We start from the raw sequence: 42933 nt of genomic DNA on the forward strand, positions 1-42933 counted from the left end.
GAGGACGGGCAGGTGACCGGGTTTGAGGACGATGTCGCCCGGCTCAGGGTTCCGGCCGAAACCGGTTTCCAGAGGCCGGTCGCCCCACGCGGCGAGCCCGCCGTCGAGGAGCCGGACGTCCGCGACGCCCGCCCAGCGGAGCAGCCACCAGGCGCGTGCGGCGACCAGGTTCCCGCTGTTGTCGTAGACGACGACGGACGAGCCCTCGCGAATACCCCAGCGGCGGGCGGCGGCTTGGAGCGCGTCGAGGTCTGGCAGGGGGTGGCGTCCCTCTGCGGGGGACGGCGGCGCGGCCAGTTCGGTGTCGAGGTCCACGTACACCGCGCCCGGCAGGTGGCCGTCGAGGTAGTGGCGGTGCCCGTTCGGGTCGCCCAGTGCCCAGCGCACGTCCAGCAGGACGGGTGGGGCGGACGAGTCGAGCTGCCGCTGGAGTTCGTCGGCGGTGATCAGGACCGGTGGCCGCGGCAGGTCGAGTTCCGCCGGGTCGGCCGAACCCGGCGCTTCGCCACGCGAGGCGGCCAGCGCGAGGCGGCGCTGCACCGCGGCGTTGAACGGTGTTGGGACGCCGTGCAACCGTCCGAGCAGGACGATCTCGCCGTTGAGGTAATCGCCTTCGACGGATCCGGCGCCTCGGGCCAGGCTCTGGCGGGTGGAGCTGCCGGCGCGTGGACGTCCAGGGATCTCGGCCGCGTCCGCGGCTGAGGCGTCTATTTCGGACGCTTCGCGTAGATCGACCGGTTCGATCCCTGCGGCGGCCAGCACTCGACGTCCCTCGGCTCGCAGGTCCCGGCTCAACGACGCGGTGCGCTCGTCGTGCCCGAAGAGCGCGTCGACGGCGTTGCCGAGGTTGGCGAGGAGCTTGCCGGCCTTCCAGCGCAGCAGGTCCGGCACGAGCTGGACGCCGAAGCCGGCTGTGCGCAGGTCGGCCGCGATCGCGCTGAGGCGCGGGTCGTCACCGGACGGGAACTGCCCCAGCCACAGGATGCCCGGCAGTTCAGCGCCCTGGGCGCTCACCTCACCCGGGTCGATGTAGGACACCGGCATCCACAGCGACGCGCCGAACACGGTGGCGAAACGACGCAGTGCCGCGCGCTCGTTCTCGAGGCCGTTCTGCAGCATCACGACCGGCAGGTCGGCGGCGAGGCCGGAGCCGGCCGGGCGCCACGACCACTCTTGGAGGACCGACTCGGTGTCCTGGGTCTTGGTGGCCACGACGAGGACGTCCGACGAGGTCAGTTCGACGTCGGCGGCGCTCCCGGCGACGGGCACCCGCACGAGCTGCTCGCCGGTGGGCCGGAAGTACCGCAGCCCCTGTTCGCGGATCTTGGCGCCGTGCTCGCCGCGCGCGATGAGCACGACCGGAAGGCCGGCGAGTTGCAGCTGAGCGGCGACGGTCGAGCCGACCGCGCCCGCTCCGATGATGACGTAGCGCATGGGGCCATCGTGCCCGAGCGGCGGGCTGGGGGTCTCGGTGCTTCCGCGGGTTGGGACTCGCACCGAGGACGCGCCTGGAGGCCGGGACTCTGCCCTGAGGGCTGGGGCGTGGGCGCGGGACGCTGGTCGTGGGACGCGGACGCGAGGCGCCGGGGACGAGACGGCCGGCGCCCGGCGCTCGACGCGAGACTGGCGGACGTGGAGCGCCAGGTGGGGGCGTTGGGCCGCGAGGCGCTGGTCGCATGGCGACCCGCACAAGGCGTGGGGCACCGGCCATGGGGGCGCGAGGCGGTGGGTACGAGGCTCCCGCGCGGCGGGTGTGGGGGTGGGAGCGAGGCGCTCGGGTGAACTGCGCGGGGCGCGGGGCGCGGGGCGCGGACGTGGGGTCGGGTGCCCAACGCAGGGAGCGGGCACGGACGCCGGACGGGGAGGCACAGGCAGGAGCAGACGCAGACGCTGAGACGGAGGTACCGGCACAGGCGGAGACGGGCCTGCGGCCGTGGCCGGTGGCTGGGGCCGGTGGCCGGTGGCCGGTCGCCTGGGGCAGAAGCAGGGGCTGGTGCTGGGGCTGGGGCTGGGCCGGTGGCAGGGGCAGGGGCTGGTGGCAGGGGCAGAGGCTGGGGTGCGGCCGGTGGCTGGTGGCCGGTGGCCGGTGACTGGGGCCGGGGCCGGGGCCGGGGCCGGGGCCGGGGCCGGGGCCGAACCAAATCACCTGAGGCAACGCCCCACCACTCATCCGAGTGGACTTTGCCCCTTCAAACCTGGTGCAACAAGATCGTGACCTGCGGCGCTCAACCACCACCCCGCGGACCACGTCTATCCGCTTGTAGACGCCGAACCGAAGAGCTGGGGGAATCGAGTGACCGTCAAGAAGATGGTGCTGGCCGCGGCGGCCGTGGCAGCCGTGTTGGTGCTCGGCGCCTGTGGGGGCGCTTCTGAGCAGGCCGCCGTGCAGCAGGTCGCCGCGACCACCGCCGTGACCAGCGCTGCCCCCACCACCAGCGCGCCGCCCGTGACCACCACCTCGGCTGCGCCCGCGCCGAGCACCAGCAGCTCCGCGCCCGCGCCGTCGAGCAGCTCGAAGACCTCCACCTCGAAGAAGACCACCAGCACGACGACCAAGGCGAAGGCCGCCCCCGCGGGGGTGCCCTGCTCGGCCACCGTCGACGCGTGCGTGGATCTCTCCGCGAAGAAGGCGTGGCTCCTCAGCGGCGGCGAAGTCGTCTACGGACCGGTCCAGATCATGCCCGGCTCGGCCAGCGACCCGACCCCCGTCGGCACCTTCCGCGTCTCCGCGAAGGTCAAGGACTACCACAGCCGCGAGTTCGACGCCCCCATGCCGTACTCGGTCTTCTTCCAGCCCGGCATCGCCTTCCACCAGGGCAGCCTGTCCAAGTACTCGCACGGCTGCATCCACCTGTCGCCGAGTGCGTCGCAGAAGTTCTTCGGCACCCTGGCTTCCGGGGACACCGTGCAGGTCGTCCGCTAGGACGCCACCTGCACGATCTCCCGCAGCTCGGCCAGCAGCTCACCGCGACTGCCCGCGCCAAGGCGCTGGCGCATCCGCGCCATGTGGTGCTCCACCGTCTTCGCCGAGATGAACAGCCGGTCACCGATCTGCTTGTACGTCAGCCCGGCGACCACGAGCTCCGCGACCTGCCGCTCCCGCTCGCTCAGCCGCACCCCGCCCGTGTGCTCCACCGCCTCCCGGCCCGGCCGGCCCTGGAGCACACGGGCGCAATCCAGCAGGGTCACCATCGCCTTCCGGTCGGATGTCCGGATCGCCGCCTGCCCGGCCAGCCGCGCGCCGTCCCAGCACAGGCCCACCCCGTGCAGGTCACGCGCAGCCGTCTCGACCGCCACGGCGTCGACCTCGCCGCCCAGCACCTCCAGCCAGCACTGCGCCGCGCGGGCGATCGTCGCGAAGTACGGGCCCGCCGACGCCGCCTCCGACAGCGCCGCGGCGTGTGCGGCCGCCTCCTCCGGCTGCTCCGCGATCACCGCCGCGTGCAGGCCGCTCCAGTGCAACGCGCTCGCCCACAACGGCGGATTCCCCAGCCCGGCCAGCAACTCCCGCGCCTGCCGCAGGTGCGGCGCCAGCCGGTCCCGCTCCCCCAGCCGCGCCGCAGCCACCTCGAACTCGCCGAACGGCAGGAACGTGAACAGGTCGACCGGGTGCCGGACCACCGCCTCGCGCGCCTGGATCCAGATCCGCCGCAACCCGGCCAGATCACTCGATCGGCGCGCAAGCCCGACTCGCAACCCGACCGCGAACAACCAGTCCCGCGGCGACAACTGCTCCCCCGCCGACCGCAACTGCGCGGTCGCGCCCTCCTCGTCGCCACGCAGCATCGCGATCCACGCCAGCAGCAACCGGTGCCGCGGCACCAGCACACCCGACGACACCGCCCGCTCCAGCAACGGCTCGGCGATCGCCGCCTCACCCGAGTGCAACGCCACCAGCGCGCCCAGCGCCGCCGGGCTGTCCGGCAGCAGCACCCGGTCCGACACCGGCTCCAGCATCTCCGCCGAACGGATCAGAGTGGACAGTGCCACCGTCGGCTGGTCCGTCACCGACTCCAGCACACCACGAGCCGCCGACGACACCGCGCCCGCGAGCAGCGTCGGCGGACCGTCCACAGCGGACTTGCCGAGCAGCTTCTCCGCCTCCGCCAGCCGGCCGGACCCGGTCAGGCCGATCACCGCGAAGCAGCGCGCCGCAGCCGTGTCGGACCACTGGAACAGCTCCGCGCTGCGCGCCAGCTGACCGCGATGCGCCAGCGCCGCGCCCGCGACCTGCGCCCCCTCGGCCCGGTCCACCGCGTCGTCCGCGGCGATCACCTGGTCGGCCAGCTGCAGCGCCGTGTCGAAGTCCCCGGTCCGCGCGACCGCCTCGGCCCAGCGCGTGCCCACCGCCGCCGTCGGCCGCCCGGCCCGCACCGCCGCCTCGTACAACCGGGCGGCCAGGGCCGGATCGCCGGCCGCCTCGCCCGCGGCCACCTCGAACGCCGTCGCGACGTCCGCCCCGGTCACGCCCGTCCCGATCAACGGCCGGACCAGGCTCAGCACCGGCCCGCTGCGGTCGAGCTGCCGCCGGATCAGCCGCAGCCGCAACGCGATCCGCCGGTCCGCGGGCACCAGCTCACGCAGGGCCCGCGCGGCGACCGGCAGCAACCGGCCGTCCGGCCCGAGGTACCCGGTCGCGCGCACCGCCTCGACCGTCGAGGCGGGCAGGTTCAACGCGGCGAGCAGGTCCGGGTCGGCCCCGGCCTCGACCGCGAGCAGGTAGCACAGCGAATCCTCACCGGCCTGGTCCAGCTCGTGCCGGAACGCCGCGACCAGCTCACCGTCACCGCCAGCCAGCAGGCGCACGAACCCCGGCACGCCGCCGGTCTGCGCCAGCACCGTGTCGACCGCCAGCGGCCGCCCGGCCCTGGCCAGGAACGTCTCCGTGCACAGCCGGTCGAACGGCCGCAGCACCAGCTGTCCCGTCAGACGGCCGAGCACCTGGTTGAGCGCGGAGGGCCGCGGGTGCGGACGGGCCGCGATGACCAGGCCGGCCGACTCGTCGTCGAGCTGCCGGGCCACTTCGGACAGTTCGGCGTCGGTGAGCAGGTGGGCGTCGTCGACCAGCCGCACGCCGGGCGCGCCGGCGAGGTGGTCGAGCACGGCGGTCTTGCCGTAGCCGCCAGGGGCCACGATCGCGAGGCGGACCGGCGCGAGCTGACCGGATTTGATCGCCGCGCAGACCCGCTCGGTGGGTTCGTCCAGCAGGATCACTCGTCGTCCTCGCTTCGGGAGCCGCCGCGGCGGGAGGGCGCGAACCGGCGACGGGGCGGTTCGAGCGGGGTCAGCACGACGGGCGGCCGCGGCGGAACGGGTTCGTCGTCGTACACGTCTTCGGGTTCCAGGTCGGGGAAGCCGGTCACCTTGGGCACGAGCGCGGTCGACTCGACCGCCGCGCCTTCCACGAGCCGCGCGACCAGCGCCGCCCCACGCGCGACCGCGGACGCCGGCTCGGGCTCGGCGACCACGCGGCCGCCGGTCAGCCCGGCGACCACTTCGGCCAGCAGCGGGACCGCCGCCGTGCCGCCGACCAGCAGCACGGCGCTCAGCCGTTCGTACCGGCGCAGCGGTTCGAGCGTCGCGAGCAGGCCCGGCCGCACCATCCGGTCGAACTCCGCACGCGTCACCCGGACCGGCCCGATCTCGGTCTCGGGCAGCGCCGACAGCCGCTCCTTCGCCTCCGCGCACACCAGCCGCAACGCCGACGGCGCGACGTCTCCGCAGCGCTCGCGGACGTGCTCGAACAGCAGGTCGTCGAGCGTCTTCCCGGCCGTCGGCTCGGCCGGTTCGGCGTGCGTGACCAGCTCGAACGTCGTGGCTCCGCGACGCAGCACGGCGAGGTCTACGTGCTCACCGCCGATCCGGCACACCCCGACGAGCGTCTGCGGATCGATCCGCTCACGCGCGAGGTGCCCCTCCGCGGCGGCGACCGGCGTCGGCAACAGCATCGCGGGCGGCAAGCCGGCCGCGGCCAGCGCGTCCAGCAGCAGCTTGCGCCGGTAGGTGCCCCAGGACGGCGGGTGGGTGATCGCGATGCGCTCGGCAGGCTCGCCCTCGTCGGCGGCGACCTGGTCCACGACCCACCCTGCGACGGCGGCCGTGAGCGCCTCGGCCGTGTACAGCTCGTCACCGAGGAGGAACGGAACGTCGTCGCCGACCCGGCGCAGGAAACCACGCGCCACCCGGTCGGGTTCCACGACCGACCGCCGCACCGCCTCCGCGCCGACCGACACCGTCGCGTCCGGAGCGACGTGCACGACCGACTCGACGCCAGGCACGACCACCGGCTCCGACCAGCGTTCGCCCACGTCACGGCACACGGCAGCGGCGATGCCGGTGCTGCCGATGTCGATGCCGAGAACGTGACGCATAGGGGTTGAATCCTCACTCACGGGGTCGCCCCTTCGTACCAAAGTCGCCCGTTGGGGTCACATCCCCTAATCCCCTAACCGGTGGCCCCCATGGCCTCGCCGAAGGTTGCGGACCGATCCCCGATGCCTCGGTAACGGAACGGTCACTAGGTTCTGCCAAGGCGTCCTGCGGTGCACCCTGGACGCCTTGTCCGTTTTCACCCCCCGAGATCCGCGGAGATATTCCTTGTCTCTCCCCGCCCAGAACCTGCACGAGTTCGTGCTCACCCTGCTGAACGACGAGGCTGCCCGGTCGGCGTTCGCCGCCGACCCGACCAGCGCGCTCGCCGCCGCCGGCTTGAGCGACGTCACGCCGCAGGACATCCAGGAAGTCGCCCCGCTGGTCGCCGACTACGCGCCCGCGCCGCTGGCCGACGCCCTGTCCGCGCTGCCGCTCGACGCCGACGTGACCGACCTGCAGGGCGCCATCGCCCAGCTGCAGGCCGTCGCGGACGCGGCCGACGCGCTGCCGGTCGAGGCTCCCGAGCTGCCCCTGGACGTCCCGGCCCGCGCCGACCTGCCCGTCGACACCTCGGCCCTGCCGCTCGACACCTCGGCCCTGCCGCTCGACACCTCGGCGCTGCCGCTGGACGCGTCGGCCCTGCCGCTCGGTGGCGAGCTGCTGGGCGACCTGCCGGTGGAGCTGCCCGCGCTGAGCGACCTGCCGCTGGACGTCCCCGCCGTCGACGGCCTGCCGCTCGACGTGCCGGTCCGCCAGGACCTGCCGGTCAACGCGCTGCCGGTGGACCAGCTGCCGCTGGACGCGCTGCCCACGGACAGCCTGCCCACCGACGCGCTGCCGGTCGAGCTGCCCGAGCTGGGTGACATCCCCGTCGAGCTGCCCGAGCTGAGCGACCTGCCGCTGCAGCCGCCCGCCGTCGACGGCCTCCCGCTGGACGCGCGCAACGACCTGCCGACCGAGGCGCTCACCGGTGCGGCCCCCGAGCTCGGCGAGCTGCCGGTCGGGCTGCCCGAGGTCGAGGGCCTGCAGGGCTCGCTGCCCGGGCTCCCGGTCCAGCTGCCCGCCCTGGGCGAGCTGCCCTCGCTGCCGACCGTGGGCGCCGAGCGCGCCGACGTGCCGAGCGAGCTGACCGCCCTGCCGGTCGACGGGAGCGGCCTGCCCCTCGACACCAGCGCGCTGCCCCTCGACGCCGGTTCCCTGCCGGTGGGCACCGAGGACGTCGCCGCCCTCGGCGAGGCCGTCGGCCTGACCGAGCTGCCGGAGACCGGCGACCTGCCCGTCGACTTCGACACGTTGGGCTCGCTGCCGGTGGCCGCCCCGTCGCTGGGCGACAAGCCGTTCACCGCTCCCGACCTGGACATCCCGGCCGTCGGCCGCGTCGACACCGCCAGCGCGGGCTCCGAGGACGGCTACGCCACCACCGTGTCCTACGAGGGTGAGCTGGCCGAGGGCGCCGCCGCGGCCGCCGCCGCCAAGGAGGGCGCCGGTGTCGCCGGCACCGCGGGCACCCCGGCGGGCGCCTTCATCGGCAGCGCCGCAGGCAGCACCGAGGGCTTCACCGGCGGCTTCGCCGTCGAGAACAACGAGGGTGAGCTGCAGGGCGGTCTGACCGCCGGTGAGGACGCCGTCCTCGCGGGCGCCCGCACCGACTCGGCCCTGGGCACCTACACCCTCGGCGTCGACGGCACCCCCGCCGACGTCCCGAGCTTCGACGAGGCCGGCGACCTGGCCGGTTCGCTCGACTCGGACGTCCTCGGCCGCGCCGAGCCGGCCGCCGGCACGATCGCCGACTACATCTCGATCGGCGGTGACCTGGTCGGCGGCGGTGTCGCGCAGAACTCGGCCACCCTCGGCGAGTACCTGACGCTGGGTGGCGCGCAGGCCGGTGACCTGGTCACCAACGCAGGCGCCCAGGCGGGCACCGCGATCTCCGACGGTGGCCACCAGGCCGCGGACCTCGCCGCCGACCTGCCCGCCGCCCCCGGCGTGCCGGCCGTGCTGCCCGCCGCCGTCCCGGCCGAGATCCCGGCCGAGGCGCCCGGCGACCTGCCGGTCCACTTCGGCGCCGAGCTGCCGCAGGGCCTGCCGCACCTGCCGGTCGCGAACCCGCTGCCGGAGGTCACCAACCACGTCGAGCACGCGCTGACCACGGACCCGGTCAAGGAGGTCGTGTCCGTGACCGACAGCCCGCTGGTCGACACGCTCGGCCCGCTCAACCACGCGCCGCTGCCCGAGGCCGCCGACCTCGACAACCTGCACGGCGACCTGCCCCTGGGGCACTGACCGGTAGCCGCAACGGCGCGGCTACCACTCACCGATGAAGCGGCGGGGTTCGTCTCAGAACGGACCCCGCCGCTTCACGTTTTGGTCACGACACGGCACACTCCTCCGCGTGCTCGCACCACCCTGGCTCGACGTACTGGACGACACCGCCCACGTCTGCGCCACCCAACGGCGCCCGGACCTGGCCGATCGCATCCGCAGACGCAGAGCCCAGCTGCTCGACGAGAAGCTGCGGGTCGTCGTGATCGGGGAGACCGGCCAGGGCAAGAGCCAGCTGGTGAACGCGCTGGTCAACGCCCCGGTGTGCGCGGTCGGCGAGGACGCCACGACCACGGTCCCGGCCGTCGTGACGCACGCCGAGACGCCCACGGCGGCCGTCGTCACGGCCGGTCCGCGGGCCATCGAAGGCCCGGCGCGGCAGCCGGTGCCGGTGGAGTCGGTGACCGGCCAGGCCAATCGGGAAGCGGTCGCTGTGAGCGGTCCACCGGTCGTCCGGGCCGAGGTGGGCCTGCCCCGCGCGCTCCTCGCCGGCGGGCTGGCGCTGGTCGACACCCCGCCGCGGGCGGCGATGGAGACCGTCGACTCCGCGGACGCCGTGCTGATGGCCACCGACGCGACGAGCGAGCTGTCGGCGTCGGAGATCCAGCTGCTCGAGCAGGTCGTCCGGCTGTGCCCGACGGTGCTCGTGGTGCTCACCAAGATCGACCTGGTGCCCGGGTGGCGGACGGTCGCGCAGCGCAACCGCAACCGGCTCGACCAGCGCGGGCTGATGGCGTCGCTGATCCCGGTGTCCGCCGCGCTGCGGCTGGCCGCGGCCCGCACCGGCGACCAGGCGCTGAACGCCGAGTCCGGGTTCGGCGAGCTGGTCAAGTGCCTGCACCAGGACCTGCCAGGGCAGGCGGACCTGCTGGCCCGGCGCTCGGTCGCCGCCCTGAGCACGACCACCGTCGAGGCGCTGCAGAACGAGCTGACCGAGGAGTTCGCCGCGACGCAGCAGCCGGACAACGGCGACGCGGTCGCGCGGTGGCACGCCGCCGGGCGACGCCTGGAGAAGCTGCAGCGGGACGCGAACCGCTGGCAGACGCTGTTGTCCGACGAGGTGTCCGACCTGATCTCGGACGTCGAGTTCGACCTGCGTGACCGGACGCGCAAGATCCTGGTCGAGGTCGACGAGTACTTCGAAACCGCCGACCCGGCGAAGACGTGGCCCGAGTTCGAGGAGTGGCTGCGGGAGAACCTGACCACGGTCGCGGAGACGAACTCGGAGTGGCTGCTCGACCGGTTCGAGTGGATCGCCCGCAAGATCGCGCGGCAGGTCACGCCGCACCGCGAGGACGCGCTGCCCGACTCGCTGCCGCGCGAGGTGCCCGGTGACGCGGTCGGGGACCTGCGGATGCCGCGGGTCGAGCGGTTCAGCGTGGGGCAGAAGCTGTTCGTCGGGATGCGCGGGTCGTACAGCGGTCTGCTGATGTTCGGCCTCGCGACCACGATCGCGGGCCTGCCACTGATCAACCCGATCTCGCTCGGCGCGGGTGCCGCCTTCGGCGCGAAGAGCGTCTTCGAGGAGCGCGGGAACCGGCTCAAGCGGCGCCAGCACGCCGCGAAGACCGCCGCGCACCGGTACGTCGACGACTTCTTCCTGCGCTACGGCAAGCACAGCAAGGACACCGCGCGGCAGATCCACCGCGCGCTGCGTGACCGGCTCAACGGCGTCGCCGACGAGCTGCGTGGCGAGATCAGCGCGACCGCGAAGACGTTCAAGCAGGCCATCGACGACGACACGACCCGCCGCACGGTCCGGGCGAACGAGATCCGGCGGATGATGGAGGAGCTGAACGTGCTGCGCCGCCGCGCCCAGGCCCTGGCCACCCCGGCGCAGCTGCCCACGCAGCGGGGAATCACGGCGTGAGCCTGGCCGCGAGGACGCACGCGGTCCTGCAGGAGGCCCTCGACGTCTACCAGGACAGCCCGCGGGCGACGAGCTGGCTGCAGCGCCAGCTCACCCGGTTCGACGACCCGCTGCGGCTGGCGGTCGTGGGCCCGCGTGGATCGGGCCGGTCGACGCTGCTCGCCGCGCTGGCCGGGGAGCAGCCGCAGGGCGAGATGACCTGGTTCCGCACCTCGCCGGGTCGGTCGCAGGACGAGCTGATGCTGATGGACACCCCGGCGATCGACGGCGGCGCGGCGCCCAGCACGATCGAGGGGATCTGCATGGACGCCGACGCGGTCCTCTACCTCGTGCGGCGCCCGTCCGGAGCCGATCTGTCGTTCCTGCACACGCTGCAGGACCACCCGGTCGCGCGGGCGGCGGCCGTCAACGCGCTGATCGTGTTGTCGCGGGCGGACGAACTCGGTGGCGGACGGGTGGACGCCGTCATTTCGGCACGGCAGGTCGCGCGCCGGTACCGGGTCGCGCCGGAGGTCGCCGGGCTGTGCCAGGACGTCGTGCCGGTGGCCGGGCTGCTCGCCGCGGCGGCGCGCACCCTGACCGAGCCGGAGTTCGCGGTGCTGCGCGCGCTCGCAGCCGTGCCGCGGGAGGAGCTGGAACCGCGGTTGCTGTCGGCGGACCGCTTCGCGGCGGCGGAGTTCCCTGCGCCGGTGGCCGCGTCCGACCGCGCCACGCTGCTCGCGCGGTTCGGGATCTTCGGCGTGCGGCTGGCGTTGACGTTGATCCGCCGCGGCGCCGACACGTTGCCGGCGCTGGCTGGTCAGCTCGTGCCGCGCAGCGGCCTGGCCGACCTGCGTGAGGCGATCGACGGGTACTTCGTGGCGCGGCGGGACGTGCTCAAGGCGCGGTCTGCGTTGATCGGGCTGGAAGTGGTGCTGCGCATGGAACCGCGCCCCGCCGCGGCCGGGCTGGCGGCCGAACTAGAGCGGTTGCTGGCGGGCGCCCACGATTTCCGGGAGCTGCGGCTGGTGGCCGCGCTGCAAACCGGACGGACGTCTTTTTCGGCGGAGCTGAAAGCGGAAGCGCTGAGATTGCTCGGCGCCGGCGGAACTTCCCGAGCCGCGCGGCTCGGGCCGGACCAGGTGTTGCCCGCGGTGCGCCGGTGGCGGGACCAGGCGGAGAACCCGGAGCTGAGCGCCGGGGAGCGTCGCGCCGCGGCAGTCGTGTTGCGCAGCTGCGAAGCGATGGCGAACGGGACGATCTGAGGCCGTTCGTCACGAGGCTGTGGGCTCGCCTGGTTGACGAGCCCGGCCGGTTCAGTCGTCGTTGGAGTCGGCGGGCTTGAGGTAGGCGGTGCCGCCGGTGGGCATGCGGCGGAAGAAATCCACTCGCGTGATCGGCTGACCGTAAGGCTGACGGCCGAGGCCCGGATTCGGGGAAACAACCCCGTTTTCCGGCCGGGGAGCCATCGTTTCGCCGGGCCGGTTTTCGTGTCTCCGGCGAGGGTCCCACTGGACTGACATCAGTTTCCTTCCGACGCAAATGTTCCGTCCGAAGAGGACAGTACTCCTCCGCGCGGGGTGGCACGAACCAAGGTCGCTTCCACCAGCGCGCCGAGGACTGTCGCACGTTCGGCACCGATTTCCGACAGGGACTTCCCCGCCGGGGCCTGGCTAAGCTCGACGACCAGATCAGCCGCTTCCCCGTCGAGCCAGTGCAATTCCGGTGGGTCGCCAGGACGGCCGGCGAGCACCCGGCCGGTGGCCTCCATCCGGGCGAGCCGCACCAGCGGGTCCAGCGCGTAGTGGCCGGGCGGCACCGGACGGGTGACCGGAGACAGTTGTTCGGGTCCAGTCTCATCACACATCAAGGTGTGCAGCAGCCACCTGGCGTCGAATTCCAGCGCGTCCTCTTCACCGAGCAGCCAGCGGCCGATTTCGGTGGCGCGCTCACGAGCGCGGGGCAGCAGGGAATCCGGGCCGAGCCGCGGCGTTTCCCCGTGCCGCTCCACGTCCTGGGCGAACTGGGCGAGGCAGGTGTAGGCGTGGAACGCGGCGATGACCTGCTCCACCGGCCACGCGGCCGACGACCAGGACGGCCGGAAGACCCGGCCCTGCGCGGGATCGGCGCCGAGGAAGCTCCGCGTGATGGCGAAGTCGAACAGCTTGACGTGGGCGCCCTCGTGGATGATCGCCTCGGCGACCTCGTAGGGCGACGACGGCCGGTCGATCAGGACCAGTCCGGGGAAGAGCCGTGACGACGCGGAGATCAGGCCGCCGGAGGTCGCCGGATCGAGGACCACCAGCAGGCCGACGTGCGCGAGCAGGTCGTCGGCCAGCGCCGGGCTGATCTCGCGGACCTTGCGCAGACCGGCGGCCACGGTGGCCAGCGCTTCGTCGTCGCCGGTCAGCAGCCGCGGCGGGCGGCGACCGGGCAGGCTCTGCGTCTGGATCACCCGCATCGCCTCGGCGAGGTGGTCATTGGCCTCGGCGGCGGTGGCCACCCGGATCGAGACCGGGCCGGCCGGCAGTTCGGTCGTGATCGGACCGAGTTCGTCGTCGGCGTCCACGTAGGGCAGACGGCCGGCGAGTGCCTCCCCGATCCGGAAGCGGAACAGGGGGTTGTCGAGCTGCGCGACCGGAACTGAGTCGTGGCCGGGAGCCAGCAGATCGAGCCCCAGCCGGTACAGCGCGCGACGCTCCTCGATCACCGCGTGGGCGGGCGCCAGCGCCGCGTGCACGGTGGTGGCATCCGGCCAGGCAGGTCTGGAGTACATCCGAGCGCCGGCTTCTTCCGCTAGGAGGGGAACAGCCAAGGACCGCGCGAGAGTACAACCAGGCGGTCTGGCCCCCACACCGGGGGCGGCTGTCAGACAACAGACGGAGCCGCCCCCTGTCGTCCACGCTTACGCGCCCGTTCCGAGGAACGAGACGAGCTGCGCGAACCCCAGCACCGCCAGAACGAAACCCGCCGTCAGGGTCATCACGATGACCGTTCGCCACCCGATGATGGTCACCCCGAGAGCTACCAAGAAAATCACAGCGAACAGAGATTCCGAGTTCACAGCGAACACCTCCTCACTGGCCAGGTGGCGGTCCGGCTGGTGGCCCGCCCGCTCACCTTCGATGGCAGTTGTATGATCGCGGCGCTGTCGGTTGTCTGTCAAGTGACTACACCTGACAGACAACTTGCGTCTGGCATCAGCTTGGCGTTATGGTCTTCGGAAGCTCGGGGACCCAAGAGCTCGCGAGAGGTTGACGATGGATGACGAGAGCTGGGCTCTCTCACCGAACACGCGCAAGCCGCTGCCCGAACTGATCGAGGACAAGATCAGGTCGCTGATCCGCAGCGGCAAGTTCAAGGCGGGCGACCGGCTGCCGACGGAACCGGAACTGGCTCAGCGGATGGCGGTGGCCCGCAGTTCGCTGCGCACCGCGCTGCAGCGGCTCCAGCTCCAGGGCGTGGTCGAGGTGATGCGGGGCCGCGGCTGGTACGTCCGGTCGACCGACGTGTCCGAGCACGACGAGCCGCTGGTGTTCGACCGTCGGGTGAGCGACGCGGACCTGATGGAGGTCCGGATCGCACTGGAGGCGACCGCGGCGAGCCTGGCCGCGACCCGCGCGACCCAGGGCGAGCTGGACGACATCGCGAAGCTGGCGAAGCTGCACCAGTCCGCGTCCATCGACGACAAGGACGAACTGCTGCAGACCGACGAGGACTTCCACTCGGCGGTGGTGCGGGCCAGCCACAACGAACTGCTGGACCAGCTGTACCGGTCGCTGGTGCCCCAGCTGCGCGGTTACCGCCGCAACAGCTACGGCAGCTCCGAGGTGCACGTCCGCTCCGCGAACGACCACAACCAGGTCACGTGGTTCCTCAAGCGCCGCGACGAGGGCGGCGCCCGCGCGGCGATGGCCACGCACCTGCTCGGTCTGTACAGCGACCTGGTGGCGCAGACCGGCACCCCGCCCGGCGAGCGGGCCACGCTCACGACCTACGCACTGGAGGACGAGCCACGCTGGCACCGGGAGTGAATTAAGCCTATCGGCCGCTTTCGCCGTCGCGGCCTCTCCGCCGATCATGGGTTCTCTCGAACCGGGCGGAGAGGCTGTGACAGCTGGGGAGAAACAGCGGCCTGGTGTCGATACGCGCCCGAAACCACGCCCGGCGGTCCTTCGTCTCGCGTTCGTCCTGGTCCTCGCCGGTGTCGCCGCGCTGCTCACGGTCGTGTCCTGGCGGGCGGCTCCCGGGTGGCCGACCGCCCTGCACGACGTCCTGGAGGCGGTGTTCCCCCTGGTCGTCGTGGCGGGCGCGGCGATCGGCGGGTACGAGCTGTTCGTGCACCCCTGGCTGGTGACCGAGATGGCGCGGATCTCCGGCCCGCGGATCGTCGAGGCGCTGCTCCCCCAGCAGGTCATGGAGACCTTCCTGCACTCGATCTACGGCGACAACGAAGCCAACCGGGACGTCGTCACGGGCGTGCTGGGCGGCGAGGGGCTGCGCCCGCTCGGCGGAGACCTGACGATCAGCACCCACACCGGCGTGACGTTCGAGCTGAGCGCGGTGGACCACGAGATCTACCACCTGACGACCGCGGTGACCTACAGCTTCAAGAAGAACGTGCACGTCGACCGGTTCATCATCTTCGCGACGTGCAACGCGCTGCTGCGGGACTCCATCAGCGCCGGATGCCAGCTGCCGCTGTTCGAGCTGTGGTTCGTGCCAGACAGCTCGCTGTTCGAGAGTTCGGTGGACGACATGCTGCCGTCCGTGCGGCTGCGGATCGAGTACCTCGACGGCGAGGGCAGGCACCACGTGGCGTCGTCGAGCAAGCTGGAACTGCGCGAGGTGAAGTACCAGCAGTGGGCCGACTACCTGACGTTCTTCCGCACCAACATGGGCCCGCTCCCCCGCCAGAACACCCTCGACCACCTCGCCGACCTGCGCATCTTCGAGTGCGACCTGTCCGACATCGCCGGCGACGACCACACGGTGGCCGCGATCGAGCGCCTGTCGATGCGGGCGACCGCGCTGCAACGCATCGACGACGGCTACTGCTACTGGCAGGCGCCGTACCCGTGCTACGTCGAACGGATCTCCATGTCCGCCAAGGAGCTGGACATCGAGGGCGGGGACGCGTTCGAATTCCGGGTGGTGCCGTTCACGTTCCGCTCCAACACGGCGTCGGCGCGGTGGCTGAAGCCGGAGGAGCTGAGCGATCTGGACGTGCGGTCCTGGCTGCTGCCCGGGCACGGAGTGGCGCTGCTCTGGCGACCGGCGAAGTGAGGACGCGCGGATGACCGAGCCCGACTTCGACATCGACGCCTTTCTCGCGCGGCCGCTCACCGCTCACGTCGCCACCAGCGGGCCGACGGTGCGACATCGCGACCGGCGAGGTCCGGCAAGTGATCGCGCGCGGGAAGGCCGCAGTGCTGCCGTTCGACGTCCCGAGGGGGCGTCGCAAGCTCAGCCGCTACCTGGGAGCCGACGAAACCCGCTGGGACGAGCGGTTCCGGCGGTACCTCCACGACGACCCGGCCGAGCGGGGAACGGTCTGGCTCCGACTGCGCCCCAGCTCCCTCACCGCGACGGACCTCAGCTACCAGGTGTGAAGGCGCGCGCAGGCCTACGCCGGGGCGGCGTCACCCGGCATAGTGCCTGCTCGACAGACGCGGAAGCGGAGGGATTTGAACCCCCGGTCGGTTGCCCGACGCTCGCTTTCAAGGCGAGTGCATTCGGCCGCTCTGCCACGCTTCCCTGAGGCTCAGGGTAGCGGCTCAGCCGCCCAGGCCTTCGAGGTGTTCGTCGACCCGGGAGAAGACCCTCGCGAGCACCGACTGCTCCTCCGGGGTCATCAAATCGATCAGGTGGGCCCGCACGCCCTCCACGTGCGTGGGCGCCGCCTCCTTCAGCAGCGCCTCGCCGCCGGGGGTCAGTTCCGCCACCACGCCCCGCTTGTCGTCCGGGTCCGGGGCGCGGCGGGCCAGCCCCGCGGCCTCCATGCGCGCTATCTGGTGCGACAGCCGGCTCTTCGTGGACCCCATCGTGGTCGCCAGCTCGGACATCCGCATCCGCCGCTCCGGCGCCATCTCCAGGCACACCAGCACCTCGTAGTCCGTCAGGGACACGTCGTGCGCGGCGGCCAGCTCCCGGTGCAGTCGCTGGCGGAGCCGCAGCGTGGCGACGATGTACGCGCGCCACGCCGACATCTCCGGCTCGCTCAGCCACCGGACTTCACCCATGTCCGGAACAGTAGCGCCGAACTGCGATTACCAACCAACGAGGGACGGCGCACCGGTTGAGGATTCGTGCGCACAGGCGCATGCTTGGAGACAACGGTGGATCGGTCACCGGACCGGGGACGCACTACCCGGGTGTGGCCCGTCGGGCCGTCCGCCGGGAGAGGGTCAGGTGGTTCAATGACGAGAAGTTCCTCGCGGTTGACTACCGGATGCAGCTGTGGACCCACAGCCGGGATGCGGTGAACCCAGTCCGGCTGTGACTGTGAGCAGCAACGGGTTTCCATCTCGATGCGCCTCGACCATCGCTTGCGCACAACGGCGAACTCGAACCTGCTTCAGTGCGGTCTCCGTGTCCGCACAGCAGAGTTCCTCGCCGGCCCGCGACGTGGTCAGCCGCTGATTACAATTGACAACCTCGGTAATCCTGGGTGCGGACTCGCGGAGTCCGCACCCAGGCTTTTGTGAGGGAGTACGCGGTGAGGTTTGACGAAGGCGCCGGGCTGGACACGTCCGAGGTCGACGACCTCCGCGGCGGCGGTGGCGGCATCGGGAGCCGGGTGGCGCTCGGCGGCGGCGGGCTCGGCATCGTCGGCGTGATCATCTACTTCGTGCTCTCCCAGATCGGCGGGGTCAGCCCGAGCGGCGCGGGCAGCCTCGGCGAACTCGGCGCCGGTCAGCAGGTCAGCAACGGGTCGCTGGCGCAGGAGTGCCGCACCGGCGCGGACGCCAACTCCAACCACGACTGCGCGATCGTCGCGATCGTCAACTCGATCCAGGACTACTGGAGCGACCAGTTCGCCCGCTCCGGCCGCACCTACCGCACCGCGCAGACGAACTTCTTCAGCGGCGGCGTGCGCACCGGCTGCGGCAGCGCCACCTCCGACGTCGGCCCGTTCTACTGCCCCGCCGACTCCGAGGTCTACATCGACCTGTCCTTCTACCAGGAGCTGCAGACCCGCTTCGGCGCGCAGGGCGGCACGTTCGCCGAGGCCTACGTGCTCGCCCACGAGTACGGCCACCACGTGCAGAACCTGCTCGGCACGTCCCGGCGCGTCGGCAACGAGACCGGGCCGACCTCCGGTTCCGTGCGGCTCGAACTGCAGGCCGACTGCTACGCCGGCGTGTGGGCCAACCACGCGACGACCACGCCGTCGTCGACCGGGCGGCCGCTGATCACCGAGGTCACCCAGGACGACATCGACCGCGCCCTGGACACCGCGTCCCGCATCGGCGACGACTACATCCAGTCCAACCTCGGCGGCGGCCAGGTGGACGAGTCCCAGTTCTCGCACGGCACGTCCGCCCAGCGGGAACGGTGGTTCACCACCGGCTTCCAGACCGGCGACCCCGCCCGGTGCGACACCTTCGGGACCAACAACCTGGGCTGACGCGCCACGGGCTCCGCCCGGCGCACGGCCGGGCGGAGCGCACGCGTCACGCCGCGGCCAGCGCCCTCGCCTCGCCGGCGGGAGCGCGGTGCGGCTTCACCGCCGCCTTGCCGGGCGCGACCCCGTTGACCGACTCCGTGCTCAGCGCGAACGTGCCCAGCGTCCAGGCGATCGCGTCCGCGTTGCGGTCCAGCGCCACCCGGTCGACGTTGCCGAGGTTGTCGCACGCCTGGTGGTAGCACGGGTCGTACGCGACGCCCGCCTGGCCGCCCCACTTCGCGGCCTGCTCGGGGGTTTTCACGTCCTCCGCGCCCGTGAACAGGCCACCCGCCGGAATCCCCACCGCGATGAACTCGCCGTAGTCCGAGCGGCCGTCGAAGTCCGTGCCCTCCGTCGGCACACCGCGCGCGTTCAGGTACCCGGTCAGCTCGGCCTCGATCTGCGCCGAGCCGTACGGGCCGGGGCCGGCGCCGACACCGTCGGAATCGTCGCCGTCGTAAGCGAAGTACGCCGCGTTCGGCGAGCCGATCATGTCGAAGTTCAGGTACAGCGCGATGTCCAGCTGCTGCTCGAAGCTCAGCGAATCGACGTAGTGCGTCGAGCCGACCAGGCCGAACTCCTCGGCGCTCCACCACGCGAACCGCACCGCGTTCTCGACCTTCGGCTTTCCGCCCAGCTGCAACGCGATCTCCAGCAGCGCCGCCGAACCGGTGCCGTTGTCGTTGATGCCGGGGCCCTCCGGAACGCTGTCCAGGTGCGCGCCGGCCATCACGACGTTGTCCTTGCGGCCGGTCTTCGTTTCGGCGATGACGTTGTAGGACGTGCGCGGCTCCTGGAACTCCCGCAGGTCCAGCGTCACCGTCGCGCCGTTCTGCCCGGACAGCGCCTGCCCGTCGGCCTGCGAGATGCCACCGGTCGGGATCCGCGCCGCCGCCGGGTCGCCCAGGGTTCCGTTCAGCGGGCCGGCCTCGTTGTTGTAGATGATCGCCGCGATCGCGCCCGCGTCCGCGGCGGCCGCCTGCTTCTGCGCGAACGGGCACGCGCCACGCGACACGAGGACGATCCGGCCGGCCACGCCGGTGTAGTCGGTGACCTCGCAACCGGGCGTGGCGTCGACCGGCACCACGGCCAGCGGGGCGGTGATCCCGCCCTCCGGCGTGGACACCGTGTACGTCATGACGGTGATCGGCACGTCGGCGCCGTTGACCGTCAGCTTCTCCTCGATCGTCTCGGTGAAGATGAACGGGAACTCCTGCCGTGTCACCGAATAACCGGCGGCTTCGAGCTTGCCCGCGATGTACTCGGCGGAGGCGGCGTGCCCATCGGTGCCTGCGGCGCGGTTGCCGTCGTTGCGGTCGGCGATGCGCTGCAACGCGATCAGGTGCCGGTTGATGGCACCCACGTCGGTCTTCTTGACGAGCTGGTCGGGTAACGGGGACGGGGCTGCGATCGCGGCCGGGGTGGCGGCCGTCGCCAATGCGGCGGTCAGCACCAGGGCGGCGAAGGATCTCTTCGGCCGAAGTGACATGAGGAGTCACTTTTGTCCCGATCCGCGTGGAGGTCAATCGTGCATTCGGTGTACCCCGGCAATAGGGTCGGGCACATGCATGCGATCAAGCTCCGTGAACCCGGCGGCCCGGACAACCTGGAGTGGGTCGAGGTTCCCGATCCGCGGCCGGGCCCCGGCGAGGTCCTGCTCGACGTCGCGGCGAGCGCGGTGAACCGGGCCGATCTGCTGCAGCGCCAAGGCAACTACCCGCCGCCGCCCGGGGCGAGCGACATCCTCGGGCTCGAGTGCTCGGGCACGGTCGCCGAGCTCGGCGAGGGCGTCGAGGGCTGGCAGGTCGGCGACGAGGTGTGCGCGCTGCTCGCCGGTGGCGGTTACGCCGAACGCGTCGTCGTGCCGGCCGGTCAACTGCTGCCGGTGCCCGGCGAGGTCGACCTCATCACCAGCGCCGGCCTGCCCGAGGTCGCCTGCACCGTGTGGTCGAACGTGGTGATGCACGCGAACCTGGCCGAGGGCGAGGTGCTGCTCGTGCACGGCGGCGCAGGCGGCATCGGCACCCACGCGATCCAGGTGGGCAAGGCACTCGGCGCGACGGTCGCGGTCACCGCGGGCTCGGCCGACCGGCTGGACCGCTGCCGCCAGCTCGGCGCCGACATCGCGATCAACTACAAGGAGCAGGACTTCGTCGAGGTCCTCCGCGACGAGACCGGCGGCGCCGACGTCATCCTCGACAACATGGGCGCGAAGTACCTGGACCGCAACGTCAGCGCACTGAAGACGAACGGCCGCCTGGTGATCATCGGGATGCAGGGCGGCGTGAAGGGCGAGCTGAACATCGGCAAGCTGATGGCCAAGCGCGCGAGCGTCGCCGGGACCACGCTGCGCGCGCGGCCGGTGGACGACAAGAGCCGGATCGTCGCGGACGTGCGGGAACGGCTGTGGCCGCTGGTCGCCGAGGGCGCGGTCCGTCCGGTGATCGGTCAGGTCGTGCCGATGTCGGAGGCGGGCAAGGCGCACCAGGCCCTCGAGGAGGGCGGCGTGTTCGGCAAGGTGCTGCTCTCGGTCCGCGGCTAACGCAGTTCTTCCAGCACCCGCACCAGCTGGTTGACCTCGAAGACGTTGGAGTAGTGGGCGAGCGCTATCCGCACCGCGCCGCCCACCTCTCCGACGCCGAGCGCGGCGAACACGCCGCTGGTGCCGAGGTCGGCGAACGCGCACAGGCCCTGCGAGGCCAGGTACTCCGCGACCTCCGGCGCCTTCTTGCCCATGACGGTGAACGCCAGCGCGGGGATGCGGCGCATCGCGTCGCCGATGACCATGACGTGCCGCAGCGCGCGCAGTTCGGTGCTGAGCTGGGCGAGCAGCCCGGCGTGGTACGACTTCGCCGAGCCGAGCGAGGTCACCAGCCGCTCCCGGCGGGAGCCGGTGGCCGCGTCGTCCAGGCCGGCGAGGTAGTCGATCGACGCGACGAGCCCGGCGAGCAACGGGTACGCGTGCGGGCCCAGCTCCAGCCGGGCGGGGCCGCGGGCGCCGGGGTCGAGCGAGGCGGACGGGAGCCGTTCCAGCAGGTCGGGGTCGCGGAAGACGAGGGCGCCGACGGCCGGGCCGCCCCAGGCCTGCGCGGACACCACGAGCACGTCCGCGCCGAGCGCGTTCATGTCCAGCGGCAGGAACGGCGCCGCGGCGGTCGCGTCGACGACCACCAGCGCGCCGACGCGCTTGGCGAACTCGGCGATCGTGGGCACGTCGGGCCGGGTGCCGACCGCGCCCGATGCGGCGGTGACGGCGACCGCCTTCGTGCGGGCGTTGACCAGGTTCTCGTACTGCCAGGCCGGCAGCTCGCAGTTCTCGATGTCGATCTCGGCCCAGCGCACGACCGCGCCGACGCGTTTCGCGCCGTGCGTCCACGGCGCGATGTTGGTCTGCTCGTCGAGGCGCGAGACCACCACCTCGTCGCCCAAGGTCCAGCGCTCGGACAGGGCGTCGACGAGCCGGCGCAACAGCACAGCCGCGCTCGAACCGAGCACGACACCGGCCGGATCGGCACCGACGAGATCGGCCACCGCCCGCCTGGCCGCGGTCACGATGCTCTCCGCGCGCTGGGACGCCGGGAACGCGCCGCCCGGGCCGGAGACCGGGGCACGCATCGCCGTCGACACGGCCGAGGCCACCTGTTCGGGTACCAGCATTCCGGCAGGGCCGTCGAAGTGGATCCAGCCGTCACCCAGCGCGGGGAACAACCCACGAATTCGAGCGACGTCGAACGCCATGGACAACACCGTACGGACGAGTAGTTTCGCAGTGCGTCCGGGGTTGGGCTGTCGCCGACCGCGGGCCGGCGCGACCGCTAGGCTCGAACACAGCGCGTCGACGAACCAGCCAGGATGGAGCAATGACGGAGCCGAAGTTTTCCGAGTCGCCCTCGCCCGACGAGCAGCCCCACCGCGTGGTCGTGGTGGGCCCGGACGGTTCGCCGGTGGGCACGGCCCGGATCCCGCGGGAGGACGACGAGCACCAGGAGTCGGTCGGTGACCTCGTCGAAGAGCCGGCGAAGGTCATGCGGATCGGCACCATGATCAAGCAGCTGCTGGAGGAGGTGCGGGCCGCGCCGCTGGACGACGCGAGCCGCGACCGGCTGCGTGAGATCCACCAGACCTCGATCAAGGAGCTGGAGCAGGCGCTCGCACCGGAGCTGCAGAGCGAGCTGGAGCGGCTGGTGAAGCCGTTCACCGACGGCACCACGCCGTCCGACGCCGAGCTGCGGATCGCGCAGGCCCAGCTGGTCGGCTGGCTGGAGGGCCTGTTCCACGGCATCCAGACGGCGCTGTTCGCGCAGCAGATGGCGGCGCGGGTGCAGCTGGAGCAGATGCGCCGCGGGCTGCCTGCCGGGCGCGGCGGCCAGGAGGGCCAGGCGCCGGGGATCAGCGGGACCGGTCAGTACCTGTAGCGGAGCGCCCGCGCGCGGATCACCGGTCGGCGCGCGGGCAGACCACCACGTCGTCGTTCCTGATCGCCCGTGAGCAGTCGAACCGCCCCTCGACCAGGCCGGCGGCGTCGATCCAGAGCGGCTGGACGACGACGTACCGGACGGACGGGTCGGACAGGCAGGCGAGGTTCTCCGCGTAGCTCGCCGTGTCCCGCGCCGACGGCAGGTCCATGCCCCGCCGCAGGTAGGCCGGCGACGGGTAGCGGCACGGCGTCGGGTTGCCCATGAAGTAGGCGATGTCGCCGAACGCCAGGTAGGCCACCGGGGTGTCCGCCCCGATCCGGTCGCGGACGGCCAGCATCTCCTCGGTGAACTTGTGCTCGATCTCGACGCGGCCGGCGTTGGTGTAGTCGGCGTGGACGCCGTCGAACGAGTACGGCGTCGTCGGCAAGATGGGCACCGTCAACGCGAGCACCCCGACCAGCACCGGCACCGACAGCACCTGCCGTCCGCCGCGGCCGGGTTCGAACGCGCAGGCCAGCGCGGCCACGACGGCCAGGCCGGCGAGCAGGCCGTAGGCGAGCGCGCCGTGGCCGGAGCGCCACGCGTAGGACGCGCCCAGGCACACCCGCGCGGCGAACAGCACCACGACCGTCGCCCCGACCAGCGCCCACGGCGGGCGGCCGCGCACGAGCGTCCAGCGTGCGACGGCGAGCGCCCACAGCCCCGCGGCCAGCGGGACCCAGGCGGCCAGGTGGTACTGGTACCACTGCCCCCGCACCACCGCCGCGCCCAGCACGAGCGCCAGCGCGAGCACCGTCAGCACCGGCCAGGCCCAGCGCCGCCGGGACACGCGCACCAGCACCACCAGGGCCGCCGGCAGCACCGCGACCAGCGGCACGAGCATGGCCTCGTTGGCCGCGAACCGCACGATCGAGCCGAAGTCCCGGGCGGCGCCGTCGTTGAGCAGCCACGCCTCCCGCAGCCACCGCCACTCCCGCGGCGCGAGCAGGCTCAGCCCGAACAACGCGAGCCCGGACACCACGGCGGTGATCCCGGCGAGCGTCGCGCGCCGTCGGTCCAGCACGGCGATCACGCCGAGCGCGATCAACGCGGTGGGCAGGGTGGCGTACCCGACCAGCGCCGCCAGTGCCAGCAGCAGCCCGGCGAGCAGGCTCGACGTCCGCAGCGCGGCCCCGATCGCGGCGGTCCCCAGCACGGCCGCCACCCACTCGGGCTGCAGGAAGTCCCAGTTCGGGGCCAGCGCCAGGGCCAGGCCGACGGCCGCGGCCACCGCCGACGCCTCCCCGGACGGCAGCCGCTGACGCAACCCCGCGCGCAACCACCACGCCGCGCCCGCCGTGAGGGCCAGGGCGACCAGCCGGACCAGCCCCTCGCCGACCCCGACCGAGCCCACGTCGAAGACGCTCAGCCCCTCGGCCAGCCAGCGGTACGCCAGCGGCCGGTGCACGAACGTGCCGGTCGCGCCGAACGGGCTCACGTCCAGGCCGCCCAGCACGTACCGGACGTCGTGGCCGAGCCCGATCCACGCGGCCGTCAACGCGACCGGCAAGGCGGCCACGGCGGTCCACACCCAGCCGCGGATGGGAGCGCGGCGCTGGGGTTTCTCGGTGGTGGTGGTCATTCAGCCGGCCTTTCGCCAGGTTGCCCGTTTTCGGGTGCGCACCCCGGGCGAGAGTACGCGCCGGACGCACACGCTGCCGTCACGGACGGTGGCACAGCGTGATTTCGCCCGATGATCAGCCAAATCGGGCGTCTCCGCCCTGCCCGGAGTGCGCGTGTCCCGCTCGCTACGCTAGGTCCCGTGCAAGCCACCAGCACGGTCGACCAGACCAGCGAAGATCTCGCCCGCGCGGCTGAGCTTCCGCCCTTGTCGGACAGCCGCACCTTCGGGCGCGCGTTCGGCGACATCAAGGAAGGCCTCCGCCAGCGCGAACTGTGGAGCCACCTCGGCTGGCAGGACATCAAGCAGCGGTACCGCCGGTCGGTGATCGGCCCGTTCTGGATCACCATCAGCCAGGGCGTGATCGCGCTCGGTCTGGGGCTGCTGTACTCGCAGCTGTTCAACATGCACATCCAGACGTTCCTGCCCTACATCAGCGCGGGGTTCATCGTCTGGGCCTTCATCAGCGGCTGCCTGACCGAGGGCATGGAGACGTTCATCGCGAACGAGGGTCTGATCAAGCAGATCCGCGCGCCGTTGACCGTCTACGCGCTGCGCACGGTGTGGCGGCAGACGCTGATGTTCGCGCACAACCTGATCGTCATCGTGGTCGTGGTCGGCATCTTCTTCGGCAGCCTGAACCACGACTACGCGCTGTCGCAGAGCGGCATGTGCATGCCGGACAACATCTGCCACCCCGGCATCGGCTGGTACACGCTCACCGCGATCCCGGCGTTCTTCCTGCTGGCGTTCAACGGGGTCTGGGTGACGCTGCTGCTCGGCATCATCTCCACGCGCTACCGGGACATCCCGCAGGTGATCAACTCGCTGATCCAGCTGCTGTTCTACCTGACGCCGATCGTCTGGCCGATCGACCAGCTCAAGTCGGGCCAGCGCGGTGGCAGCGTCAGCTGGGCGGAGCCGATCATCCACCTGAACCCCATCTACCACTTCGTCCAGATCCTGCGCGCGCCGCTGATCGGGCAGGCCGTCAGCCCGTGGAGCTGGGTCGCCGTGGGTGGCATCACGGTCGTGGGCTGGCTGCTCGCGCTCGTCGCCATGCGCAACTACCGGTCCCGCGTCTCCTACTGGGTGTGAGAACGACCAATGGTCAGCATTGATGTGCAGAACGCGTACGTCGACTTCCCGATCTTCGACGCCAAGACGCGGTCGCTGAAGAAGAAGGTCCTCGGCAAGGTCGGCGGCAAGATCGGCACCGAGTCGAAGGTGCCGATCATCGAGGCGCTGCAGGACATCACCCTGTCGCTGCGCGAGGGTGACCGGGTCGGGCTGGTCGGCCACAACGGGGCGGGCAAGTCGACCCTGCTGCGGCTGCTGTCCGGCATCTACGAGCCCACCCGCGGCCTGGCCCGGGTGCAGGGCAAGGTCGCGCCGGTGTTCGACCTGGGCGTCGGCATGGACCCGGAGATCTCCGGCTACGAGAACATCATGATCCGCGGCCTGTTCCTCGGCATGACGCGCAAGCAGATGGAGAAGCGGGTCGACGACATCGCGGAGTTCACCGAGCTCGGCGACTACCTGCAGATGCCGCTGCGCACCTACTCGACCGGTATGCGGGTGCGGCTCGCGCTGGGCGTGGTCACCACCATCGACCCGGAGATCCTGATCCTGGACGAGGGCATCGGCGCGGTCGACGCGGCGTTCCTCAACAAGGCGCGGGACCGGCTCGTGGATCTGGTGAACCGCTCCGGCATGTTGGTCTTCGCCTCGCACGCCGACGACCTACTCTTGGAGCTGTGCACGACGGCCATCTGGATGGACGAGGGCCGGATGAAGATGCGGGGCGGCCTGCGCGAGGTGCTCACCGCGTACAAGGGCCGGGACCCGTTCGAGAACATCAGCGCGGAAGCCGCGCAGCGGATCGACGCCGCGCCGGCGGTACAGGGCGGGGAGTGACATGAGCGGTCCGGAGCAGGCTCCGATGCGACCGGGCGGTGTGGCGGCGGTGGTCGTCACGCGGCACCGCCGTGAGCTGCTCGCGGACTCGCTGAAGATCATCGCCGCGCAGACCCGGCCGGTGGACCACCTGGTGGTCGTGGACAACGGTCCGGACCAGCCGGCGCGGGACGTCGTGGAGTCGTTCCCCGGGCAGTACACGTACCTGCCGTCGCACCACAACCTGGGCGGCGCCGGCGGGTTCGCGCTCGGGATCCTGCACGCGCTCGCGCTGGGCGCGGACTGGGTGTGGCTGGCCGACGACGACGGCCGCCCCGCCGACGAGACGGTGCTGGCGGTGCTGCTGGAGGAGGCCGAGAAGCGCGGTCTGGCCGAGATCTCGCCGATGGTCACCAACATCAACGCGCCGGAGAAGCTGGCGTTCCCGCTGCGCCGGGGCCTGACGTGGAAGCGGTCCTCGGCGGAGCTGGGCACCGACTTCCTGCCCGGCATCGCGTCGCTGTTCAACGGCGCGTTGTTCCGGTCGTCCACCCTGGACGTGGTCGGGGTGCCGGACCTGCGGCTGTTCGTGCGCGGCGACGAGGTCGAGGTGCACCGGCGGCTGGTCCGTTCCGGACTGCCGTTCGGCACGTCGCTGCGGGTGTCCTACCTGCACCCGGACGGTTCGGACGAGTTCAAGCCGATGCTCGGCGGGCGGTTCCACGCGCAGGACCCGGAGAACGAGGTCAAGCGCTACTACACCTACCGCAACCGCGGCTACCTGCTGTCCCAGCCGGGGATGCGCAAGATCGGCGCGCTGGAGATCCTGCGGTTCGGCCTGTACTTCGTGGGCGTGAAGCGCGACCCGGGCGCGTTCGTGCAGTGGCTCAAGCTGGTGCGCCAGGGGCAGCGGGAGCGCTTCTTCCGCTACTGATCGTCGGTGGCAGGAATAGCACGGCCGCCGACCGCCTTGTGCTGGACATGAGTGATCCCTCCGGGGGAGAGTACGCACCGAGCCCCACTGACTGGGTCCGCGAAGCCGTGGAGAGGTTCGAGACGTCCAACGGCGAAGCCAACCTGAACGAGCCCGGCGGCGGCGCGATCATCGTGATCACGACCGTCGGCGCCAAGACCGGCAAGATCCGCAAGTCGCCGATCATGCGGATCGAGAAGGACGGGAAGTACCTCGCGGTGGCGTCCAACGGCGGCGGCCGCGCGAATCCGGGCTGGGTCAGCAACATCCGCGCGCATCCGGTGGTGGAGTTGCAGGACGGCCCGGTCAAGAAGACCTACGTCGCCCGCGAGCTCGACGGCGAGGAGCGGCGCGAGTGGTGGGAGTACGGCGTCGTTGTCTGGCCGACGTACCTCGAGTGGGAGCGGAAGACCGACCGCCGGATCCCGCTCCTGTTGCTGGAGCCGCTGGACTGAAGCGGCTTCCGACCTGCTGAACGTGAAAGGCCCCGGACACCTCGAGCGCCCGGGGCCTTTCGCGTGGAACCGATCAGATCGGCAGCTTGCGGAAGATCGGTCGCGGCACGTGCCGCAGCACTGACATCACCGCGCGGAACGCGCCGGGCGCCCACACCAGGTCCTTGCCCTTGCGCGCCGCGTCGACGGCGATTTCGGCGACCTGCTCGGCGGTCTGCTCCAGCGGCGCCTTGCCCAGGCCCTCGGTCATCTTCGTCTTGACCTGGCCCGGCCGCACGACCGTCACCTTTACGCCGGACGGCGCCAGCGCCTCGCCCAGGCCCAGGTAGAACCCGTCGAAGCCGGCCTTGGTCGAGCCGTACACGAAGTTCGACCGCCGCACGCGCTCACCGGCCACAGAGGACAGCGCGATCACCGAGCCGTGGCCCTGCTTCTTGAGCTTGTCCGCCAGCGCCACGCCGACCGACACCGCCGCGGTGTAGTTCACCGTGGCCAGCTCGACCGCGGTGGCGTGGTTCTGCCACGCCTCCTCGTTGTCGCCGAGCAGGCCGAACGCCACCACGGCCACGTCGATGTCACCCTGCGCGAACGCCTGGTCCAGCACGGCCGGGTGGGAAGCCGTGTCCTTCGCGTCGAAGTCCACTTCGGACACCGTGGCGCCTGCCGCGCGCAGCTTCTCCGCGGCCAGCTTGCGCCGCTCGGACGCCCTCGCCGCCAGCACGACGCGCAGTTCGGGCGCGTCCGCGAGGTACTTCTGCGCGATGGCCAGCGCGATGTCCGACGTGCCGCCGAGCAGCAGCAGGGACTGGGGGTTGCCAACAGCGTCGATCACAGTTCAAGCCTCCGGCTCATGTCGGACGCGAACACGCCCTCGGGGTCGACCGACTGGCGGATCTTGCGCCACTCCTCCAGCCGGGGGTACATCTTCGCGAAGGTCTCCGGCGTGGTGCGCGAGTCCTTCGCGGTGTACAGCCGCCCACCGGCCGCCAGGACGTCTTCGTCGAGTTCGGTGCAGAAGCGGCCGAGGCCGTCCTTGATCGGGAAGTCCACCGACAGCATCCAGCCCGGCGACGGCCAGGACAGCGGCGCGCGATTGCCCTCGCCCATCCGCTTGAACACGTTCAGGAACGAGTAGTGGCCCGACGTCGCGATCTTGCGGCACAGGTCCTTCAGCGCGTCCTCCCGGCCAAACGGCACGGAGAACTGGTACTGCAGGAAACCCTTGGAACCGTAGGCGCGGTTCCACTCGCTGAGCATGTCCAGCGGGTGGTAGAACTGCGTCAGGTTCTGGATCTTGCCGCGCGCGCCCTTCTTCGGCACCGTGCGCTGCCAGATGTTGTTCAGCATCCCGAACGTCAGCTTGTTGCCGAGACCGTTGGGGAACACGTCGGGTAGCGTCATCAGCTGCGGCGCGTCGAACTTCAGCGGATCGGCCTGCAGCTTCGGCGGCAGCTGGTCCAGCTTGGCCAGCGAGCCGCGGGAGAACGTGGCCCGGCCGAGGCGGCTGTCGGAGTTGATGAGGTCCGGCACCGACATCGAGTAGTCGTAGTTCAGGTCGGACCCGTTGCTGAACAGCTCCAGGGTCTCGTCCAGGCTCGACGTGCGGTCCGCGTCCACGATGAAGTAGGCGCTCTCGGTCTTCTTCATGCGGATCTTCGCGCGCACGATGATGCCGGTGAGGCCGATGCCCGCGACCGTCGCCCAGAACAGCTCCGACTCGGGGCCCTCCGGGGTCAGCGTGCGGATCTGGCCGTCCGCGGTCACCAGGTCCATCGACAGCACGTGGTTGCCGAAGCTGCCCGCGCTGTGGTGGTTCTTGCCGTGGATGTCGTTGGCGATCGCGCCACCGATGGTCACCTGGCGCGTTCCGGGCAGCACCGGGACCCACAGACCGTACGGCAGCGCGGCCTTCATCAGCTGGTCGAGGCTCACCCCGGCGTCCAGGTCGACCTCTCCGGTGTCCGGGTTGATCGAGTGGATCGTGTTCAGGGCGGTCATGTCGATGACGAGACCACCGGCGTTCTGCGCCGGGTCCCCGTAGGAGCGGCCGAGCCCGCGGGCGATGACGCCGCGCTCGCCGGCCTGCGCCACCGCGCGGGCGATCGTCTCCACGTCCGGCGTGGTCAGCACGTCTGCGACGGTCGGGGCGGTGCGACCCCACCCGGTGAGTGTCCGCCGCTCGGTATGCGGTGTCGTGTTCACCCGGACCAGGGTAACCATCCCCGGGGGGCGGCTTTGACCGAGGCGCTTCTACACTTTTCCGGTCCTGGAAATCGCACGCTGGCGAGGTAGTGCAGTGGTGTCTACGGAACCGCAGGAGCAGGCAGTGACCGCGAAGGCGAGCCCGGGCCTGCTCGGCCAGTTGGTGCGATTCGCGCTGATCGGCGGATTTTGCGCGTTGCTCGATCTCGGTACCTACACCGTGTTACGAGCGATCGGACTTGATTACGCTCCGTGGGACACGGTGGCGCGCGCGATCAGTTTCATCGTCGGCACCACGACCGCCTTTTTCCTTAACCGGAAGTTCACGTTCTCCGGCGGCCGCAAAGACGGCAAGGGTCAGATCGGCGGCTTCGTCCTGCTGTACGGCGTCACTTTCTTCGTGGCCGTCGGCATGAACGCGCTGATGTTGCACGTGCTCGGCGAGTTCGCGTTCAAGCCGACCGTCGCGTGGGTGATCTCGCAGGGCACCGCGACCGCCATCAACTTCGTGATGCTCAAGTGGGTTGTCTTCCGCGAACAAGGTGTGACCGATGTTTCGCCGGAGTCCGGCTCGTGATTCCTTCACAGGTGACCCGTGTAACTTGGCTGGCGCTAGTCGGATTCCCCTGGAGGACTGAGAACTGATGGCCGGCAAGACTGCCGCGGGACAGCCTGCCCCCGCGAAGGCGAAGACCAACGGAGCCCAGGCGATGCAGGACCAGACCACGTTCGCCGAACACGTTCCGCAGGGCCGCCTGACCGCGCAGCGCGGGCTGTACGCCGGGCCGTCGCCCATCGTTTCCAAGGACCTCTACTCCGAGGTGCTCGAGGGTGTCGTGAACCGCGGGCGCGACGGCGTGACGCTGGAGCCGTCGGCGCGCGTGTCCGGCAACACCTACTTCGGCCGGTTCCCGGCCAGCTACTGGCAGCGCTGGACGAAGGTGCGCCAGGTCCGGGTCGAGGCGGTCGTGAGCGGGGCGGGCCAGCTCGCGGTGCGCGCGTCCGACGTCGAGGGCGAGCCGCGCACGATCGAGGCGCGCGAGGTCGAGGGCGCCGACGGGGCGGTCGTGGCGGTCGACGTCAAGATCGACAAGTTCTACGACGGCGGAGCGCTGTGGCTGGACCTGGAGACCCAGGCCGGGCAGCGGCTGACCGTGGAGCGGGTGCGGTGGACCGTCGAGCCGCCGGAGAAGATCCGGCCGACCGCGGTGACCATCTGCACGATGAACCGCGCCGACGACTGCCTGAAGAACCTGCAGGCGCTGGCCGGTGACCTCCAGTCGCTGGACACCCTGGACGCCATCTACGTCGCCGACCAGGGCACCGACCGCGTCGACTCGCGCGACGGGTTCGCGCAGGTGGCGGCCGACCTCGGCGACAAGCTGAAGTACATCACCCAGCCGAACCTCGGTGGCGCCGGCGGTTTCACCCGCGGCCTGTACGAGGTGGCCGGGCACACCGAGACCGAGCACGCGAACGTGCTGTTCATGGACGACGACGTGCTGCTCGAGCCGGACCTGGTCGTGCGGATGACGGCGTTTTCGAACATGGCCGCGAACCCGGTCATCGTCGGCGGGCAGATGCTGAACCTGCTGCACCCGCACCAGCTGCACGTGGGTGCCGAGTACGCGCGGCTGGAGAAGCTGGAGCCGGGGGTGCCGGTCGAGCACAGCTTGCACACGGCCGACCTGCTGGGCGTGGACGAGGAGACCGGCGAGCCGAACCGCCAGGAGAAGCGGCTCGACGCCGGCTACAACGGCTGGTGGTCGTGCCTGATCCCGTACGAGGTGGTCAAGGCCATCGGGTACCCGATGCCGTTCTTCTTCCAGTGGGATGACGCCGAGTACAGCTACCGGGCGCGGGCGCACGGCTTCCCGACGGTCACCCTGCCCGGCGCGGGTGTCTGGCACGCGGACTTCCACTGGAAGGACTGGGACGAGTGGCACCGGTACTTCAACCTGCGCAACTCGATCATCACCGCGGCGCTGCACAGTGACTTCAACCTGAACGTGGTGTGCCGGACGCTGATGGCCCAGGTCGTGCGGTACCTGCTGGGCATGCAGTACGGGTTGACCCACACGCTGATCAAGGCGGTCGAGGACTTCCTGGAGGGCCCGTCGATCCTGGAGGACGGCGGTGTCGCCGCGATGCAGGAAATTCGAGCCATCCGGGCCCAGTACCCGGAGACGAAGCGTCACGACGCCACCGAGGTGCCCGGCATCGCGTCCAACGACATCGGGATCATCAACGCCGCGCCGCGGCCCGCGCTGCAGCGGCTGATCCTGGTGAAGCGGGTCTTCGACCGGCTGCGCGGCCGGTCCCGGTTCGCGCTGGGCGCCGTGCCCAATGATGAGGCCCACTGGTGGCACGTGGCGCTCTTCGACACGGCCGTGGTGACCGACGCGTCCCAGGAGGGCGTGCGGGTGCGCAAGTACGACCGGGAACGCATGTTCGAACTGGGCAAGCGCGCGATGAAGACCCTGAACCGGCTGCGCAAGGAGGGGCACGCGGTGCAGGCGCAGTACAAGCGCGCCCTGCCGCAGCTCACGAGCCGCGAGAACTGGAAGCGGTTGTACCGGCTCTGAGGTTTTTCGGCTTTTGGCCGGCCCTGCTGCGTTGCGGCAGGGCCGGTTTTGTTTTGGGGTGTTTGTGAGGTGGGTGGGGGTGGTGGCGGGGCGGGGTTGGCTGGTGGGGCGTGGCTGGGCTTGTCGTGGGCGCGCGGTTGGGCTTGTCGCGAGCGCGCGGTTGGGCTTGTCGCGAGCGCGCGGCTGGACCTCTCGCGGCGCGTGCCTGGGCTTTTCACGAGCGCGCGGTTGAGCTCCTCGCGGGGGACGAGGCTGGCCCGTTCGTCGCGCCTTCGCTGGGCCGCTCGTGGGTGCCCGATCGGCCCCCTCGTAAACGACGGCTGGGCCAACCGTGCAGCCACCACTGGCCGCTCGCGTGGGCACGAACCGTTCTCACGTGGCACTGCCGCCGAACCGTCCGGGTCGCCACCACTTGCCCACTCATGCGGGCGCGACCGGTCTCCACGTGCCATCGCCCCTGGGCCACTCGTGTGACCGCGACGGGCTCCCACGTGCCATCGCCGCTGGGCCAACCGTGCCGCCACCGCTGGGTCGCTCGCGCCCGCATGAACGGCACCCACGTGGCGCCGCCGTTGGGCGGCTCGCGCGGCCGTGGCGGACTTCCCTGCCGAACCGGGCCGGCGGGCGGGTCAGCGCAGGCCGAAGACCTTGTTCTTCCGCTGCAGGTCATCGATGTACGCGACGGCCACTTGGCTGAAGTTCACGCTCACCTTTGCCCCCTCCTTGGTCTTCACCGTCTGCACCGAGCCGTGCTCGAGCAGCAGGTGCAGCTCCTTTTCGAGCTCTTCGACGTCCTCCGGCGGCAGCGCGAACAGCAGCGGCTCACCGCCGGTCGCCAAGTGCAGGACCAGTGCGGGCTTCTCGTCACTCATGCGTCCAGCACACCAGCCGCCGATCTTGTTCGGCAACAAAGTTCGCGCACAGCAGAGGCGCGAACCCCGGTCTACTGGCTCAGCCAGTAGCCGTACGAGGTGTAGTCCGGGTAGGGGTTCAGCAGCGGGCGCGGCTGCTGGATCTCGACCTCCACCGATGGCCCCGTCACCAGCTCGGCCGGCACCGTGAAGCTGTACGTCGACCACGTGCCCTGCTGGGAATCACGCGTCCAGACGCCCGCCTCCACGCCGTTGACCAGCACCCGCATGTCGAACACCGTGCCGTGCATCGCCGTGCGGGACGTCAGCGTCAGGGGGCGGCCGGGCACCAGGTTGTGCGCCGTGAACCTCTCCCCGCCGACGATCGGCCTCGCGCTGTCGATCACGTCGCCCACCCGGCCCAGCGACGTCCACGGCTGCGTGCCCACCTGGGCCAGCACCGGCCCGTACCCGTGCTCCCCCTCGCTGCGCAGGTCACCCACGTTCACGTAGTCCCGCAGCTCACCGGGCACCGCCTGGGAGTCGCCGCTGCCCGCCAGCGACCAGTCCGCCTCGTACACGTTCAGCCAGCGGAACGGGACGATCAACCGCCCACCCAGATCCGGCTGGGCCTGCACCTCGAAGCTCATCTCCGACGGCGTCCGCAACACCCCGACGTCCTTCAACGGCTCCATCGACGGCCCCGGCCACGGGTCGTACACCGCGAAGTACTCCGGCCGCTCCGCCGCGGGCAGGTGCTTCAACGCCTCGTACAACGAACCCGTGCCGTTGTTCGCCGGCGCCGCGAAACCGTTCGTGCCCAGGCCGATCAGGTCCAGCACCCGGTGCCCGCCGAAGTACGCGACCGCGCCGACGTCCTTCACCGCCACCACCGAACCCGGCGGCAGGTTCCCCCGCACCCACTGCGCCACCGACACGTCCGTGTCGCGAATGGCCGCCGTCGCCCGGCCGAACCGCACCGACCAGCTCGGCAGCGTCGCCAGCGACAACACCAGCACCACCACCAGCGCGCCGTGCAGCGAGATCCGCCGCGCCCGCTCCCGCGCCGCGATCCGGCTCAGCCCGTACACGCCGATCACCACGAACAGCACGAACACCGGCATGAACGGCTGCACGTACCGCAGCTCGTGCACCAGCGCGGTGTTCAAAGTGGACACCGACACCAGGATCAGCAGCAACCCGGCCGCCAGCGCGTACAGCATCGGCCGCCACGTCGGCCGCGTCAGGAACACGTAGACCATCCCCGCCGCGAACACCAGCAACGCACCCGGGAACGCGTAGTCCTGCCCGTCGAAACCCAGGAAGATGCTCACGAACGCCCGCGCGTTCGCCATCGTGCGGTCCGCGAACTCGCTCAGCCAGAACACCGGCCGGTCGTGCAGGAACGACTTCGACTGGATGCCGTTCGCCGACGCCGTCCCCGTCGCGATCTTGTAGAACAGCAGTTGCGCCACGCCGACCGCGATCGGCAGCAGTGTCCACAGTGCCCGCAGCACCGTCCGCCGTGGACGCGTCATGTGCCGGTGCGCCCACACCGTCCACAACGCCGCGAACGCGAGCGTCACCGCCAGGATCAGGCCCTCGGTCCGCACGAGCGCCAGCAGGCCGCCCAGGATCGGCGTCCACCGGAACCGCGCCCACGGCTGCTCGGTCACGAACGCCAGCAGCGTCGCGACCACCAGCAGCATGACCAGGCCGACCTCCATGCCACTGGCCGAACCCCACGCCAGCGGCCCGCTCAACGCGACCAGGACACCCGACCACACGCCGACCGAACGCGACACCAGCTTCGTGCCCAGCACCGTGACCAGCCCGGTCGCCAGCGCGAAGCACAGGATGCCGAACCCCATCGCGAAGGCCAGGAAGAACGTGCCGTGGAACCCCACCAGGTACGCCGCACCCAGCACCAGCGCGTACAACAGGCTGCTCGCCCCGGCGCTGATGTCGTCGCCCGTGTTGAACTGGAAGAAGTGCCCCAGTCCCAGCTGCCGCCCGTACTGCAGGTGGATGTAGACGTCGTCGAGCGGCGCGATCAGCTTGCCCTGGTTCCACGCCATGCCACTGGCCACGAACACCACGCCGACCAGCGCGGCCAGCGCCCCGGTGAGCCAGAACTCCGGATTCCCGGGCAGCGACCGGCGCGGCCGGCGAGCGGTGCGGTCGACCTCGTCTGAAACGTCCAGAACCTGTGTCACTTCACGCACACGCCCGGGCCTGGTTCCGTGGTTGCCTCATCGGGCCAGGCTATCCCTCGACTCACGCCACTGGTCGAACAGCAGGTCCCGGTGGACCTCGTGGTAGCGCGCCAGGTCGAAGATGTGCACCGTCTTGGACCAGCGGCCGTCCGGACCAGGGCGGAACCCGTCGGCCTCGGCGCGCTCGAAATCGCTGCCCAGGTAGTGCACTCCGACCGAACCGTCCAAAGTGATCCCCGCTACCTCACACGACGAACCGAGGTACTCCGCGCGCGTGCTCACCTCGGCGACCCGGCCGCCTTCGGTCTCCAGCACACCGGACCGCGGGCGGCCGCTGACGACCGCGGCCTGGCCGTTGGGCCAGCCGCCGTGCGGCGTGATGCCCTCGACCGGCCGCGCGAACCGCGCCGCCCGCCACCGCGTGAACAACAAGTCGTTCTGCCGTTCCGCGTAGTCACGCAGATCCCGCATGTCGACGGTCTTGTAGTACTCGTAGGAGTTCTCCTGGACGAAACCGTTGATGGTGGCCCACTCGTGGTCCCATTCGGCATCCAGAACGCGTGCGGTGCCGTTCTCGTACGCCGCGTCGACCATCACGCGGTGGTCCCGGTAGGTGGCGTAGACCTGCACCGAGAAAACGCGTTCACACATCTCCACCGGAACCGGGCCGGCGAGTTCCTGGCGCGGGAACGGCGCCGGTCTCGCGTCCCGCACCTGCGGGAAGTGCACGTAGTTGTCGCCCGCCGCATACGAAACCGGGTGCGCGACGCCGTCCACGACGGCGATCGTGCCGGTGCGGTACAGGGGGTAGGTCACGCCGGAGCCCCCTCTGCGTTTCCGATCAACGGGTGTGTGCGGAGCAGTTTACGAGAAACTCACACATTCAGCTAATCGGTGGTGCCGAAGAGTCCACGATCACCGTGAACGGCCCGACGTCGCGCCGCTCGAACTCGGGCGCCGAGAACAGTTCCGGCGCGAATTCGACCTCGTCGACGCGGATCGGCACGGCACGCGGGAACGTGTCGGACACGACCGGCGCCAGCAGTTTCCCGTCGTCGCCGCGGCGCAGCACGAAGACGTTGGGCGCCTCGTGCGGGTTCGTCCGCAGCCGCGCGAGGAGGTCGGCCGAGTCCCGGGCGGTCGCCCAGGACCGGATCTCGTCGTTGCGCTGCGTGTAGCCGGCCAGCGGGTTCGCGTAGTGCGGCGTGGTCTGCTGGAAACCCCAGTACGGCTCGAACGACAGCAGCCGGTCGTGCGCCGAGAACACGATGTTGCCGGTCGGCGGCCGACCGGTCAGCTCGGCGATCGTGCTGATCAGCTGCGGCGTCCAGTACCCGTCCTGCTGTGGGTCGTGCCCGAAGCTCGCGGTCCAGCCGTCCGGGTAGTAGTCGGACTCGGCGGTGTCCACCGAGTCCTTCATGGTCGTGCCCACGATCGTCTGGGACACCGATACCGCGCCGAGCACGGCCAGCGCGAACGCGACCGTCCGCACCGGGCGGACCCGGCCGATCAGCCTCGGCAGCACCCGCACCAGCTCGACGAGCGCGAACACGCCGGCCACCGCGAGCACCACGTCGACGGTCACGATGAACCGGAACGACAGCAGCGTGGTGCGGACCAGCAGCGCGAGGTTCGACAACGCGAACCAGGCGTAGACCAGCGCGGTCAGCACCAGCATCACCAGCGCGACCGGGTCGCGGCGGGCGCGCAGCACCAGCCACACCAGACCGGCCAGGCACAGCACGCCGAACGCGCTCGCCGAGGTGAACGGCATTGGGAAGTAGGCGCTGATCTCGGGTAGGAAGTGCGCGGCGACGTTCGGCTTGCCCAGCCCGCCCGCCAGGATGAACGGGCCCCACGTGATCAGGGCCAGCACCGCCGTGACCACGCCGATGACCACCAGGCGCAGCAGCAACCGCCGCACCACGGGCCACGGCTGCTGCCCCGCGCGGACGTCCAGCGCGAGCACGACCAGCGCCAGCACCACCACGGCCGCCACGCCGTACGCGACGTGCAGCGTGTAGGTGACCGCGGAGAAGCCCAGGTAGACGCCGATCAGCAGCAGCGTCCAGGCCGGCACCCGCTCACGCGAGCGCAGCGCGTGCCAGGCCAGCAGCATGACCGGCGGCAGCCACGCGGTGGTCGGCCAGGCGTACGGCTCCTCCGGCCCGAGGGCGACGAACCCGGCCAGGATCGTGGCGACCGAGGCCAGCAGCGCCATCCGGCGCCGCACGACCAGGCTCCACAACACGAACGCGACCACCCCGGACACCGCGGCCCAGGTGATCGAGTACGGCTTGTAGGCGGCCCAGCCCTCCAGCCCGAGCAGGTTCGCGAACCGGCCGCCCAGCCAGAACCAGCCGCCCGGGTAGTAGGCGGCCAGCCCGTGGTAGTTCACATCGGCCAGCCCGGCCGTCTCGGTCAAGCGCTCCAGGTACTGCAGGCGGAACGTGTTGTCCACGCTGGAGCCGCCGAGGAAGAACCGGGTGCCCTGCAGCGGGATCGCCAGCAGCAGGGTGGACAGCGCGGTCAGCGCAGCCCAGCTGCCGCCGAGGCGCACCCACAGCGGCCAGCGGGCCGCGCCGCTGTAGACCAGCGACCCGAACAACACGACGACGATCACCGCGACGGCCAGGTTGACCAGCGCGTCCGGCACGTACGTGCCCGGGTCGACGCCCAGCTTGTTCGAGCCGAACTGCAGGACCAGGCTGAACACGACCGCCGCGACCGTGCCCAGCACGAGCTCGGCCAGCGTGCGGCCGGGTCCGAGGCGGGTCAGCGCGGGGCGCGGTGCGGGTTCGGTCGACGTGCCGCCGCCGGGCCGGGCCAAGGTGGTCGTCACAGGTAGAAGGTGATCCCGAGGGTGGCGACCCACAGCACGCCGAGGACCTGCAGGATCCGGTCCTTGAGCACGATCTCGTCGGGCGCGCCCGCGGTGCCGCCGTCCACGTCGACCGCGTAGCGCAGCACGGCGATCACGAACGGCACCATCGAGATGACCGGCCACACGGACTGGTCGGCGCCCTCACGCAGCTCGAACGCCCACAGCGAGTACGACATGATCAGGATCGCCGCCGCGGTCGCCCACACGAAACGCAGGTAGCTCGCCGAGTACTTCTTCAGCGACGAGCGGATCTTCGCCCCGGTGCGCTCGAAGAGCATGATCTCGGCGTAGCGCTTGCCCGCGACCATGAACAGCGAACCGAACGCCGTGACCAGCAGGAACCACTGCGACAGCGCGATGCCGGCGGCGACACCACCGGCGATCGAGCGCATCAGGAAGCCGGACCCGACGATCGCCAGGTCGATCACCGGCTGGTGCTTGAGGCCGAAGCAGTAGCCCAGCTGCACCGCCTCGTAGACCCCCAGCACGATGGCCAGTTCCGGGCTCGCGAGGAACGACAGCCCCAGGCCGACGCCGAAGAACAGCACCGCGGCCGCGTACGCGACCGGCACCGGCACGATCCCGGCCGCGATCGGCCGGTTCCGCTTGGTCGGGTGCGCCTTGTCGGCCTCCACGTCGACCGCGTCGTTGATCAGGTACACCGACGACGCGACCAGGCTGAACGCCACGAACGCGATGACCGCGTCGAGCAGCACCGAACCGTTGGTGATCTGGGCCGCGGTGAACGGCGCGACGAAGACCAGGACGTTCTTCGCCCACTGCTTCGGCCGTGCGGTCTTGGCGACGCCGAGGACCATGCCCACCGGGCCGCGCTTGGCCGCCGGAGCCGGTTCGGTCGTCGTCTCGGCCGGCTCGGCCGTCTCCGCCGACTGCGCGGTCTTCGCCTCGGCCGTTTCGCTGGTTTCGTCCACGATCTCGGCTTCCGCGGCGTTGTTCACTGATTTGGTCACGGGTGGTTCCCTACCCCTTTTTGCGGATTTTCCTGCGCAGCAGACCTCCGACCACACCGCCGAGCGCGGCGCCGGCGAGCACATCGGTCGGGTAGTGCACCCCCAACACGAGCCGGGACGCCAACATCGGCGGGACGAGCGCGGGAACCAGGTTACGCCCGGTCAATCCCGAGTAGAGCACCGCCGCCGCCGTAGTGGACGTGGCGTGCGAGGACGGGAAGCTCAACCGGCTCGGTGTGCCCACCAGGACCTCGACGCTCGGGTCCTGCGGGCGGGGCCGCCGGACCACGCGCTTCACGGCGATCGACGCGCCGTGCGCGCCCACCACGCCGGCGGCCGCGACCAGCCAGTCCTTGCGGCGCTTGCGGTCCACCGCGGCACCGACGAGACCGGCGGCGAACCACCCGATCGCGTGCTCACCGAAGTGGGACAGGCCACGGGCGGCCTTCACGGTGGCCGGGCGCTTCAGGGCGCCCTGGACCTTGGAGAGCACCTCGATCTCAGCGGCGCGCTCCGGCTTCTTCTCAAGCATCGATGCTCCCGTCCAGGGGGGCGCCCTCGGTCAGGTGCGGGGCGATCTTGTTGTCGAAGACCGACAGCGCCGAACCGATGGCCATGTGCATGTCCAGGTACTTGTAGGTGCCGAGGCGGCCGCCGAAGAGCACGTTGCGCTCGCGCGCCTCGGCCTTCGCCAGCTCCCGGTACCGCTCCAGCTTCGCCCGGTCGTCCGGGGTGTTGATCGGGTAGTACGGCTCGTCGTCGTCGTTCGCGAAGCGCGAGTACTCGCGGACGATGACCGTCTTGTCCTTCGGGTAGTCGCGCTCCGGGTGGAAGTGGCGGAACTCGTGGATCCGCGTGAAGGGGACGTCCTCGTCGTTGTAGTTCATGACGGACGTGCCCTGGTAATCACCCGTGGGGACGACCTCCTGCTCGAAGTCGAGCGTGCGCCAGCCGAGGCGGCCCTCGGAGTAGCCGAAGTAGAGGTCCAGCGGGCCGGTGTAGACGGTCGGCGTGCCTGCCGGGATGCGGTCGCGGACGTCGAAGTAGTCGGTGTTCAGGCGGACCTCGATGAGCTCGTGGTCGGCCATCCGCTCCAGCCAGGCGGTGTAGCCGTCGACCGGCAGGCCCTCGTAGGTGTCGTTGAAGTACCGGTTGTCGAAGGTGTAGCGCACCGGCAGGCGGGTGATGTTGCCCGCGGGCAGCTCCTTCGGGTCGGTCTGCCACTGCTTGGCGGTGTAGCCGCGGAAGAACGCCTCGTACAGCGGGCGGCCGATGAGCGAGATGGCCTTCTCTTCGAAGTTCTGCGCGTCCGCCGTGTTGATCTCGCTGGCCTGCTCGGCGATCAGCGCGCGGGCCTCGTCCGGCGTGTGCGACTTGCCGAAGAACTGGTTGATCAGCGCCAGGTTCATCGGCAGCGGGTAGACCTGCCCCTTGTACTTGCCGAACACGCGGTGCTGGTAGTTCGTGAACTCGGTGAACTGGTTGACGTAGTCCCAGACCCGCTTGTTCGACGTGTGGAACAGGTGCGCGCCGTAGCGGTGCACCTCGATGCCGGTCTCCGGCTCGGCCTCGGAGTAGGCGTTGCCCCCCAGGTGGGAACGCCGTTCCAGCACGAGCACGCGCTTGCCGAGCTGGCTGGCCGCGCGCTCGGCGACCGTCAGCCCGAAGAAGCCGGAGCCGACGACGACCAGGTCGTACCCGGCGAATTCGGCGTCGGTGACGTCAGTGTTGCTCGTGTGCTCGCTCACGGGAAGCGAGGGTACCGACGCTACTGAGGGCAATCGCACCCACATTCACTATTGCGCTTCGCGCAGGCCCGGGAGCACGTCGGCCACCACTTCTTCGAGCACGGCCTCGCGACCGGCGTACGGACCGGACGAACGCGGCCAGTGCACGACCACGTCGGTGAAGCCGAGCTCGGCGGCGCGACCGGCCGCGTCGGTGAACGCCTGAGCGCTGACCAGGGAAAACACCGGGGACGAGTCGAGGCTGAGGTACCGGTGGACGTCCTCACCCGTCCGGTCGTTCTCGGCCAGCACCTGGTCGAAGCGCCGGGACAGCTCGGCGACGCCCTGCCACCACTCGTCGAGCGTTTCCACCCGGGGACCGGTGGTCACCCAGCCGCCACCATAAGTTGCGGCAACTTTCATCGCGCGCGGCCCGTTGGCGGCGATCAGGAACGGAATTCGCGGCCGCTGCACGCAACCGGGCAGATTGCGGGCGCCGCGGGCCGTGTAATAGGTGCCCTCGTAGTCGAACCCGTCGGTGATGAGCAGGCCGTCCAGCGCCTCGACGAACTCGGCGAACCGGTCCGACCGCTGACGCGGGGTGAGCTCCTCGCCGCCCAGCACGCCCGCGTCGTAGCCCAGGCCGCCCGCGCCGATGCCCAGGATGAGACGACCGTCGGCCACGTCGTCGAGGGTGATCAGCTCGCGGGTGAACGGCACCGGGTGGCGGAAGTTGGGCGAGGCGACGAACGTGCCGAGCCGGATCGTGGAGGTCACCATGGCCGCGGCGGTCAGGGTGGGCACTGCGGCGAACCACGGGCCGTCGACCAGCGTTCTCCAGCCGAGGTGGTCGTAGGTCCAGGCGTGGTCGAAGCCGTACTCCTCGGCGGCCCGCCACTTCGGCTCGGCCGCCCACCACCGGTCCTCGGGAAGAATCACGATGCCAACGCGCACCGGCCCACGCTATCGGTCAGCACCGACAATCCGTCGGCCCGGACCCCAGGGGACAATGGGGGTGTGGAGAAACCCCTGCTGATCGCGTCGGATGTGGACGGCACCCTGCTCGACCCGATGGAACGGATGTCCCCCCGCACCGCCGCCGTGCTGCGCCGCGCCACGGAAGCGGGGATCCCGATCGTGCTCGCCACCGGCCGCCCGCCGCGCTGGATCCCGTCGGTGGCGCAGGCCGGCGGCCTGACCGGTTACGCAGTGTGCGCGAACGGCGCCGTGCTGTACGACATCGGCAAGGACGAGGTGGTCGGGGTGCACGGCGCGCTGGAGCCGATGATGCTCAACGACGCCGTGCACGAGCTGACGAAGGCGCTGCCGGGCGCCGGGTTCGCCGCCGAACGGGTCGGCCGCCGCGCGCTCGACCCCGACGTCGAGCACCTGGTGGTCGAGCACGGCTACCACAACCCGTGGGGCGACGGCGAGGGCGTGCCGGTGTCCCGGGCCGAGATCGTCGGGCGGCCTGCGGTGAAACTGCTGGTCAGCCACCCGGACATGACGTCGGACGAGATGGCGCGGGCGGCGCGCGCGGTGCTCGACGAGTCGGTGGACATCACGTTCTCCGCCAGCGGCGGGCTGATCGAGATCGCGGCGCACGGCATCACGAAGGCGACCGGGCTGGCCGAGGTTGCCGAGCGATTCGGCGTGCCGGTCGAGCGGATCATCGCGTTCGGCGACATGCCCAACGACCTGGAGATGCTCAAGTGGGCCGGGCACGGCGTGGCGATGGCCAACGCGCACCCCGAGGTGCTGGCGATCGCGGACGAGGTGACGAGCCCGAACAGCGAGGACGGCGTCGCGCAGGTGCTCGAGCGCTGGTTCTAGGTGTGTTGTTTGGTGAGGTTGGTTCCGCGGCTGGCTGGGGTGTGGCCGTC

Annotated in this window: 38 protein-coding genes and 1 tRNA gene (1 of these 39 only partly in view); 17 read left to right on the forward strand and 22 right to left on the reverse strand. The window is 71.0% G+C overall.

Going from position 1 to position 42933, the window contains the following annotated elements; translation table 11 throughout:
* Together L2C96_RS45180 and L2C96_RS45185 are read right to left on the reverse strand one after the other, a co-directional pair.
* Positions 1 to 1434, reverse strand: partial view of a rhodanese-like domain-containing protein gene (locus L2C96_RS45180; RefSeq protein ID WP_308191181.1) — the 5' portion only. The gene continues 372 nt to the left of window position 1, outside the view; 1434 of the gene's 1806 nt are visible here — the first part of the coding sequence; the start codon lies at positions 1432 to 1434; its stop codon lies beyond the left edge, outside the window.
* 816 nt (positions 1435 to 2250) lie between these two features.
* Positions 2251 to 2595, reverse strand: a complete 345-nt coding sequence (locus L2C96_RS45185) for a hypothetical protein (RefSeq protein ID WP_308191182.1) — start codon at positions 2593 to 2595, stop codon at positions 2251 to 2253.
* A 13-nt stretch (positions 2596 to 2608) separates the two neighbouring features.
* Between L2C96_RS45185 and L2C96_RS45190 the strand changes: the two genes are divergently transcribed.
* Positions 2609 to 2923 (forward strand): L,D-transpeptidase, encoded by a 315-nt coding sequence (locus L2C96_RS45190; RefSeq protein ID WP_308191183.1) that lies wholly within the window; start codon positions 2609 to 2611, stop codon positions 2921 to 2923.
* Here L2C96_RS45190 and L2C96_RS27080 read toward each other — a convergent pair.
* The gene (locus L2C96_RS27080; RefSeq protein ID WP_237338254.1) at positions 2920 to 5214 is read right to left on the reverse strand and encodes a helix-turn-helix domain-containing protein; all 2295 of its coding nucleotides are present in this window, start codon (positions 5212 to 5214) and stop codon (positions 2920 to 2922) included. The genes L2C96_RS45190 and L2C96_RS27080 overlap by 4 nt on opposite strands.
* Positions 5211 to 6371 carry an Hsp70 family protein gene (locus L2C96_RS27085; protein WP_237338255.1) on the reverse strand — a complete coding sequence of 387 codons (1161 nt, stop codon included), beginning with the start codon at positions 6369 to 6371 and terminating at the stop codon, positions 5211 to 5213. Before L2C96_RS27085 ends, L2C96_RS27080 begins: the two co-directional genes overlap by 4 nt.
* A 226-nt stretch (positions 6372 to 6597) precedes the next feature.
* Here L2C96_RS27085 and L2C96_RS27090 point away from each other — a divergent pair, with 226 nt between their 5' ends.
* The 3 genes from L2C96_RS27090 to L2C96_RS27100 all read left to right on the forward strand — a co-directional run bounded on the left by L2C96_RS27090 (position 6598) and on the right by L2C96_RS27100 (position 11808).
* Complete coding sequence (locus L2C96_RS27090; RefSeq protein ID WP_237338256.1) at positions 6598 to 8655, forward strand: IniB N-terminal domain-containing protein; 2058 nt, start codon at positions 6598 to 6600, stop codon at positions 8653 to 8655.
* 109 nt (positions 8656 to 8764) lie between these two features.
* On the forward strand, positions 8765 to 10564 hold the full coding sequence (locus L2C96_RS27095) for a dynamin family protein (protein ID WP_237338257.1): 1800 nt from the start codon (positions 8765 to 8767) through the stop codon (positions 10562 to 10564).
* Positions 10561 to 11808, forward strand: coding sequence for a P-loop NTPase family protein (locus L2C96_RS27100; protein ID WP_020416474.1), 1248 nt, complete (start codon positions 10561 to 10563; stop codon positions 11806 to 11808). Before L2C96_RS27095 ends, L2C96_RS27100 begins: the two co-directional genes overlap by 4 nt.
* Before the next feature lie 51 nt (positions 11809 to 11859).
* Here L2C96_RS27100 and L2C96_RS27105 read toward each other — a convergent pair whose 3' ends face one another.
* The 3 genes from L2C96_RS27105 to L2C96_RS27115 all read right to left on the reverse strand — a co-directional run bounded on the left by L2C96_RS27105 (position 11860) and on the right by L2C96_RS27115 (position 13709).
* Complete coding sequence (locus tag L2C96_RS27105) at positions 11860 to 12066, reverse strand: hypothetical protein (protein WP_237338258.1); 207 nt, start codon at positions 12064 to 12066, stop codon at positions 11860 to 11862.
* Positions 12066 to 13319, reverse strand: coding sequence for an aKG-HExxH-type peptide beta-hydroxylase (locus L2C96_RS27110; protein WP_237338259.1), 1254 nt, complete (start codon positions 13317 to 13319; stop codon positions 12066 to 12068). Before L2C96_RS27110 ends, L2C96_RS27105 begins: the two co-directional genes overlap by 1 nt.
* A gap of 129 nt (positions 13320 to 13448) precedes the next feature.
* Positions 13449 to 13709, reverse strand: a complete 261-nt coding sequence (locus L2C96_RS27115) for a hypothetical protein (RefSeq protein ID WP_237338260.1) — start codon at positions 13707 to 13709, stop codon at positions 13449 to 13451.
* Between the two features lie 94 nt (positions 13710 to 13803).
* Between L2C96_RS27115 and L2C96_RS27120 the strand changes: the two genes are divergently transcribed.
* The 3 genes from L2C96_RS27120 (at position 13804) to L2C96_RS27130 (ending at position 16155) form a co-directional block, all read left to right on the forward strand.
* Complete coding sequence (locus tag L2C96_RS27120; RefSeq protein WP_017986219.1) at positions 13804 to 14577, forward strand: FadR/GntR family transcriptional regulator; 774 nt, start codon at positions 13804 to 13806, stop codon at positions 14575 to 14577.
* 76 nt (positions 14578 to 14653) lie between these two features.
* On the forward strand, positions 14654 to 15829 hold the full coding sequence (locus tag L2C96_RS27125; protein ID WP_237338261.1) for a hypothetical protein: 1176 nt from the start codon (positions 14654 to 14656) through the stop codon (positions 15827 to 15829).
* Positions 15830 to 15948: 119 nt separating this feature from the next.
* Positions 15949 to 16155: a hypothetical protein gene (locus L2C96_RS27130; RefSeq protein WP_237338262.1), complete on the forward strand. Its 207-nt coding sequence runs from the start codon at positions 15949 to 15951 to the stop codon at positions 16153 to 16155.
* Positions 16156 to 16215: 60 nt separating this feature from the next.
* On the opposite strand, the gene L2C96_RS27135 is transcribed toward L2C96_RS27130, so the two are convergent.
* Both L2C96_RS27135 and L2C96_RS27140 read right to left on the reverse strand, forming a co-directional pair.
* Positions 16216 to 16300 (reverse strand) — tRNA-Ser (locus L2C96_RS27135).
* Between the two features lie 20 nt (positions 16301 to 16320).
* On the reverse strand, positions 16321 to 16785 hold the full coding sequence (locus tag L2C96_RS27140) for a MarR family winged helix-turn-helix transcriptional regulator (RefSeq protein WP_020416469.1): 465 nt from the start codon (positions 16783 to 16785) through the stop codon (positions 16321 to 16323).
* 476 nt (positions 16786 to 17261) lie between these two features.
* On the opposite strand from L2C96_RS27140, the gene ypfJ reads away from it, so the two are divergent.
* Positions 17262 to 18173, forward strand: a complete 912-nt coding sequence (gene ypfJ / locus L2C96_RS27145) for a KPN_02809 family neutral zinc metallopeptidase (RefSeq protein ID WP_020416467.1) — start codon at positions 17262 to 17264, stop codon at positions 18171 to 18173.
* Between the two features lie 46 nt (positions 18174 to 18219).
* On the opposite strand, the gene L2C96_RS27150 is transcribed toward ypfJ, so the two are convergent.
* Positions 18220 to 19701 (reverse strand): M28 family metallopeptidase, encoded by a 1482-nt coding sequence (locus L2C96_RS27150; RefSeq protein WP_020416466.1) that lies wholly within the window; start codon positions 19699 to 19701, stop codon positions 18220 to 18222.
* A 75-nt stretch (positions 19702 to 19776) separates the two neighbouring features.
* On the opposite strand from L2C96_RS27150, the gene L2C96_RS27155 reads away from it, so the two are divergent.
* The gene (locus L2C96_RS27155; RefSeq protein WP_020416465.1) at positions 19777 to 20754 is read left to right on the forward strand and encodes an NAD(P)H-quinone oxidoreductase; all 978 of its coding nucleotides are present in this window, start codon (positions 19777 to 19779) and stop codon (positions 20752 to 20754) included.
* Here L2C96_RS27155 and L2C96_RS27160 read toward each other — a convergent pair.
* Positions 20751 to 21950 (reverse strand): cysteine desulfurase-like protein, encoded by a 1200-nt coding sequence (locus L2C96_RS27160; protein ID WP_027935623.1) that lies wholly within the window; start codon positions 21948 to 21950, stop codon positions 20751 to 20753. The genes L2C96_RS27155 and L2C96_RS27160 overlap by 4 nt on opposite strands.
* A 122-nt stretch (positions 21951 to 22072) precedes the next feature.
* Here L2C96_RS27160 and L2C96_RS27165 point away from each other — a divergent pair, with 122 nt between their 5' ends.
* Positions 22073 to 22627: a bacterial proteasome activator family protein gene (locus tag L2C96_RS27165; RefSeq protein ID WP_020416463.1), complete on the forward strand. Its 555-nt coding sequence runs from the start codon at positions 22073 to 22075 to the stop codon at positions 22625 to 22627.
* A 19-nt stretch (positions 22628 to 22646) separates the two neighbouring features.
* Here the strand turns inward: L2C96_RS27165 and L2C96_RS27170 are convergent, their stop codons facing one another.
* Entirely contained in the window at positions 22647 to 24251 is a 1605-nt protein-coding gene (locus L2C96_RS27170) for a hypothetical protein (protein WP_237338263.1), read from the reverse strand.
* A gap of 180 nt (positions 24252 to 24431) precedes the next feature.
* Between L2C96_RS27170 and wzm the strand changes: the two genes are divergently transcribed.
* Genes wzm through L2C96_RS27190 form a run of 4 tightly spaced genes read left to right on the forward strand, consistent with a single transcriptional unit; the run spans position 24432 to position 27614 of the window.
* On the forward strand, positions 24432 to 25388 hold the full coding sequence (gene wzm / locus L2C96_RS27175; protein ID WP_020416462.1) for a galactan export ABC transporter permease subunit Wzm/RfbD: 957 nt from the start codon (positions 24432 to 24434) through the stop codon (positions 25386 to 25388).
* Between the two features lie 9 nt (positions 25389 to 25397).
* Positions 25398 to 26207, forward strand: coding sequence for a galactan export ABC transporter ATP-binding subunit Wzt/RfbE (wzt, locus tag L2C96_RS27180; protein ID WP_017986208.1), 810 nt, complete (start codon positions 25398 to 25400; stop codon positions 26205 to 26207).
* 1 nt (position 26208) lies between these two features.
* Positions 26209 to 27120, forward strand: a complete 912-nt coding sequence (gene glfT1 / locus L2C96_RS27185; RefSeq protein WP_237338264.1) for a galactofuranosyltransferase GlfT1 — start codon at positions 26209 to 26211, stop codon at positions 27118 to 27120.
* Between the two features lie 47 nt (positions 27121 to 27167).
* Positions 27168 to 27614, forward strand: a complete 447-nt coding sequence (locus L2C96_RS27190) for a nitroreductase family deazaflavin-dependent oxidoreductase (RefSeq protein WP_237338265.1) — start codon at positions 27168 to 27170, stop codon at positions 27612 to 27614.
* A gap of 73 nt (positions 27615 to 27687) precedes the next feature.
* Here L2C96_RS27190 and dprE2 read toward each other — a convergent pair whose 3' ends face one another.
* Positions 27688 to 28446 (reverse strand): decaprenylphospho-beta-D-erythro-pentofuranosid-2-ulose 2-reductase, encoded by a 759-nt coding sequence (gene dprE2 / locus L2C96_RS27195; RefSeq protein WP_237338266.1) that lies wholly within the window; start codon positions 28444 to 28446, stop codon positions 27688 to 27690.
* On the reverse strand, positions 28443 to 29834 hold the full coding sequence (gene dprE1, locus L2C96_RS27200) for a decaprenylphosphoryl-beta-D-ribose oxidase (RefSeq protein ID WP_051079482.1): 1392 nt from the start codon (positions 29832 to 29834) through the stop codon (positions 28443 to 28445). The genes dprE2 and dprE1 overlap by 4 nt, the downstream gene beginning before the upstream one ends.
* Positions 29835 to 29910: 76 nt before the next feature.
* Between dprE1 and L2C96_RS27205 the strand changes: the two genes are divergently transcribed.
* On the forward strand, positions 29911 to 30393 hold the full coding sequence (locus L2C96_RS27205; protein ID WP_237338267.1) for a GtrA family protein: 483 nt from the start codon (positions 29911 to 29913) through the stop codon (positions 30391 to 30393).
* A 67-nt stretch (positions 30394 to 30460) separates the two neighbouring features.
* Positions 30461 to 32401, forward strand: coding sequence for a glycosyltransferase (locus L2C96_RS27210; RefSeq protein ID WP_237338268.1), 1941 nt, complete (start codon positions 30461 to 30463; stop codon positions 32399 to 32401).
* A gap of 629 nt (positions 32402 to 33030) precedes the next feature.
* Here the strand turns inward: L2C96_RS27210 and L2C96_RS27215 are convergent.
* The 8 genes from L2C96_RS27215 to L2C96_RS27250 all read right to left on the reverse strand — a co-directional run bounded on the left by L2C96_RS27215 (position 33031) and on the right by L2C96_RS27250 (position 42004).
* Positions 33031 to 33273 (reverse strand): hypothetical protein, encoded by a 243-nt coding sequence (locus tag L2C96_RS27215; RefSeq protein ID WP_020416454.1) that lies wholly within the window; start codon positions 33271 to 33273, stop codon positions 33031 to 33033.
* A gap of 71 nt (positions 33274 to 33344) precedes the next feature.
* Positions 33345 to 35468 (reverse strand): DUF8728 domain-containing protein, encoded by a 2124-nt coding sequence (locus tag L2C96_RS27220; RefSeq protein WP_237338269.1) that lies wholly within the window; start codon positions 35466 to 35468, stop codon positions 33345 to 33347.
* Positions 35469 to 35504: 36 nt separating this feature from the next.
* On the reverse strand, positions 35505 to 36284 hold the full coding sequence (locus L2C96_RS27225) for a hypothetical protein (protein ID WP_020416452.1): 780 nt from the start codon (positions 36282 to 36284) through the stop codon (positions 35505 to 35507).
* 67 nt (positions 36285 to 36351) lie between these two features.
* Positions 36352 to 38310 carry an arabinofuranosyltransferase gene (locus L2C96_RS27230; protein ID WP_237338270.1) on the reverse strand — a complete coding sequence of 653 codons (1959 nt, stop codon included), beginning with the start codon at positions 38308 to 38310 and terminating at the stop codon, positions 36352 to 36354.
* Positions 38307 to 39323, reverse strand: coding sequence for a decaprenyl-phosphate phosphoribosyltransferase (locus L2C96_RS27235; RefSeq protein WP_372491273.1), 1017 nt, complete (start codon positions 39321 to 39323; stop codon positions 38307 to 38309). The genes L2C96_RS27230 and L2C96_RS27235 overlap by 4 nt, the downstream gene beginning before the upstream one ends.
* A gap of 10 nt (positions 39324 to 39333) precedes the next feature.
* Positions 39334 to 39855, reverse strand: a complete 522-nt coding sequence (locus tag L2C96_RS27240) for a phosphatase PAP2 family protein (protein WP_017986196.1) — start codon at positions 39853 to 39855, stop codon at positions 39334 to 39336.
* Entirely contained in the window at positions 39848 to 41071 is a 1224-nt protein-coding gene (gene glf, locus L2C96_RS27245; protein ID WP_020416449.1) for a UDP-galactopyranose mutase, read from the reverse strand. The genes L2C96_RS27240 and glf overlap by 8 nt, the downstream gene beginning before the upstream one ends.
* 48 nt (positions 41072 to 41119) lie before the next feature.
* Positions 41120 to 42004, reverse strand: a complete 885-nt coding sequence (locus L2C96_RS27250) for an LLM class flavin-dependent oxidoreductase (protein ID WP_237338271.1) — start codon at positions 42002 to 42004, stop codon at positions 41120 to 41122.
* A 63-nt stretch (positions 42005 to 42067) separates the two neighbouring features.
* Between L2C96_RS27250 and L2C96_RS27255 the strand changes: the two genes are divergently transcribed.
* Positions 42068 to 42883, forward strand: a complete 816-nt coding sequence (locus L2C96_RS27255) for an HAD family hydrolase (RefSeq protein WP_020416447.1) — start codon at positions 42068 to 42070, stop codon at positions 42881 to 42883.
* Positions 42884 to 42933: the final 50 nt, after the last annotated feature.

This window comes from Amycolatopsis tucumanensis, from assembly GCF_021654135.1.
Taxonomy (GTDB): domain Bacteria; phylum Actinomycetota; class Actinomycetes; order Mycobacteriales; family Pseudonocardiaceae; genus Amycolatopsis_E; species Amycolatopsis_E tucumanensis.

Coding starts and splice junctions, on each gene's coding strand:
- L2C96_RS27085 (WP_237338255.1), bottom strand. CDS start 6,371: ATGCGTCACGTTCTCGGCATCGACATCGGCAGCACCGGCATCGCCGCT.
- L2C96_RS27105 (WP_237338258.1), bottom strand. CDS start 12,066: ATGTCAGTCCAGTGGGACCCTCGCCGGAGACACGAAAACCGGCCCGGC.
- L2C96_RS27110 (WP_237338259.1), bottom strand. CDS start 13,319: ATGTACTCCAGACCTGCCTGGCCGGATGCCACCACCGTGCACGCGGCG.
- L2C96_RS27120 (WP_017986219.1), top strand. CDS start 13,804: ATGGATGACGAGAGCTGGGCTCTCTCACCGAACACGCGCAAGCCGCTG.
- L2C96_RS27140 (WP_020416469.1), bottom strand. CDS start 16,785: ATGGGTGAAGTCCGGTGGCTGAGCGAGCCGGAGATGTCGGCGTGGCGC.
- L2C96_RS27150 (WP_020416466.1), bottom strand. CDS start 19,701: ATGTCACTTCGGCCGAAGAGATCCTTCGCCGCCCTGGTGCTGACCGCC.
- L2C96_RS27155 (WP_020416465.1), top strand. CDS start 19,777: ATGCATGCGATCAAGCTCCGTGAACCCGGCGGCCCGGACAACCTGGAG.
- L2C96_RS27160 (WP_027935623.1), bottom strand. CDS start 21,950: ATGGCGTTCGACGTCGCTCGAATTCGTGGGTTGTTCCCCGCGCTGGGT.
- L2C96_RS27165 (WP_020416463.1), top strand. CDS start 22,073: ATGACGGAGCCGAAGTTTTCCGAGTCGCCCTCGCCCGACGAGCAGCCC.
- L2C96_RS27170 (WP_237338263.1), bottom strand. CDS start 24,251: ATGACCACCACCACCGAGAAACCCCAGCGCCGCGCTCCCATCCGCGGC.
- wzt (WP_017986208.1), top strand. CDS start 25,398: ATGGTCAGCATTGATGTGCAGAACGCGTACGTCGACTTCCCGATCTTC.
- glfT1 (WP_237338264.1), top strand. CDS start 26,209: ATGAGCGGTCCGGAGCAGGCTCCGATGCGACCGGGCGGTGTGGCGGCG.
- L2C96_RS27190 (WP_237338265.1), top strand. CDS start 27,168: ATGAGTGATCCCTCCGGGGGAGAGTACGCACCGAGCCCCACTGACTGG.
- dprE1 (WP_051079482.1), bottom strand. CDS start 29,834: ATGGTTACCCTGGTCCGGGTGAACACGACACCGCATACCGAGCGGCGG.
- L2C96_RS27210 (WP_237338268.1), top strand. CDS start 30,461: ATGGCCGGCAAGACTGCCGCGGGACAGCCTGCCCCCGCGAAGGCGAAG.
- L2C96_RS27215 (WP_020416454.1), bottom strand. CDS start 33,273: ATGAGTGACGAGAAGCCCGCACTGGTCCTGCACTTGGCGACCGGCGGT.
- L2C96_RS27240 (WP_017986196.1), bottom strand. CDS start 39,855: ATGCTTGAGAAGAAGCCGGAGCGCGCCGCTGAGATCGAGGTGCTCTCC.